45 protein-coding genes (1 of these 45 running past the window's edge) are annotated in these 56,648 nt (G+C 74.1%); 19 read left to right on the forward strand and 26 right to left on the reverse strand.

The window, feature by feature from the left end:
• Positions 1-343 precede the first annotated feature (343 nt).
• Complete coding sequence (locus ACIOGZ_RS25580) at positions 344-1,234, forward strand: carbohydrate kinase (protein WP_400987460.1); 891 nt, start codon at positions 344-346, stop codon at positions 1,232-1,234.
• An 8-nt stretch (positions 1,235-1,242) separates the two neighbouring features.
• Here the strand turns inward: ACIOGZ_RS25580 and ACIOGZ_RS25585 are convergent, their stop codons facing one another.
• Positions 1,243-1,764: a GNAT family N-acetyltransferase gene (locus ACIOGZ_RS25585; RefSeq protein WP_363585611.1), complete on the reverse strand. Its 522-nt coding sequence runs from the start codon at positions 1,762-1,764 to the stop codon at positions 1,243-1,245.
• 265 nt (positions 1,765-2,029) lie between these two features.
• On the opposite strand from ACIOGZ_RS25585, the gene ACIOGZ_RS25590 reads away from it, so the two are divergent.
• A complete protein-coding gene (locus tag ACIOGZ_RS25590) occupies positions 2,030-2,953 on the forward strand; it encodes a polysaccharide deacetylase family protein (protein ID WP_363585610.1) in 924 nt (307 codons plus the stop codon).
• Positions 2,954-2,980: 27 nt separating this feature from the next.
• On the opposite strand, the gene ACIOGZ_RS25595 is transcribed toward ACIOGZ_RS25590, so the two are convergent.
• The 3 genes from ACIOGZ_RS25595 to ACIOGZ_RS25605 form a co-directional block, all read right to left on the reverse strand.
• Entirely contained in the window at positions 2,981-3,418 is a 438-nt protein-coding gene (locus ACIOGZ_RS25595; protein ID WP_363585609.1) for a YchJ family metal-binding protein, read from the reverse strand.
• Between the two features lie 69 nt (positions 3,419-3,487).
• Complete coding sequence (locus tag ACIOGZ_RS25600) at positions 3,488-5,038, reverse strand: FAD-dependent monooxygenase (RefSeq protein ID WP_363585608.1); 1,551 nt, start codon at positions 5,036-5,038, stop codon at positions 3,488-3,490.
• 27 nt (positions 5,039-5,065) lie between these two features.
• Positions 5,066-5,677, reverse strand: a complete 612-nt coding sequence (locus ACIOGZ_RS25605; RefSeq protein ID WP_363585607.1) for a TetR family transcriptional regulator — start codon at positions 5,675-5,677, stop codon at positions 5,066-5,068.
• Between the two features lie 256 nt (positions 5,678-5,933).
• Between ACIOGZ_RS25605 and ACIOGZ_RS25610 the strand changes: the two genes are divergently transcribed.
• A complete protein-coding gene (locus ACIOGZ_RS25610; RefSeq protein WP_350881931.1) occupies positions 5,934-6,332 on the forward strand; it encodes a cytochrome C oxidase subunit I in 399 nt (132 codons plus the stop codon).
• A gap of 78 nt (positions 6,333-6,410) precedes the next feature.
• Here ACIOGZ_RS25610 and ACIOGZ_RS25615 read toward each other — a convergent pair whose 3' ends face one another.
• Positions 6,411-8,033 carry a ubiquinol-cytochrome c reductase cytochrome b subunit gene (locus ACIOGZ_RS25615; RefSeq protein ID WP_363585620.1) on the reverse strand — a complete coding sequence of 541 codons (1,623 nt, stop codon included), beginning with the start codon at positions 8,031-8,033 and terminating at the stop codon, positions 6,411-6,413.
• 395 nt (positions 8,034-8,428) lie between these two features.
• On the opposite strand from ACIOGZ_RS25615, the gene ACIOGZ_RS25620 reads away from it, so the two are divergent.
• From ACIOGZ_RS25620 to efeB, 3 genes are all read left to right on the forward strand, one after another.
• The gene (locus tag ACIOGZ_RS25620; RefSeq protein WP_363585606.1) at positions 8,429-8,752 is read left to right on the forward strand and encodes a hypothetical protein; all 324 of its coding nucleotides are present in this window, start codon (positions 8,429-8,431) and stop codon (positions 8,750-8,752) included.
• A 207-nt stretch (positions 8,753-8,959) separates the two neighbouring features.
• Positions 8,960-11,029 (forward strand): iron uptake transporter permease EfeU, encoded by a 2,070-nt coding sequence (gene efeU, locus ACIOGZ_RS25625; RefSeq protein WP_363629666.1) that lies wholly within the window; start codon positions 8,960-8,962, stop codon positions 11,027-11,029.
• Complete coding sequence (gene efeB / locus ACIOGZ_RS25630) at positions 11,029-12,354, forward strand: iron uptake transporter deferrochelatase/peroxidase subunit (RefSeq protein ID WP_400987463.1); 1,326 nt, start codon at positions 11,029-11,031, stop codon at positions 12,352-12,354. The genes efeU and efeB overlap by 1 nt, the downstream gene beginning before the upstream one ends.
• A 130-nt stretch (positions 12,355-12,484) precedes the next feature.
• Here efeB and ACIOGZ_RS25635 read toward each other — a convergent pair whose 3' ends face one another.
• Both ACIOGZ_RS25635 and ACIOGZ_RS25640 read right to left on the reverse strand, forming a co-directional pair.
• Positions 12,485-13,876: a sensor histidine kinase gene (locus ACIOGZ_RS25635; RefSeq protein ID WP_400987465.1), complete on the reverse strand. Its 1,392-nt coding sequence runs from the start codon at positions 13,874-13,876 to the stop codon at positions 12,485-12,487.
• On the reverse strand, positions 13,873-14,553 hold the full coding sequence (locus ACIOGZ_RS25640) for a response regulator transcription factor (RefSeq protein ID WP_363629670.1): 681 nt from the start codon (positions 14,551-14,553) through the stop codon (positions 13,873-13,875). Before ACIOGZ_RS25640 ends, ACIOGZ_RS25635 begins: the two co-directional genes overlap by 4 nt.
• Positions 14,554-14,790: 237 nt before the next feature.
• On the opposite strand from ACIOGZ_RS25640, the gene ACIOGZ_RS25645 reads away from it, so the two are divergent.
• The gene (locus tag ACIOGZ_RS25645) at positions 14,791-16,260 is read left to right on the forward strand and encodes a glutamate synthase subunit beta (protein ID WP_363585601.1); all 1,470 of its coding nucleotides are present in this window, start codon (positions 14,791-14,793) and stop codon (positions 16,258-16,260) included.
• A gap of 137 nt (positions 16,261-16,397) precedes the next feature.
• On the opposite strand, the gene ACIOGZ_RS25650 is transcribed toward ACIOGZ_RS25645, so the two are convergent.
• Positions 16,398-17,837, reverse strand: coding sequence for a hypothetical protein (locus ACIOGZ_RS25650; protein WP_400987467.1), 1,440 nt, complete (start codon positions 17,835-17,837; stop codon positions 16,398-16,400).
• Positions 17,838-18,044: 207 nt separating this feature from the next.
• Between ACIOGZ_RS25650 and ACIOGZ_RS25655 the strand changes: the two genes are divergently transcribed.
• Entirely contained in the window at positions 18,045-18,572 is a 528-nt protein-coding gene (locus ACIOGZ_RS25655) for a YcxB family protein (RefSeq protein ID WP_363585599.1), read from the forward strand.
• A 38-nt stretch (positions 18,573-18,610) separates the two neighbouring features.
• On the opposite strand, the gene ACIOGZ_RS25660 is transcribed toward ACIOGZ_RS25655, so the two are convergent.
• Complete coding sequence (locus tag ACIOGZ_RS25660; protein ID WP_400987469.1) at positions 18,611-19,921, reverse strand: MFS transporter; 1,311 nt, start codon at positions 19,919-19,921, stop codon at positions 18,611-18,613.
• A gap of 122 nt (positions 19,922-20,043) precedes the next feature.
• Between ACIOGZ_RS25660 and ACIOGZ_RS25665 the strand changes: the two genes are divergently transcribed.
• Positions 20,044-20,691 (forward strand): TetR/AcrR family transcriptional regulator C-terminal domain-containing protein, encoded by a 648-nt coding sequence (locus ACIOGZ_RS25665; protein ID WP_363585597.1) that lies wholly within the window; start codon positions 20,044-20,046, stop codon positions 20,689-20,691.
• A gap of 25 nt (positions 20,692-20,716) precedes the next feature.
• Here the strand turns inward: ACIOGZ_RS25665 and murQ are convergent, their stop codons facing one another.
• From murQ to ACIOGZ_RS25685, 4 genes are all read right to left on the reverse strand, one after another.
• A complete protein-coding gene (gene murQ / locus ACIOGZ_RS25670) occupies positions 20,717-21,619 on the reverse strand; it encodes an N-acetylmuramic acid 6-phosphate etherase (RefSeq protein WP_400987471.1) in 903 nt (300 codons plus the stop codon).
• Positions 21,620-21,785: 166 nt separating this feature from the next.
• The gene (locus tag ACIOGZ_RS25675; RefSeq protein WP_363621849.1) at positions 21,786-22,403 is read right to left on the reverse strand and encodes an HAD family phosphatase; all 618 of its coding nucleotides are present in this window, start codon (positions 22,401-22,403) and stop codon (positions 21,786-21,788) included.
• Positions 22,404-22,560: 157 nt separating this feature from the next.
• Entirely contained in the window at positions 22,561-23,241 is a 681-nt protein-coding gene (locus ACIOGZ_RS25680) for a DUF6445 family protein (RefSeq protein ID WP_363629678.1), read from the reverse strand.
• Positions 23,242-23,337: 96 nt separating this feature from the next.
• Positions 23,338-24,084 carry a TetR/AcrR family transcriptional regulator gene (locus ACIOGZ_RS25685; protein ID WP_400987473.1) on the reverse strand — a complete coding sequence of 249 codons (747 nt, stop codon included), beginning with the start codon at positions 24,082-24,084 and terminating at the stop codon, positions 23,338-23,340.
• Positions 24,085-24,246: 162 nt separating this feature from the next.
• Here ACIOGZ_RS25685 and mca point away from each other — a divergent pair, with 162 nt between their 5' ends.
• Positions 24,247-25,200, forward strand: coding sequence for a mycothiol conjugate amidase Mca (mca, locus tag ACIOGZ_RS25690; protein ID WP_400987475.1), 954 nt, complete (start codon positions 24,247-24,249; stop codon positions 25,198-25,200).
• A gap of 23 nt (positions 25,201-25,223) precedes the next feature.
• On the opposite strand, the gene ACIOGZ_RS25695 is transcribed toward mca, so the two are convergent.
• On the reverse strand, positions 25,224-26,666 hold the full coding sequence (locus ACIOGZ_RS25695; RefSeq protein ID WP_400987477.1) for a PHB depolymerase family esterase: 1,443 nt from the start codon (positions 26,664-26,666) through the stop codon (positions 25,224-25,226).
• 201 nt (positions 26,667-26,867) lie between these two features.
• Here ACIOGZ_RS25695 and ACIOGZ_RS25700 point away from each other — a divergent pair, with 201 nt between their 5' ends.
• Positions 26,868-27,452, forward strand: a complete 585-nt coding sequence (locus ACIOGZ_RS25700; protein ID WP_400329178.1) for a PaaI family thioesterase — start codon at positions 26,868-26,870, stop codon at positions 27,450-27,452.
• A 120-nt stretch (positions 27,453-27,572) separates the two neighbouring features.
• Here the strand turns inward: ACIOGZ_RS25700 and ACIOGZ_RS25705 are convergent, their stop codons facing one another.
• From ACIOGZ_RS25705 to ACIOGZ_RS25715, 3 genes are all read right to left on the reverse strand, one after another.
• The gene (locus ACIOGZ_RS25705) at positions 27,573-28,571 is read right to left on the reverse strand and encodes a YdcF family protein (RefSeq protein ID WP_363585589.1); all 999 of its coding nucleotides are present in this window, start codon (positions 28,569-28,571) and stop codon (positions 27,573-27,575) included.
• Between the two features lie 81 nt (positions 28,572-28,652).
• Positions 28,653-29,606, reverse strand: a complete 954-nt coding sequence (pip, locus tag ACIOGZ_RS25710; protein ID WP_363629686.1) for a prolyl aminopeptidase — start codon at positions 29,604-29,606, stop codon at positions 28,653-28,655.
• A 119-nt stretch (positions 29,607-29,725) separates the two neighbouring features.
• Positions 29,726-30,403 carry a TetR/AcrR family transcriptional regulator C-terminal domain-containing protein gene (locus ACIOGZ_RS25715; protein ID WP_363585587.1) on the reverse strand — a complete coding sequence of 226 codons (678 nt, stop codon included), beginning with the start codon at positions 30,401-30,403 and terminating at the stop codon, positions 29,726-29,728.
• 170 nt (positions 30,404-30,573) lie between these two features.
• On the opposite strand from ACIOGZ_RS25715, the gene ACIOGZ_RS25720 reads away from it, so the two are divergent.
• Positions 30,574-32,244 carry an MFS transporter gene (locus ACIOGZ_RS25720; RefSeq protein WP_363629688.1) on the forward strand — a complete coding sequence of 557 codons (1,671 nt, stop codon included), beginning with the start codon at positions 30,574-30,576 and terminating at the stop codon, positions 32,242-32,244.
• A gap of 50 nt (positions 32,245-32,294) precedes the next feature.
• Here ACIOGZ_RS25720 and ACIOGZ_RS25725 read toward each other — a convergent pair whose 3' ends face one another.
• The 8 genes from ACIOGZ_RS25725 to ACIOGZ_RS25760 all read right to left on the reverse strand — a co-directional run bounded on the left by ACIOGZ_RS25725 (position 32,295) and on the right by ACIOGZ_RS25760 (position 43,650).
• Positions 32,295-33,107 (reverse strand): lysophospholipid acyltransferase family protein, encoded by an 813-nt coding sequence (locus tag ACIOGZ_RS25725; RefSeq protein WP_363629690.1) that lies wholly within the window; start codon positions 33,105-33,107, stop codon positions 32,295-32,297.
• Positions 33,104-33,940, reverse strand: a complete 837-nt coding sequence (locus ACIOGZ_RS25730) for a GNAT family N-acyltransferase (RefSeq protein WP_363585584.1) — start codon at positions 33,938-33,940, stop codon at positions 33,104-33,106. Before ACIOGZ_RS25730 ends, ACIOGZ_RS25725 begins: the two co-directional genes overlap by 4 nt.
• 350 nt (positions 33,941-34,290) lie before the next feature.
• On the reverse strand, positions 34,291-35,670 hold the full coding sequence (locus tag ACIOGZ_RS25735; RefSeq protein WP_363629691.1) for a serine hydrolase domain-containing protein: 1,380 nt from the start codon (positions 35,668-35,670) through the stop codon (positions 34,291-34,293).
• Positions 35,671-35,903: 233 nt separating this feature from the next.
• Positions 35,904-37,283 carry a M1 family metallopeptidase gene (locus ACIOGZ_RS25740; protein WP_363629693.1) on the reverse strand — a complete coding sequence of 460 codons (1,380 nt, stop codon included), beginning with the start codon at positions 37,281-37,283 and terminating at the stop codon, positions 35,904-35,906.
• Positions 37,265-41,221: a Pls/PosA family non-ribosomal peptide synthetase gene (locus ACIOGZ_RS25745; protein WP_400987481.1), complete on the reverse strand. Its 3,957-nt coding sequence runs from the start codon at positions 41,219-41,221 to the stop codon at positions 37,265-37,267. Before ACIOGZ_RS25745 ends, ACIOGZ_RS25740 begins: the two co-directional genes overlap by 19 nt.
• A 437-nt stretch (positions 41,222-41,658) precedes the next feature.
• Positions 41,659-42,525 (reverse strand): NmrA family NAD(P)-binding protein, encoded by an 867-nt coding sequence (locus tag ACIOGZ_RS25750; protein ID WP_400987483.1) that lies wholly within the window; start codon positions 42,523-42,525, stop codon positions 41,659-41,661.
• Positions 42,522-43,004, reverse strand: a complete 483-nt coding sequence (locus ACIOGZ_RS25755; protein ID WP_400987485.1) for a hypothetical protein — start codon at positions 43,002-43,004, stop codon at positions 42,522-42,524. Before ACIOGZ_RS25755 ends, ACIOGZ_RS25750 begins: the two co-directional genes overlap by 4 nt.
• A gap of 124 nt (positions 43,005-43,128) precedes the next feature.
• Positions 43,129-43,650 carry a MarR family winged helix-turn-helix transcriptional regulator gene (locus tag ACIOGZ_RS25760; protein ID WP_400987487.1) on the reverse strand — a complete coding sequence of 174 codons (522 nt, stop codon included), beginning with the start codon at positions 43,648-43,650 and terminating at the stop codon, positions 43,129-43,131.
• 142 nt (positions 43,651-43,792) lie between these two features.
• Between ACIOGZ_RS25760 and ACIOGZ_RS25765 the strand changes: the two genes are divergently transcribed.
• The 4 genes from ACIOGZ_RS25765 to ACIOGZ_RS25780 all read left to right on the forward strand — a co-directional run bounded on the left by ACIOGZ_RS25765 (position 43,793) and on the right by ACIOGZ_RS25780 (position 48,410).
• Complete coding sequence (locus ACIOGZ_RS25765; protein ID WP_400987562.1) at positions 43,793-44,032, forward strand: hypothetical protein; 240 nt, start codon at positions 43,793-43,795, stop codon at positions 44,030-44,032.
• 302 nt (positions 44,033-44,334) lie between these two features.
• Positions 44,335-45,954, forward strand: coding sequence for an alpha/beta hydrolase (locus ACIOGZ_RS25770; RefSeq protein WP_363585578.1), 1,620 nt, complete (start codon positions 44,335-44,337; stop codon positions 45,952-45,954).
• A 500-nt stretch (positions 45,955-46,454) separates the two neighbouring features.
• Positions 46,455-48,077 carry an FAD-dependent oxidoreductase gene (locus ACIOGZ_RS25775; RefSeq protein WP_400987489.1) on the forward strand — a complete coding sequence of 541 codons (1,623 nt, stop codon included), beginning with the start codon at positions 46,455-46,457 and terminating at the stop codon, positions 48,075-48,077.
• Positions 48,078-48,134: 57 nt separating this feature from the next.
• The gene (locus ACIOGZ_RS25780) at positions 48,135-48,410 is read left to right on the forward strand and encodes a hypothetical protein (protein WP_400987491.1); all 276 of its coding nucleotides are present in this window, start codon (positions 48,135-48,137) and stop codon (positions 48,408-48,410) included.
• A gap of 93 nt (positions 48,411-48,503) precedes the next feature.
• Here ACIOGZ_RS25780 and ACIOGZ_RS25785 read toward each other — a convergent pair whose 3' ends face one another.
• The gene (locus ACIOGZ_RS25785) at positions 48,504-49,229 is read right to left on the reverse strand and encodes an ABC transporter ATP-binding protein (RefSeq protein WP_363585575.1); all 726 of its coding nucleotides are present in this window, start codon (positions 49,227-49,229) and stop codon (positions 48,504-48,506) included.
• A 394-nt stretch (positions 49,230-49,623) separates the two neighbouring features.
• Here ACIOGZ_RS25785 and ACIOGZ_RS25790 point away from each other — a divergent pair, with 394 nt between their 5' ends.
• The 3 genes from ACIOGZ_RS25790 to ACIOGZ_RS25800 form a co-directional block, all read left to right on the forward strand.
• A complete protein-coding gene (locus tag ACIOGZ_RS25790; protein WP_400987493.1) occupies positions 49,624-52,971 on the forward strand; it encodes an ABC transporter permease in 3,348 nt (1,115 codons plus the stop codon).
• Positions 52,968-55,772 (forward strand): hypothetical protein, encoded by a 2,805-nt coding sequence (locus tag ACIOGZ_RS25795; protein ID WP_400810193.1) that lies wholly within the window; start codon positions 52,968-52,970, stop codon positions 55,770-55,772. Before ACIOGZ_RS25790 ends, ACIOGZ_RS25795 begins: the two co-directional genes overlap by 4 nt.
• A gap of 142 nt (positions 55,773-55,914) precedes the next feature.
• Positions 55,915-56,648: the 5' portion of an ABC transporter ATP-binding protein gene (locus ACIOGZ_RS25800; RefSeq protein WP_363585572.1), read on the forward strand. It continues 256 nt past the right edge of the window; 734 of the gene's 990 nt are visible here — the first part of the coding sequence; it begins with the start codon at positions 55,915-55,917; its stop codon lies off the right edge, out of view.

Below are 56,648 nucleotides of genomic sequence, written 5' to 3' on the forward strand. Positions count from 1 at the left end.
GGGGGGCCTGGCTGCGGGATTCGTGGCTTCGGGAGCCCCGGTGAGGAGCGGGGCCGGGCGGCGGTACGTGCGCGACGCACCGGGCACGGACCCTAGCGGACCGGGGCGCCCGCCAGGCGCCGCCGCCCGGACGGTTGTCAACACGAGTCCATCCCCCGGACGGCCTACAGCGATGGCGGGGCCGCCGCGCGCTGGCTAACGTTCGAAGTGCTTCGCCCCCTGACGGACGAGGCCACGGCCGTCGGAGAACCTGGCCAGGTCCGGCGGCCGTCCTTCATGCCCGGGTGCACCCCGTAGGCTGGCGGCCGAGACGACGCCCGCGTACCGGATGCCAGGAGCCGCCGTGACCAGCCCCGATTCGCACGTTCTGGTGATCGGCGAGTGCGTCGCCGACATCGTCCGCACGGATGGCGCCCCGGACACCGTCCACCCCGGCGGCAGCCCCGCGAACGTCGCCTACGGCCTGGCCCGGTTGGGGCGGCCCGCCACCCTGCTCACCCAGCTCGGGGAGGACGCCAACGGCCGGCTGATCCGGGCGCACCTGGAGTCGGCGGGGGTGGTGGTCCGGGCCGCCGGGGTGGCGCGGACCCCCTCGGCCGTGGTGCGTCTCGACGGGCAGGGGCGGGCGCGCTACACCTTCGACATCGGCTGGACGTTGCCGCCGACCGAACTCGCCGAAGCGCCGGGCGCGATCCACCTCGGCTCGATCGGGGCGGTCACCGACCCGGGCGCGGCGGCGGTGCTGGCGCTGGTCGAGCGGTGGCGCGGCCGGGCGCAGATCAGTTACGACCCGAACGTGCGCCCCGCGCTGATGGGCGAGCGGGCGCGGGCCGTGCGGCGGGTCGAGCGCTGCGTGGCGCTGAGCGACGTGGTCAAGGCGAGTGATGAGGACCTGGCCTGGCTCTACCCCGGTGAGGATGCGGAGGCGGTCGCGCGCCGCTGGCTCGCCCTCGGCCCGGCCGTGGTCGCGGTGACCCTGGGTGCCGACGGCGCGTTCGCGCTCACCGCCGGGGGCGGGCACGCGCGGGCCGCAGCCGTTCCGGTGCCGGTCGCCGACACCGTCGGCGCCGGGGACTCCTTCACGGCGGCTTTCCTGCACGCCCGCGCGGCCGGCGCCGACCTCGCCGGCTGCCTCACCCAGGCGGTGACGGCCGCCGCGCTGACCGTCTCCCGCCCCGGCGCCAACCCGCCCTCGACGGCGGAGCTGACGGCCGCCCTGGCGCAGGCGAGTTAGGGCGTGCTCTAGCCGGCCAGCTCCTTGCCGTACCAGATCTGGGCGTACGGGCCGCTGCTGTAGGCGGGGATCTCGCGGTAGCCGTGGCGGGTGTAGAGCGCGCGGGCCTCGACCAGGTCGAGGCGGGTGTCGAGGACGATCCGCCGGGCGCCGAGCGAGCGGGCGGCCTCGTCGACGGCGGCGAGCAGTCGGGCGCCGCCGCCGGTGCCGCGCAGGCCGGGGCGGACGAACACCCGGGTCAGCTCGACGGTGTCGGCGTCGCGCCGGCGCAGCCCGGCGCAGGACTGGGCCGCGCCGTCGTAGTGGCCTAGCAGGAAGAGGCCGTCCGGTGCGGCGAGGTCGTCGCTGGGGGAGCCGGCCAGCCCCGACTCCAGTTCCTCGGGGGTGCCTTCGCGGCCGAGGTGCAGGCGGTAGTAGCGGTTGGCCACGTCGTAGTAGTACTCGCGCAGCAGGGCCAGGGCCTCGGGTGCGGTGACGTCCGCCGTGGCGACGGACCAGAGGCGGGCGGTGCGGGGCGCGGTGTCGGTCATGGGCGCATGATCGGTGGTCGCGGGCCCGGTCCGCAATCGGGTTTCGCACGGCCGCCCGGTCGGCTCGGGTGCCCGGCCGGTTCGGCAAAGGAAGGGCAAGGAGCCCGGCGCGTCGTTGCCCCGCACGGGTGATGAGGGGGTTGGCGGGGGTGCGCTGCGGGGGAGCAGTGCGTCTATGAACAGATCATCAAATCATCGCATTAATGCGGGTTTGAGAGGGATTCAGGGACGCGGCGCCGGTGCTCGGGCGGGTGTGCGGACCGGTTTGCTGGCCACCGTCTGCCTCTCCGCCGTCGCCGCCGGCTGTGCGGGGCCGGCCGACCCCGCGCGGCCGGCCGTCGTCCCGCCCGCGCCGGGTGCCGTGCCCGTCGTCGAACACGGGGTCGGCCGCCCGCCCGAGGCGCTGCCGGTGCTGCCGGGCCTGGCCCGCAAGGAGGAGGAGGTCGGCACCGAGGCGGTCGCGCGCCGGGATTCGGAAACCCGGGCGGCCCTGGAGACCGCGCACCGCTGGGGCCTGGAGGCCCCGCCGCTGAAGGCGCCGCCACGCCCGGCGACCAGGCCGGTGCTGGCCCAGTCGCAGGGCGTGAAGCTCAAGGAGGGGCGGCCGCCGGTGGTCTACCGGGTGCCGACCGACGAGAAGGTGGTCTTCCTCACCGTCGACGACGGCTCCGAGAAGGACCCGGAGTTCTCCCGGATGGCCGACGAACTCGGCATCCCGCTCAGCACCTACGTTTCCGACTACCTGGCCCGCGAGAACTACGGCTACTTCCGCGACCTGCACGCCCAGGGGGTGGAGATCAACAACCACACCATCAACCACCGCAACCTGAAGGTCCTCGGCTACGAGGCCCAACGCGACGAGATCTGCCGTCAGCAGGACCAGCTGGAGAAGCAGATCGGCGTCCGCCCCCGGCTGTTCCGGCCCCCGTACGGCGAGTACAACGACGACACGCTGCGCGCGGCGGCGTCCTGCGGGGTCCAGGCGGTGCCGCTGTGGAACGAGGAGGCCTTCCCGGACCACATGGAGTGGCGCTACGACGACCGCAAGCTCCACTCGGGCGACATCATCCTCACCCACTTCCGGGGCACCGACCTCTGGAAGGCCTCGATGCCGGACCTGCTCCGCAAGGTCGTCAACGACGTCACCGCGCAGGGCTTCGCCCTCGGCCGGCTGGACGACTACCTGTAGGAGTTCGCCCGTCGAGGGCTCCGAGGATCAGCCGAGCGAGAGGGCGTCGAGGTACACCCAGGCGCCCTCGTGCCGGACGAACCGGCTGTGCTCGGTGAGCACGCCCTGCTCGCGGCCCTCGGTCCAGTGCGCCCGGAAGGCGACCGTGCCCTCCGCGTGGAAGGCGCCGCCCTCGGTGGTGGCCACCACCTCCAGGCCGGTCCAGCGCAGCGCCGGGTCGAAGTCCACCTCGGCGGGCCGGGTGTCCGGGTGCCAGGTGCGCAGCAGGTAGGCCTCGTCCTGGGCGGCGAAGGCGCTGTACCGCGAGCGCATCAGGGACTCGGCGGTGGTGGCCGCCGTCTGGCCGCGGTGCAGCCGCCCGCAGCAGTCGCCGTAGGCGGCGGGCAGGCCGCAGGGGCAGGGGGAGGAGGGCAGCAGCCGGGGCGCGGAGGCGGCGGCGCGGGGCGCGGGGTGACGTCGGGACATGCGGTCCATTCTCTCCCTCCGGCCCCGGCCGCCCCGACCGGGGCCGGTGGGGCGTCCGGGTGCGGGTGCTCAGCAGTGGGCGGAGTCCGGTTCGCCGAACCAGGCGTGCAGCGCGCGCAGCAGCCCGTCCGGATCCTCCTCCCCGGGAGCGGCGGCCCAGGCGACGTAGCCGTCCGGGCGTACCAGCAGCGCGCCGGCGGGTGGTTGCGGGCAGTCGGCCGTGAGCACGTCCACCCGGCCCTTCCAACCGGCCGCGAGGTCGGCGAGCCGTGGCGGGCCGTCCGCGAGGTCGAGCAGCAGGGCCCGGCCGCCGCGGGCCAGTTCGGCGAGCCGGGTGGGGCCGGTGGCGGTGGTCAGCGGGAGGTCCGGCGCGAAGCCGCCGGCGAGCGGGTGCGGGCAGTCGGTGTCGTACCGGACGTCGCTGCCCGCCATGAGCGCGGCGATCCGCCCGAGGTTGTCCTGGTACGCGAGCAGCTCGCCGAACAGGGCGCGCAGGGCGGTGACGGCCGGGCCCGGGGACATCAGGGCCATCTGGGCCTGCGAGTGCATGAAGACCCGTTCGCCGATGGGGTACCGCTCGCGGTGGTAGCTGTCCAGCAGGCCGGGCGGGGCCCAGCCCTGGAGGTCGGCGGCCAGCTTCCAGCCGAGGTTCGCGGCGTCCTGGAGCCCGAGGTTGAGGCCCGGACCGCCGGTGGCGGCGTGCACGTGCGCGGCGTCGCCGACCAGCAGCACCCGGCCCTCGCGGTAGCGCTCGGCGAGCCGGGTGTTGTGCCCGACCTGGCGGCGCGGGGTGTGCGCGCCGGGCGTGTCGGCCGGGGCGAGCGGCAGGTCGGCGCCGGTCACCCGGCGGACGCTGGCGCGCAGTTCGTCCAGCGTGGCCGGCACGGTCTCGTCGACGGGCGGGCCGGCCCACTCCATGGTGGCCATCATGGCGAGTTCCGGGCCCATCGGGGCGAGCACGAACACGCCGTGCGCGGTGCGGGTGTGGGTGAACGGGCGGAACGGCGTCGGGCAGCCGGGCAGCAGCACCTCGCCGGTGTCGAGCACCCGCAGTCCCTCGGGCGGGCGCACGTGGGCGATGCGCGCGACGGGGTCGGGCGAGGTGACCCCGGGGAAGCCGATCCCGGCCAGCTTGCGGACGGTGCTGCGGCCGCCGTCGGCGCCGACCAGGTAGCGGGCGCGCAGCCGCTCCGGCCCGTCCGGTCCGAGGACCTCGACGGTCACCCCCGCCGCGTCCTGGCTCAGGCCGGTGACCTCGCGGCCGTGGTGCACGGTCACGCCGAGTTCGCGGGCCCGCTCCGCCAGGGCCTGCTCGATCCGGTGCTGCGGCACCGGCAGGGCGTACAGCGGGTTGCCGTCGAGCTCCCGGAGGTCCAGCGGGAACGCGCCGAACACGAAGCGGGGCACCGGGGCCGGGGCGCCCGGGCCGCCGAGCCGCTCGTACAGGCCGCGGTGGTCCAGCAGCCGGATCACCTGGCCGACCAGCCCGTTCGCCTTCTGCTCCGACGAACGTTCGGCCAGCCGGTCCAGCACCACCGGCCGGACTCCGGCCAGCGCCAGTTCGCAGGCCAGCATCAGCCCGTTCGGGCCGGCGCCGGCGATGATGACATCGTGGGTCATGGTAAATCCCCCTGTGCGACGGTGAGTTCACGAAGACGACGGTTCGGGGAGGCCGGCCGCCAGCTGCCGCAGTGCCTCCGCCAGGAGCGTTTGCAGCGGTACCGGCGGGTCGGCGCGCAGCCATACGTCGCTGGCCGCCTTGAGTGCGGCCAGGACGCCGGCGGCGACCAGTCTGGGGTGGAGGCCGCCGGGGTCGACCCCGGTCCGGGCGGCCACCGCCGCGGTGAGCCCGGCCTCGGCGTCCGCGCCGGCACGGGCCAGCTCGGCCTGGAGGGCCGGTTCGCGCAGCAGTAGCCGCACCGCGGCGGTCCACCGCGGGTCCGGCTGCTCCGCCGCGCCGTCGAAGGGCGCGAGGGTGGCCCGGGTGAGCGCCTCCCAGAGCGGTTCGGCCGCGGGCCGCTCGCTCAGCGCCTCGCCGACGAGCCGGATGCGGTCGCAGTGCCGGGAGACGATGGCCTCGGCCTTGCTGGAGAAGTAGTTGTTGTAGGTGCGCGGCGACACCCCGGCCGCGGCCGCGATGTCCTCGACCCGGACGTTCTCCAGGCCCCGTTCCACCGCCAGGCGCAGTGCGGCCCAGCTCAGCGCCTCCCGGGTCGCGGCCTTCTTCCGTTCCCGCAGACCGATCTGACTCTTCGTCATGACCACCACTCTCCCCAGAAGCCTGCGCGCCGCGCAAGACTGCGCGGCACGCAACTTTTTCGGAGCCGACACCCCGGGCGGATCCGCCCCGGCGGGGTTGCGAGGAGTCGCGCGGCGGCTCGGCGAGTCGCCCTGCCCACCCGGTTGGTCACTGATAGTAGTGGCCTGGTTGCGGAGCGGTCTCCCGCGCCGGTTCGGCGGGACGGTTCGACAGGACGTCCCGACAGCACACCTCGACAGGACATGAGGAGCGGTCATGGGTGGCAGACAGCGTCCGCCGGGAGCGCGGACCCCTCGGCAGGGCAGGCCCGTCGCGGGCGGCCGGGTGAACGCCCGGGCGGAGATCGCCCGGCTGGAGGGTTATCTCGCCTGGGAGGCCGAGGTCGCGGCGGCCGAGCGGGACGCCCGGGCCTTCGCCGGGCAGTTCCCGTGGCTGCCCGCCGCGGAGCGGGAGAGCCTGGAGCAGGCCTACGCCGCCGACCGGCTGCGCTACGCCGAGGAGGTCGTCGACCGCGCCGTCGAGCGCTGCCGCCGGCTGGCCGCCCGCTACCGCAGCGAGTGCCGCCGGATCTGCGCCCGCTGGGCCGCGCTCTGCCTCTCCGTCACCCTGGCGGCGGCGCTGTTCGCCGTCGTCCCGGCGGCCCTGCGGGCCTGAGCCGGGCCGATCCGCCGGCACGCCCGAGGGCCCGCCGCGCCGATGACGGCGCAGCGGGCCCTCGGGCGTGCGCGGGGATCAGTGGTGGCCGTGGCCGCTGCTGATCTCCTGGTGCTCCTCGGCGGTGGGCTTGGCGATCTGGCTGCCCTCGCCGTAGAAGCCGCGGGACAGCTTGGCCCTCGTCCGGGCGAACAGCCCGGCCTTGCGGACCACCCCGTTCTCGTCCACCTCCGGCGGCAGATCCTCCGGCTGCGGCTGCTCGTGCGCGGTGAGGGTGTACATCCGGCCCGGCGGGAGCGGGGCGTGCACCTCGACGAACTCGCCGTGCTGGAGCCGGTTGATCACGCCGGTCTCCCGGCCGTGCAGCACCTTCTCCTTGTCGCGCCGCTGCAGGCCCAGGCACCACCGCTTGGTGACCACGAAGACGACCACCGGCACGACGAAGAAGCCGGTGCGCACCGCGTAGGTGATCGCGTTGATCGACAGGTGGAAGTGGGTGGCGAGCAGGTCGTTGCCGCCGCCGGCCAGCAGGATCAGGTAGAGGCCGATCCAGGCCGCGCCGAAGGCCGTGCGCACCGGTGCGTTGCGCGGCCGGTCGGCGAGGTGGTGCTCGCCGCGGTCCCCGGTGACCCAGGCCTCCAGGAACGGGTAGCACCAGATGATCAGCAGCACGGTCGGGAAGACCATCAGCGGGACGAACACCCCGAGGTTCAGGGTGTGGCCGCCCCAGACGCTGATCTCCCAGCCGGGCATCACGCGCACCAGACCCTCGGAGAAGCCCATGTACCAGTCCGGCTGGGCGTCGGTGGACACCTGGTCGGGCCGGTAGGGGCCGTACGCCCAGATCGGGTTGACGGTGGCGATCGCCGACATGAACGCGACCACGCCGAAGACCAGGAAGAAGAAGCCGCCGGCCTTGGCCATGTAGACCGGCATCAGCGGCATGCCGACCACGTTGTCGTTGGTCCGGCCGGGCCCGGCGAATTGGGTGTGCTTGTGGTAGAAGACCAGGATCAGGTGCGCCGCGAGCAGGCCGACCATGACCCCCGGGATCAGCAGGACGTGCACGGTGAACAGCCGCGGCACGATGTCCTGGCCGGGGAACTCGCCGCCGAACATGAAGAACTGCAGGTACGAGCCGACGATCGGCACGGCCAGGACGGCACCCTCCATGAACCGGATGCCGGTGCCGGAGAGCAGGTCGTCCGGCAGCGAGTAGCCCATGAAGCCGTCGAACATGCCGAGGAACAGCAGCAGCGCGCCGAAGACCCAGTTGATCTCGCGGGGCTTGCGGAACGCGCCGGTGAAGAAGACGCGCATCATGTGCGTCAGCATCGAGGCGACGAACACGATCGCCGCCCAGTGGTGGACCTGGCGCATCAGCAGGCCGCCGCGGACCTCGAAGCTGATGTCGATGGTCGAGGCGTAGGCCTCCGACATCTGGATGCCCTTGAGCGGGACGTACGAGCCGTCGTAGATGACCTCGCCCATGCTCGGCTTGAAGAAGAGGGTCAGCCAGACGCCGGTGATGATGATGATGACGAAGGTGTAGAGCGCGATCTCGCCCAGCATGAAGGACCAGTGGTCCGGGAAGATCTTGCGCAGATTGGCCTTGGCCAGGGAGTAGATGCCGACCCGGCCGTCGGTCCAGTCGGCCAGGGCCTCGGCCTTGTTCGCGGGGTTGGCGCGCGTGCTGGTCACCGGTCCCGGCTGCGACTGCTGGTCGGTTCTCACGACGGACTCCCCGGCGTCCTCGGCGTGCCGGGCTGGAGGCCCGCCGGCAAAGACGCCGGCCGGCGAAGTGTTGTGATCATGGGACCTCTCGATACGGGCCCGCCGGCTGAACCGGCACGCGGAGCGGGTGACCCACTGGCCCGTTGCTCAGGGTGATGGAGCGCTTACTCTGTCATGCTGTCGGCAGGGGGCCGACTGTGCACGTCCATCGGTCCGTACGGCCGCTCGTGTCGGGCCGGACGGGGGGTCCTGACGTCCGATCGGCCGCCGGACGGGTGGCGGTGCTGCGCCCGGGTGCCGCTGAACCGTTTCGGCGCGCGCCGCGTCCGGAGGTCGCGCGATTCCGGGCCTACGCTGCGCCAATGGTGGATCACCCTGAACTCTTCGAGGACGTCACCGCGGCCCTCGCCCGCGCCGGGATCGACGCCGGGCCGGGCCCGTCCCTGCTGCGGATCGGCCATCGGCCGCCGGGGGTGGCGGTCGGCTGGTCGCCGGGGGAGGGGCCGGACGGGCCGCCCTCCCGGGGGGCGCGCGAGGCGGTCAGCGGTGCGGTCGCCGTCGTGCTGCGCGAGTGCGGCTACCTGGTCGCCGAGACGGCCGGCGGCGAGCTGTTGGTGACGCCCGCCGCCGCACCGGTGGCGGTGCCGGCGGAGCCGGAGACGGTGCCGGAGCAGTGGTGGGGCTGAGCCGGGCCGGCTCGGCAGCCCTCATACCGAACCCTTACCTGAACGGGGGGTCCTGTTGACCGCGGCGGCTCTAAGGTTTGCCTAAGCTAAGTCGAAGCGCCCTGGACCCCCGTGTCCGGGGCGTTCGGCTGTGCCGCGCCGCCGCCACCCGCGGCGGGCCGCCGAGTTCAGGTACGACCCGGGGTGACCGGGGGAGGAGCCCGCTGCATGTGGGATGAGGCGTTTCCCAGCTTTCTGATCGGGCTGCGCGAGGGTCTGGAAGCCGGACTGATCGTGTCGATCCTGGTCGCCACGCTCGTCCGCTTCGGGCACAAGGCCCGGTTGCCGCAGGTGTGGACCGGTGTCGCGGCGGCGATCGCGCTCAGCCTCAGCTTCGGCGCGGTGCTCACCTTCACCGCCGCCAACCTCTCCGGCCACGCCCAGGAGGCGTTCGGCGGGGTGCTGAGCCTGATCGCGGTCGGCTTCGTCACCGCGATGGTGTTCTGGATGCGCCGCTCGGCGCGCACCCTCTCCGCCGAGCTGAAGGAGAAGGTCCAGGCCTCGCTGGCGATGGGCGCCGGCGCGCTGGTGCTCACCAGCTTCCTGGCCGTCGGCCGCGAAGGGCTGGAGACCTCGCTCTTCCTGTGGACCAACGTGCGCACCGCCGGGGAGTCCACCGGGCCGCTGCTCGGCGCGGCCGTCGGCCTGGTGCTCTCGGCCGGCCTCTGCTGGGGCCTGTACCGGCGGGCGCTGAAGATGAACCTCACCCGGTTCTTCACCATCACCGGCGTCGGCCTGATCGTGGTCGCGGCGGGCGTGCTCGGCTACGGCCTGCGCGACTTGCAGGAGTCCGGGCTGGTCGGCGGCGGCAGCTCGTACGCCTTCGACCTGAGCGGCCACCTGGACGCCTCCTCCTGGTACGCCACGTTGGTGCAGGGCACCCTCAACCTGACCGTCACCATGACGGTCCTCCAGGTCGTCGGCTACCTCGCCTACCTGTGCATCGTGATGACGCTGTTCGTCGAGGGCGTCCGCGGCGGCAAGACCGCTCCGGCCGCCGGGAAGGCGGCGCAGGGCGAGGCGACGCAGGGCGAGAAGGCCGGGGCGGCCGCGCCCGAGGCCGCCGGGCCGGTGCGGTCCGGACGGCCGCGCTGGGCCGTGCCGACCGCGCTGGTCGCGGTGCCGGTGGTGGTCGCCGGGGCCGTGATCGCGGTCAGCGACGGCAAGCAGGGCAGCTCCGCCACCGTGTCCGTCTCCGAGCAGGAGTGCGGCAAGGGCTTCAGCACCCCGCTGCCCGGCCAGCAGGTCTTCCAGATGCACAACACCGGGGACAAGGTCTCCGAGGTCTACCTGGTCAACCCGGCCAGCGGCGCCGTCTACGGCGAGATCGAGGGTCTGGCCCCCGGCACCACCCGCGCGCTGACCGCGACCATCGGCTCCGGCGACTACGCGTGGCGCTGTGTGCCCACCGGCGGCACGTCCGTCACCTCGGCCGCCGTGCACGTCACCGGCGGCGGCCAGGTCAAGGCCGTCAAGCCGGTCGCCGAGGACGACCTCAAGGGCCCGCTCGACGCCTACAAGGACTACGTCGACAAGGGCCTCGCGACCCTGCTGACGCAGACCCAGAAGCTCCAGGCCGACGTCCACGGCGGCGACCTCGCCACCGCCAAGGCCGACTGGCTCACCGCCCACCTCCAGTACGCCTCGCTCGGCGCCGCCTACGGCACCTTCGCCGACCTCGACGGCAAGATCGACGGCCGGCCCGACGGGCTCGCCGACAAGGCCCAGGACAAGGACTTCACCGGTTTCCTGCGCCTGGAGTACGGCCTGTGGCACGGCCAGTCCGCCGCCGACCTGACGCCCGTCGCCGACCAGCTGGCCGCCGACGTCGCCAAGCTCGGGCAGGACTTCCCCGGCCAGGACTTCGACCCCGGAGACCTCCCGCTGCGCGCCCACGAGATCCTGGAGAACACCCTCCAGTTCGAGCTCACCGGCGACACCGACCAGGGCAGCGGCACCAACCTGGCCACCACCCAGGCCAACCTGGCCGGCACCCGGGAACTGCTGACCGTCCTGCAGCCGCTGCTCGACGAGCGCGACCCGCAGTTGCTCCCCCGCGTCGACGCCGGGATGAAGCGGGTCGGCGACCTGGTCGCCTCCGCCCACAAGCCCGAGGGCTGGACCGCACTGGAGCAGCTCCCCGCCGACGCCCGCCGCCAGCTCAACGGCGCCACCGGCCAACTGCTCGAAGACCTCGCCCCCATCCCCGCCCTGCTCGAGATCCGGAAGGCCGCCTGATGACCGACCACACCGCTGCCGGAGGCTCCTGCCCGTTCCCGCACGCCGCCGCGCCCGCCCCGGCCGTCGCCGAGGGCGGCTGCCCGGCCGGCCCGGCCCGCCGCAGCTTCGTCAGGACCGCCCTCGGCGCCGGCGCCGGAGCGGCCGTCATGGCGGGCGGGGCGTTCACCCTGGCCGCCGGTCCGGCCTCAGCCGGGGACAGCCGCCAGGCGAAGAGCGGAGTCGTCCCGTTCCACGGCGACCACCAGGCCGGCGTCACCACCCCGGCCCCCGGCTACGCCGCCTTCGTGTCCTGCCAGGTGATAGCCCAGGACCGCAACGGCCTGGAGGACCTCCTCAAGACCCTGACCGAGCGGATCCGCTTCCTCACCGCCGGCGGCACCCCGCCCGACCTCGGCGTCGGCGCGCCGCCCGCCGACAGCGGCATCCTCGGCCCCACCGTGCCCACCGACAACCTGACCGTCACGGTCGGCGTCGGCGCCTCGCTGTTCGACGACCGGTACGGGCTGGCCAAGGCCAAGCCGACCAAGCTGGCCCCGATGAAGACCTTCCCCAACGACAATCTTCAGGCCGCCGAACTCCACGGCGACCTCTCGCTGCAGATCTGCGCCGACCGCCAGGACACCGTGCTGCACGCGCTGCGCGACATCACCCGGCACACGCGCGGCGCGATGCAGATCCTCTGGCGGATCGACGGCTTCCAGAGCGAGTCCCGCCCGGACGGCGCCCAGCGCAACCTGCTCGGCTTCAAGGACGGCATCGTCAACCCCGACACCACCTCCGCCCGCGAGATGGACCGGCTGATCTGGGTCACCGACGGGCTGGGCGAGCCCGCCTGGGCGACCGGCGGCAGCTACCAGGTGATCCGGATCATCCGGATGCTGATCGAGTTCTGGGACCGCGTCACCCTCGCCGAGCAGGAGAAGATGTTCGGCCGCCGCCGCGACACCGGCGCGCCGCTGGACGGCCGCCAGGAGACCGACGCGCCGGACTACGGCAAGGACCCGGAGGGCAAGGCGATCCCGCTCAAGGCGCACATCCGGCTCGCCAACCCGCGCACCGCCGACACCGACACCTCGCGCATCCTGCGCCGCGGCTTCAACTACGACCGGGGCGTCGACCAGGCCGGCAACCTGGACATGGGCCTGGTGTTCTGCTGCTACCAGCAGGACGTGGTGCGGCAGTTCGAGGCCACCCAGACCCGGCTCGTCGACGAGCCGCTGGTCGACTACATCTCGCCGACCGGCGGCGGGTACTTCTTCGTCCTGCCGGGCGTGAAGGACAACGCCGACTGGCTCGGGCGCGGGCTGCTCGCTGCGGTCTGACGGCGGTCTGACGGGCGGTCTCACGGCGGCCGACGTGACGCCGGGCCCCGGGCGCTGCCGCGTGCCCGGGGCCCGGCGGCGTTGCGCGTGCCCCGGAGCCGCCACGCGGACGGGAGGTCGAGGACACGCCCTACGGGCCGAGGGTGAAGCCGATCACCGCGCCGCCGCCGTCCCGGTTGGCGGCGAAGGCCTCGCCGCCGTGCGAGCCGGCCACCTCGTGCACGATGGCCAGGCCCAGCCCCGAACCGGGCAGGCTGCGCGCGGCGGTGGCCCGGTAGAAGCGGTCGAAGACCCGGGAGAGGTCGGCCTCGTCGATCCCCGGCCCGCCGTCGCGCACCTCGACCCGGCGGCCGCGCACCACCACCTCGATCGGGGCCTTCCCGGCCGGGTCGAACTTGGCGGCGTTGTCCAGCAGGTTGCCCACCGCCCGGGCCAGCGCGTCCGGGCGGGCCGTGACCACCGTGTCGTCGGCGTCCACGGTGATCTCCCGGCCGCTGCGCCGCCGGGCCTGTGCGGCGGCCTCGCGCACCAGCTCGGCCAGCACCAGTTCGGTCGGCTCCTCGTCGGCCTTCCGGTCCGCGGCGAGTGCCACCAGCTCCTCCACCAGAAGCGTCAACTCCCTTGCCTCCTCGGCCAGATCGGCCATCAGTGCGGCCTGTTCGGCGGGCAGCAGGCGGTCCAGGCTGGGCAGGACCGAGAGGTTGGTGCGCAGGCTGGTCAGCGGGGTGCGCAGCTCGTGCCCGGCGTCCTGGACGAGCCGGCGCTGGTTCTCCTTGGCCGTGGCGAGCCGGCCCAGCATCCGGTCGAAGGCCCGGCCGAGCCGGCCGACCTCGTCCGTTCCGGCGGCCGGCACCGGAACGTCCAACCGTCCGCTGGCGGCGACCAGTTCGGCCGCGTCGGTGAGCCGGACCAGCCGGCCGGTGATCCGCCGGGCGAGCAGCCAGCCGGCCCCGCCCGCGAGCACCGCGACCACCGCCACCGACACCCCGGTACGGATCCGCAGCGTCGCCAGCAGGTGCTCGGTGGGGCCCAGTTGCTGGGCGATCTGGACCGCGCCGCGGCCGCCGCCGAGCGAGACCACGGCCACCCGGTAGGTGTCGCCGTGCACGTGCCGAAGCCCGGACGAGGTCTGGCCGGGGTCGTCGGAGCGGGCGAGGGAGCGGTCCTCCGGGGTCGGCCGGAGGTCGATCCGGGCGGTGCCGGGCAGCACCTCCCCGTCGGGGCCGAGGGACTGCGAGGTGACCCGGATCGGGCGCAGCAGATCCTCGCTCAGGCCGCCCGTGCCGTTGAAGTCGCCGGGGAACAGCATCTCCCGGCCGACCTGCTGGTGCACCGCCTGGACGGCCGCGGTGAAGTCGGCGCCCTCGTCGTCCCGGATCAGCCGGGCGGCGGAGTGGTAGCCGAGCGCGCCGATCAGCACCGCGACCAGGGCGGCCATCGCGGCGAAGGCGAGCGAGACGGTGGTGCGCAGCCCCGGGCGCGGCCACAGCGGCCGCGGCCGCGACCGGCCCCGGCCGGTCACGACTCGCGCAGCGTGTAGCCGACGCCGCGGACGGTGTGGATCAGCGGTGTCAGGCCGGGCCGGTCCAGCTTGCGGCGCAGGTAGCCGATGAACACCGCGAGGTTCTTCGAGCCGGGGCCGAAGTCGTAGCCCCAGATCCGCTCGTACACCGTGGCCTGGTCGAGCACCGAGCCCGCGTGCCGGGTCAGCAGCTCCAGCAGGTCGAACTCGGTCCGGGAGAGCTCCAGTTCCTGCCCGGCCCGCCAGGCCCGCCGGGCGTGCGGCTCGACCCGCAGGTCGGCCACCGCGAGGACGCCCCCGGCGGGTTCGGGTGCGTTGCGGCGCAGCAGGGCGCGCAGGCGGGCGAACAGCTCGTCCACGTCGAAGGGCTTGACCAGGTAGTCGTCGGCCCCGGCGTCCAACCCGGCGATCCGGTCCGGGACCTCGACCCGGGCGGTGAGCATCAGGACCGGGGTGCGGTCGCCGTCGGCGCGCAGGCGGCGGCAGACCTCCAGGCCGTCCGGGCCGGGCATCATCACGTCCAGCACCAGCAGGTCCGGGCGCTGCTCCGTGAGGGCGGCCAGGGTCTGCGCGCCGTCCGCGGCGGTGCTCACCCGGTAGCCCTCCAGCTGGAGGGCGCGGGTGAGGGAGTCGCGGATGGCCCGGTCGTCCTCGGCGATCAGCACGGTGTGGGTCATGGCCCCGATTCTCCCCGGCGCGCCCACGGCGGCGTCCGGCGGGTCCGGGCGGCGGCGCGTGACGGGTCTGGGGGAAGGGTCTGGGCGAGGGCGGCGTCCGGCGGGTCCGGGCCCGGCCGGTGGCCGTGCCGGCCGCGGCTTTCGCAGCGCCGGGGAGGGGCGTACGGTGGCCACACGGTGGCGTGTCCGCCGGGGGCGCCACCGGGTCCTTGTCGGCACACCCCGCCGGAGGCCGCGATGGCAGACCGGATGGCCTTCCTCACCACCCCGCGCGCCGAGCGCGAGCGGCGGGACGCACAGCAGCGACTGGGGGACTCCCGGGAGGTGTACCGGCCGCGGACGCCGCTGCCGGTGGTGGGCGGGCAGGCGGGCCGGTGCATGGACTGCGGGCTGCCGTTCTGCCACCACGCCTGCCCGCTGGGAAACCTGGTGCCGGAGTGGAACCGGCTGGTGGCGGACGCGGACTGGCGGGCCGCCGCCGCCCGGCTGCTGGCGACCAACAACTTCCCCGAGTTCACCGGAAGGCTCTGCCCGGCACCCTGCGAGAGCGCGTGCGTGCTGGCGATCGACGGCGCGGCGGTGGCGATCAAGAACGTCGAGCTGGCGATCACCGACCGGGCCTGGGAAGAGGGCTGGGACCTGCCGCAGCCGCCCGAGCGGGGCGCCGGGTGGCGGGTGGCCGTGGTCGGCTCGGGCCCGGCGGGCCTGGCCGCCGCGCAACAGCTGACCCGGGCCGGGTACGCCACCACGGTGTACGAGCGGGCCGACCGCCCCGGCGGGCTGCTGCGCTACGGGATCCCGCCGTTCCGGCTGGAGAAGCACCGGCTGGACCGGCGGCTCGACCAGATGCGGGCCGAGGGCACGGACTTCCGCACCGGGGTGTTCGTCGGCCGGGACCTCGCGGCCGGGGAACTACGGGCCGGGTGCGACGCGCTGGTGGTGGCGGTCGGTGCGACCGCCTGCCGGGAGCTGGCGGTGCCGGGGTGCGCCCTGCCCGGCGTGCACCAGGCGATCGACTACCTGACCTGGGCGAACCGGGTCGACGAGGGCGACCGCGCGGCCCCGCCGGTGTCCGCCGAGGGTCGGCACGTGGTGATCGTCGGCGGCGGGGACACCGCGGCCGACTGCCTGGGGACGGCGCTGCGCCAGGGCGCGGCCTCCGTCACCCAGCTCGACATCAACCCGTGTCCGCCGGTGTGCCGGGCGCCGGAGCAGCCCTGGCCCGTCCACCCGAAGGTGTACCGGGAGACCACCTCGCACGAGGAGTCGGGGGCCGCGGCGGCCGGTCCCCGGGTGTTCGCGGCGACCACGGTCGGCTTCGAGGCCGGACCGGACGGCCGGCTGGCCGCCGTCCGCTTCGCCGAGGCCGAACCGGCCGACCGCAGCCCCCGGACCGGCACCGAGCGGAGCATCCCGGCGGAGCTGGTGCTGCTCGCGCTGGGCTTCAGCGGCCCGGAGCCGGACCAGGGGCTGATCGCCCAACTCGGCCTCACCACCGGCCCGGACGGCGCCCTGGCCCGGGACGACGACTTCGCCACCGGCGCGCCGGGCGTCTTCGTCGCCGGGGACGCCGGGCGCGGGCAGTCACTGATCGTGTGGGCGATCGCCGAGGGGCGGGCGGCGGCCGCGGCGGTGGACCGCCATCTGCGCGGCGGCACCGAACTCCCGGCGCCGATCCGGGCGTCGGCGCGGGCGCTCACGCTCTGAGGGGCGCGCGGGCGTTCATTGCTCTGAGGGGCGTGCGGGCGGGCCCGGCGGCCCGGCCGCACCTCCGCGCAACCCATTGCGGTGTGGGGTATCTGCTGCCGGTGCGGTGAGCGGGGCCGGGCCCGGTCGATTTCGGGTCAGAGCAGCGGCAGCCGGCGGAGGAAGACGTCAGGGGCCTGGTTGGTGTCGCCCGGGACGAGCGTGCCGTCCTCGGAGGTGAACAGCACCGTGGTGCCGAGGGCGTCGACGAACGGCCGCTCCGAGGCGCCGGCGGTCTGCGAGCCGTCCGTCGCCACGCTGACCCGCTCGGTGCGGCCGGTCCGCAGGTCGCGCCGGAAGACGTCCCCGGCGTTGTTGGTGTCCCCTGGCACCAGGTTCGCCGCGTCGGAGTCGAAGTAGACCCAGCGGGCGTCGGCGGTGATCTGCGCGTGGTAAGAGTCGCCGGAGGTCTTCGTCCCCGGGAGCCCGGCGCTGACCAGGGTCTCGGTGTCCTCCTCCAGGTCGCGGACGTACACCTCGAAGTGGTGCCCCCGGGGGCCGTTGCCGTCCTGGAGCAGCGCCGAGTAGACGGCGTAGCGGCCGTCCCGGCTGAGCGCCGGGGAGGCCGCCCCGCGGTAGCCGCCCGCCCCGTCGGTGCTCACCAGGACGCTCTGCTCGTCGCGGAGGTCGCGGACGTAGAGCGGGTAGAAGCGGGGCTTGAGGATCGTCGGCTGGTCGTCGTGCCGGAAGGAGTCGCGGACGAACTCCTCGTCGGAGACGCCGTCGAGCTCGGCGGCGGCCTTCGCGGCGAGGGCGCCGGGCTTGTCCTGGCCGATGATGTTGGTGGCCTTCGAGATGAAGCCGACCGAGCCGCCGTCCCCGCTGATCACCGGCTCGGCGGAGGAGGCGTTCGCCTCGGTTCCGTCCGCGCCGACGCTGACCAGGCGGGTCCCGCCCGTCGAGCGGTCGGTGACGTAGATGTTGCCGCCCGTCCAGGTGACCGTGCCGGGGGCCAGGTCGGAGCGGTTGGACTGGTAGGCGACGTACCGGCCGTCCCAGCTGATCGACGGGTGGCTGGACTGCCGGCCGGCCTGCGGCTTGGCCGGGTCGTGTCCGGTGGACACCAGCTCGGTGGTCCCCGTCCAGCGGTCGTGGACGTAGACGTCCTCGAAGCCGAGGTTCCCGCCGGGGGCGAGGTTGGTGGCGTAGGAGCTGAACGCCACGTAGCGGCCGTCGCCGCTGATCGTGGCGTTGAAGGAGTCGTCGGCCGCCTGGGCGCCGTTCGCGCCGGTGCTGACCCGTTCGGTCCGGCCGGTCCACAGATCCCGGACGAAGACGTCCGACGTGCCGTTGGTGTCGCCGGGAACCAGATTGGCGGCCTTCGAGGTGAAGACGGCGAAGCGGCCGTCGGCGTTCAGACCGGCGGCGTCCGAGGCGCCGTCGGTCTGCCTCTGGCCGAGCCCGACGGATACCCGTTCGGTGCGGCCGCGCGGCGCGTCCGCCTGGGCGGGCGTCGCCACCGTGACGGCGGCCAGCGCGGCCGCCGCCAGCGCGCCGGCCGCGCGCAGCAGGTGTGGTGCGGAACGTGCGCGAGTCATCCGGTTCCTCCCCTGGGTGCGGCCGGCCGCGTCGAACTCCCCGGCGGCCGGCTCGTGGTGAGCCAACCGCCGGGTGCGGCGGGAGGTCAACGATGCCCGCCCGGGAGCGGCGGAATCGCGTCACCGGGAGGAGACGGAGAGGGTGATGGATCGGGTGCACACGGCTTTTGCTAGCATCCGGCGGCAGATGCGTCGGAGGGGGTTCGGGTGGACGGTGGCAAGCGGGTGGAGGAGTCGGTCGAGGTCCGCTACACGCCGACGACCGCGGACTTCCGGGCGGCCTTCGCGGCCCGGGCCCGGGGTACGGCGGCGGGTCGACGGTCCCGGCGGTCGAGGTACCTGACCGCCTCCTGCGCCGGGGCCGGTGCGGTGGTGCTCTCGGTCGCCGACCGGACGGTGGGCCCACCGGCGCTGGTGATGCTCGCGGCCGCGCTGCTGCTGGTGGTCGGACTGCCCTGGCTGCAACTGCGTCAGGTGCGGCGGATGGCGGCGGACAAGGGTGAGTTCCGGATCGTCCTCGGCGAGGCCGGGGTGACCGTCACCAACGCGGTGTCCAGCACCGAACTCGCCTGGCGGGAGCTTCCGCACTACCTGGAGACGCCCGGACTCTTCGTCCTGCTGGGCGGGGACGAGCAGACGCACGTGCTGACCCTGCTGCCCAAGCGCGGCACCGGCGACCCGGGCCGGCTCGGCGCGTTGATCGCCCGGCACGCCACGGTGCCCGCCCGGGGCTGAGGGGCGGCGCCCCGGTCCGCCGCTGTCGAGGTGGGCGGTCATGGCGTGGACTGCTGGTCGGGCCGGACGGGCTGGTGGTGTCGGTCGGGTTGGTCGCGGGTGTTCAGCTGGTCGCGCTGGTCGTAGCGCCAGAGCGCGGGCAGCGCGGCCGACAGGGCGGCGGTGCCGGCCAGGCAGAGCAGACCGCCGGTGCGCAGCGCGACGCGGATGCCCTGCCGGGCGGCGAGGCCGCCGGCCCGCAGGTCCCCGAGGGCGGGGCCGGCGGAGCCGATCAGCATCTCCAGGCCGGCGGCGCGGCCCCGCAGTTCGTCCGGAATGGACTGGTTCCAGATCGCGCTGCGGAAGGTGTCGCCGATCTGGTTGGCGCCGCCCGCGACGAGCAGGCAGAGCAGGACGGCCCACAGGCCGGGGGCGATCGAGGCCGCGGCCGTCGCCGCGCCGACGAAGGCGGCGCAGAGCAGCACCAGCCGGCCGTGCCGGTGGACCCGCTCGGTCCAGCCGCCGGTGGCGGCCGCGAGCAGGCCGCCCGCCGCAGCGGCCGAGTAGAGCAGGCCGAGCGCCCACACCGCGTCCAACTCCTGGGCGAGGAAGGGGAACAGCGCGGTCGGCAGGGCGCAGACGGTGGCCGCGAGATCCGCGAGGTAGGTGCCCAGCAGGTCGGGGCGGCGGGCCGCGTACCGGGCGCCGTCGACGAATTCCCGCAGCCGCGGTGCCTCGGCGTCCCGCTGCGAGGGGACGGGTCGGACCTGGGTGAGCAGGGCGATCGAAACCAGGAAGGTGCCGAGGTCGACCAGGTAGGCGGCCGGGACGCCGGCCGTGGCGATCAGCACCCCGGCGGCGGCCGGGCCGCCCAGTCCGGCGATGCTCCAGCGCAGCGAGAGCAGGTTGCCCGCCGCCACCAGTTGGTCGGGCGGCACCAGCCGGGGGATCATCGCCTCCGCCGAGGGCTGCTGAAGGCCCTGCAGTGCCGCTGCCAGTCCGGCGGCCGCGTACAGCGGCCAGAGCGCGGGGGTGTCGAGCAGCGCGTTGGCGAGCAACAGGGCGCTCAGTGCGGCGAGTGCGAGTTCGGTGACCAGGGCGACGGTGCGGCGGTCGGCACGGTCGGCGAGGACGCCGCCGTAGAGGCCGAACACGATGGTCGGCAGGAGTTCGACGGCGCCGACCGCGCCCACGGCCAGCGGTGAATCGGTGAGGTCGGCGATCTGGAGCGGGATCGCCGTCATGGTGAGGACGGAGCCGAGCAGGGTGACGGTGCCGGCCGTCCAGGTGAGGCGGAAGTCGCGGGAGGACCGCCAGGGCGCGGTGTTCGGCAGCAGTCGGGACCTGGGACGGTCCGTTCCTGGGGTCATCGGGTGGTGGTCCCTTCGGGCCGTCGATCACGACGGCTCTCCTTATCGCTGATAAATTCCAGCTCGGAACTTATCGGCGATAAGGTGGAGTGGGCAAGCGGATAACGGAGAGGTGGTCGGCGGTGGCGCTGCAACGCGACGAGGTGGTGCGCACCGCGCTGCGCGTACTCGACGAGGAAGGCATCGACGGCCTGACCACCCGGCGGCTGGCCCGCGAACTCGGCGTCCAGTCACCCGCGCTGTACTGGCACTTCAAGAACAAGCGGGAACTGCTCGACCTGATGGCCGAGGCGATGCTCGCCGAGGCCCTCCCGGCCGACCGCAGCCCGGATCCGGAGCACTGGCCGGACTGGCTGGCCGCCGACGCCCGCGCCAAGCGCCACGCCCTGCTCGCCTACCGCGACGGCGCCCGGGTGCACGCCGGAACGCTGCCCACCGAAGACGAACTGCCCGCCGTCGAAGCCCAGTTGGACGCCCTCCGGCAGGCCGGCCTGCGGCCCCGCACCGCGCTGCGGCTGCTGCTCACCATCGACCGCTACATCATGGGCTGGGTCACCGAGGAGCAGGCCTGGCGACAGGACGCCGCCGACCGCGCCCGGCCGCCCTTCCCGGACGAGGTCCTGCGCGACCTCCCGTTGCTGCGGGAGGCGGCCGACGTGCTGCGCATGACCGACCACGACGCCGACTTCGAGTACGGGCTGCGCGTCCTGATCGAGGGCTTCCGGGCCGAGATCGCGCGCGAGGCGCTCGGGACGGATGGGCCCGCGTGACCGGCCGTGATCGGCCGGACAGCGCCTAGCGGTGGGCGTGCAGCGCCTCGCGCAGCCGCCCGCCGGAGGCGGCGAGCTGCCGGGCGGCGGTCGGCGCGTCCACGTCCGCGAGCAGGACCAGGATCGCGTCCTTGGCCCGGCCTCCGGTGGCGGCGAGCGCGCGGCGGACCGCAGCCTCGTCGGCGCCGGTGGCCTCCGTGACGATCCGGTGGGCCCGTGCGCGGAGCTTGGCGTTGGTGGCCCGGACATCGACCATCAGATTGCCGTACGTCCGGCCGAGCCGGACCATGACGGCCGTCGACAGCATGTTGAGCACCAGCTTCTGTGCCGTGCCCGCCTTCAGTCTGGTCGAGCCCGCCAGCACCTCCGGGCCGACCTCCACCTCGATCCCCAGCTCGGCCGCCGCCACCAGTGCCGAGCCCCGGTTGCACGCCAGTGCGACCGTCAGCGCCCCGGCCGCCCGTGCGGTCCGGACGGCCGCCACCGTGTACGGCGTGCGGCCGGAGGCGGAGACGCCCACCACGGTGTCGGCCGGGGTGAGCCGGAGCGCGGCCAACTCGGCCGCCGCCAGCTCCGGGCGGTCCTCGGCGCCCTCGACGGCCCCGGTCACGGCGGTCCCGCCCCCCGCGATCAGGCCCACCACCAGGCCCGGATCGGTGCCGAAGGTCGGCGGGCACTCGGCGGCGTCCAGCACTCCGAGCCGCCCGGCGGACCCCGCCCCGGCGTAGACCAGCCGCCCACCGGCCGCCATCCGTGCCGCCGTGGCGTCCACCGCGGCGGCGATCCGGAACAGCTCCCCGGCCACCGCGGCGGGGACAGTGCGGTCCTCGGCGTTCATCAGGCGGAGCAGGTCTGTGGTCGGCAGCTGGTCGATCCCGGCCCAGTCGGGGCGGATCGTCTCGGTCGGCGGTAGGGCGTCCTGGTCCATGCGGCCAGCGTCCCCGGACATGGCGGTCGCCAATCGGCGCGGGGCCGCGCGTGGCGGTGGTCTCCGGGTCCTCGGTCGTGGCGGCGCCATGGCGGATGCCGGGAAAGCCGCGGTGGGAGCGACCGGTGTGCCCGTGATGCCTTCCTCGTGCGGAGTGCCCAGCCCGTCAACGGGCGTCGCCGTCGCCGAGGTGACGGGCGATGCGGGCGATGGCGGGTGCGTTGTCCTCGAACAGATGGGCCTGCATGCCCACCGCCCGGGCGGCTTCGACGTTGGGCGCGTGGTCGTCGACGAAGAGGCAGTCGACCGGGCTGACGCCCAGGGCGGCGCAGGTGATCTCGTAGGCACGCGGGTCGGGCTTGCCGGTCCCGATCTCGTGCGAGTAGACGATGTGCTCCACCAGCTCGTCGAACCGGTAGAGCGGGACCTCGCGTTCGCGGGCGCCGACGAAACTGTTGCTGAGGATGCCGAGCCGGGCCCGCCCGCGCAGTCCGCGCACGTGGGCGATGAGCTCCTCGTTCGGCGTGCCCAGGTACTCCTCCCAGAGGTCGGCCATGAAGGCCTCGACCTGGGCCGGGCCCAGGTGCAACCGGGCGGCCACCTGCTCGCGCACCTCCGGCTCGGTGATGCCGCCGATCGCGCCGGCCCGCCAGACGTCCCGCAGTCGCTCGTCGATCGCGTGCGGCGGCAGCTCCAACCGGCGCTCCCAGCGCTCCGGCCAGCCCGTCCTCGGCGTGTACTCCAGGACGCCGCCGATGTCGAGGATGAGGCAGGGTGCGTTCACGGGTGGTCCCCTCTCCGTTGCGGCCGCCGTGGCGCGGCCCGCACCTGCCACTCTCAGGGGTGCGGGCGGGGCCGGGTCAAGGGGGCGGTGAGTCCTCGGAGGTTCCGGCGAGCGCGTTCGGTGGCCGCGTCGGGCGGCAGGGCGTGCTGTGGGCCCGTCAGGCCATCCAGAAGAAGACGGCCGTCATCCGACGCTCCGGCAGCTCGGTGCCGTAGTAGGAGGTCGCGCTGTGCATGAGGTTGGCGTGGTAGAGGAGCAGTTGGTTGTAGCGGTTGGGGACGCGGACGTCCTCGGTGAAGTGGTCGGCGGGCACGTGGCGGGTGCCGAGCGCCTCGACCAGATTGTTGTGCGGCGCGTTGACGAGGTTCCCGCCGAGGCGTCCGCCGGGGAACTGCTGGCGGAAGAAGCTGGTGCCGGCGTCCTTCGGCGCGCCCGGGCTGAGGTAGAGCACGGCGGCGTAGCGGCAGAGCGCGCGGGAGTCGGTGTGCGGGCGGGACTCCGACTCCCCGGCGCCGACGACCTGGACGCAGTTGTGGTTGAGCGTGCCGCCGCCCGGGGCGCTCTGCACCCAGAGCCGGGAGGCGCCGGTGGCCTTGCGGACCAGGGCCTCCACCCGGGCCAGCTCGTCGGGCTCCAGGCCGGGCATGGTGCGCAGGCCGGGCCAGGTCTCGGGGCGGTACGGGTAGCCTTCGGTCCAGTCGCCGCGGGCCAGACAGCGCTCGCGGACGGCGTCCGGGTCGGTGAGGACGTTGTCCAGGACCCAGTAGTCCCGGCCTCGGGTGGGCTTGCGGTAGGGCAGGACCGGCAGGGTGGTGGGCCTGATGGGCTGTGAGGGCATGGGCCGACGATAGGGGCGGCGGTCGTCAACCTTCTGCCGTGAGCAGGTCAACCTTTCGTCAAGGGCTGTCCATGGGCGGGCACCTCGCGCCGCAGGTCAGGAGCCCGGCCGGACGGCGAAGGTGCCCAGGGCGCCCTCCAATCGGTCGAAGGCCCGGACGGCCGAGGGGCGCACCGCCGCCGTGATGGCGGCGGCCTCGTCGCCGGCCAGCAGCCGGCGGAACACTTCGGTGAACACCGTGCGGTCGACGGCGGCGAGGAGCCCGGCGGCCACCCGGCTCTCGAAGTCGACCGGTGGGCCGACCGGTGTGCTGACCGGTGTGTCGGGCGATGCGCCGGACGGAGTGCCGGTTGTCGTCGTGGGGCGGGTGGCCCCGGCCAGGGCCTCGGCCAGGGCGGCCTCGCTCTGCTCGTGCAGTTCGCGCAGCCGGGCGACCAGGGCGGGGCTGTCGGAAACGGTGCGGGCGAACGCCGGGCCGGAGAAGCCGAGCCGCGGGTCGTGCCGGTCGAGGCCGGCCAGGCAGTCGCGGCGCAGCGCGGCGAGGGCGGACTCGCCGGGCGCACGCTCGGCGACCGCCCGGGCGAGCCGGCCGACGATCTCCTCGTGCAGGTCGAGGAGGAGGTCCTCCTTGCGCGGGAAGTGGTTGGTGACGGTCATCTTGGCGACGCCGGCGGCCGTCGCGACCTCGGCGATGGTGGTGCGGTCGAAGCCCTGGTCGATGAAGAGCCTGGTCGCGGCGTGCGAGATCGCCTCGCGGGTGCGGCGCTTGTTGAGCTCGCGCAGGGTCGGGGTGGCCCCGGGCCCCGTCGTGGGCCCCGTCGTGCCCATCGTGGGTTCCGTCACGGTTTCCGTCGTGGGTTCCGTCGTGGGTTCCGTCATGGGGGCAGCGTAGCGCAGTTGGCTGGGTCGGACCCAGAAATTAGGCTTGACCTAATCGCTGGGTTCGTCCTAAGTTCCTTCCGGGCGGTCGGAGTGGCCGCCGGACGGACGACCCGGGGAGGGCGCATGACCACATCGGCCACGTACGGAGGCGCCATGTTCACCCAGCACACCGGGCGGCTCCGCCTGCTCAGCGTCCACGCCCACCCCGACGACGAGTCCAGCAAGGGCGCTGCCACCCTCGCGCGGTACGCGGCCGAGGGGGTGGACGTCCTGGTCGCGACCTGTACCGGCGGCGAGCGCGGCTCGGTGCTCAACCCGGCCATGGACCGCCCCGAGGTCCGGGCGGACCTCGCCCGGATCCGGAGCGAGGAGATGACGGTCGCCCGGGGCGTCCTCGGCGTGCGCCAGCAGTTCCTCGGCTTCGTGGACTCGGGCATGCCGGGCCCGGGCGAACCGCTGCCGGCGGGCTGCTTCGCCGACCAGCCCGTGGCGGCCGCCGCGGCGCCGCTGGTCGCCCTGATCCGGGAGTTCCGTCCGCACGTGGTGGTCACCTACGACGAGACCGGGGGGTATCCGCACCCCGACCACGTGATGACCCACCAGGTCACGGTCGAGGCCTTCGAGGCCGCCGCCGACCCGGGCCGCCACCCCGAGGCGGGGGAGCCCTGGCAGGCGGCGAAGCTCTACTACCACCTGGCGCTCTCCAGAGCCTGGTTCCAGACCCTGCACGACGCGATGACGGAGCGGGGTGTTCCCTCGGGCATGGGCGCACTGCTCGCGGACTGGCCGGACACCCCGCCCGCCCTCGCCACCACCACCCGGATCGCGTGCGCCGAGCAGTTCGCCGTACGGGACGCGGCACTGCTGGCGCACGCCACCCAGATCGAGCCCGGGGTCGCGTTCATGGCCCACCCGCGGGACATCGAGCGCGAGGTCTGGCCGACGGAGGACTACCACCTCGCCCGGAGCCTGGTGTCGGGCGAGGGCGAGAGCGAGGAGGAGGGGCCCGAGACCGACCTGTTCGCCGGGCTGCGCTCAGGAGGGGCGGGGCTGCGCCAAGGAGAGGGGGACGGATGAGCCGGAGGTCGGGTTTCGCCCGCTCAGCACTGGCCGTCGGCGAGCACGAAGTAGCCCGGGCCGGTCTGCTTCAGGGTGTGCGTCACGAAGGTGTTCCAGAGGCCCATGCTCTGGCCCGAGCCGAGTGCGTAGGTCAGGCCGCCGCTCTGGGTGGCCCGCCCGGCCCGGACCTGGTTGTAGTTGCTGTCGGTGAAGCACTGCGCGGCGCCGCCGCCGGTGGTCGCCGTCACCGCCGCCGATCGGGTGCCCACGGCCCCCGACGGGTCGACCGCCGCCACGGTGTAGCCGTACGACGTGCCGGGGGCGAGCCCGGTGTCGGTGAAGGACGGGCCGGTGGCACTGCCCGCCATCGCGCCCTCCCGGTAGACCTGGTAGGAGGCGGCCCCGCTGACGGCCTGCCAGGCGAGGGCGATCGAGCCCTGGCCCGCCGGGGTCGCGGTCAGCCCGGTCGGGGCGGGCAGGCCGGGGTTGGTGGGCCCCGTGCCGCCGTCGAGGCCCCAGAACTGCGCGGTGTAGTAGCTGGAGCAGATCGTGTTGAGGAAGTAGCTGCCGGTGGCCCCGCACCGGTCGGCTGCGGAGCCGGGGTTGACGGCCAGCCCGTGGCCCATCCCGGCGATGGTGAACAGCGCCACGGCGGGCCGCCCGCCCGCGTCGGCGTAGACCTCCTCGGTGGTGCCGCCCGGCAGGCTCCGGGTGCCGGTCGGGCTCTGGCCGACACCCTGGACGTTGGTCCACTGGTCGCGCAGTTCCGTCGCGTTCACCGGCCTGACCACGGTGTCCGCGCCGCCCTGCCAGATCGCCACCCGGGGCCAAGGACCGGCGTAGCCCGGGTACGCGGCCCGGACCTTGTCGCCCCACTGGGCTGGGGTGAGCCCCTGGTCGGAGTTCTGGCAGCCGGAGGCGGCGCCCTGGGTGGTCGCGCACTGGGCCGGGAGGCCGGAGTCGATCGCCCCGCCGGCGAACACGTCCGGGTAGTCGGCCAGCAGGTCGGAGGCCATCCCGCCGCCGGCCGACAGCCCGGTGACGAACACCCGCCGGTCGTCCGAGCCGTACAGGGCCTTGGCCTTGGTGACCATCTCGATCACCGACTCGGCCTCGCCGGCGCCCCGGGCGTCCTTGGTCGCGTCGAACCAGCTGAAGCAGGAGAGGCTGTTGTTGGCACTGCTGGTCTGCGGGAAGACGACCGCGAAGCCGTACCGGTCGGCGAAGGTCGTCCAACCGGAGTTGCGGTAGTAGTCGTTGGCGGTCTGCAGACAGCCGTGCAGCGCGACCACCAGCGGCGCGCCACTCGGCAGTCCGGTGGGGGTGTAGGAGTACATCGCCAGGTTTCCCGGATTGGCGCCGAATCCGGTGACCTGCTGGAAGGTCCCGCTCACGGTGTCGGCCGCAGCCGGGGCGGGTGCGGTGGTGCCGATCGCGAGTGCGGCGGCCGTCAGCAACGCGGCGGCGGCAGGACGGAGAGACATGAGGGCTCCTGGGTGGGGGAGGAGTGGGGGCGGATGCCGTGCAGCGTGGCGCGCCCTGCGCCCCGGTGCCATGTGACGGCCACCCGAGGTCCACCGCGCCGCCATGGCGTGGACCGCCATGGTCCGATGCCAGGGGGACGCGCGCCGGCCGTACCCCGGAAGGCACTTGAGGGGCGTGCGCGAACAGGGCAGGTTGATCCCATGACGACGAACGAGGCAGACCCCGGCGGCGCGACGTCCCCGGAGGGCCAGGAGCTCCTTGAGGGCCAGCAGTCCCTGGAGGGCCAGGCGCCCCGGACCCGGACGCACACCTGGACGGCGGGCCCGCCGATCTCCGCCTTCCCACACCTGAGCGGAGAGGAGATTCTGCACGAGATCCTCGCGGGCCGGATTCAGGAGCCCGCGATCTGCAGCACCCTGGGGTTCCACCTGACCGAGGTGAAGCCGGGTACGGCAGTGTTCGAGGGCGAACTCGGCGACCACCTCTACAACCCGATGAACACCGTGCACGGCGGTTACCTCGCCACTCTGCTCGACTCGGCGCTCGGTTGCGCCGTGCTGAGCCGGCTGCCCGCCGGGATCGGCTACACCACCACGCAGTTGAACGTCCACATGCTGCGCCCGCTGTTCGCCGACTCGGGGCCGCTGCGCTGCGAGGGGCTGGTGCTGCATCTGGGCCGGACGATGGCGACGGCCGAGGCCAGGGTGGTCGGGGTGGAGAACGGCAAGCTCTACGCGCACGCCACCACCACCTGCGCGATCCTGGCGCCCCGCCCGGTGGCCTGACTTGATGGCCTGACCGGTGGATTGACCGGAGGCCTGGTCGGAGGTCTGGGCTGAGGTTCGGCTGAAGGTGCGGCCGGGCCCCGGTCGCTGCGGCGGCCGGGGCCCGGGGTCGGCTGCGGTTCAGAGGGCCGCGAGCAGCCCGCAGAGCGCGAGGAGGCCGCAGATCCCGAAGTTGACCAGCTTGTGGGAGAGGAACACGGCGGCGAACTCGCGGATCGTCGCGCTCGGCCAGTAGTACGCGGCGGTCGGCGAGCCGAACACCTGCCCGTTGACGCCGGTCTTGCGGGCGGTGAGCGCCGCCCGGAAGGCGTGGAAGTTGTTGGTGACCACGACACAGCGGTAGTCGGGCTTGGCCTGTTCCATGATGGCCTTGCTGAAGAGCAGGTTCTCCTCGGTGGTGCGGGAGCGGTCCTCGCGCTCGATGTGTTCGGCCGGGAAGCCGCGCCCGGTCAGGTAGTCGGCCATCGCGTGGGACTCCGGCAGCTTCTCGTCCGGGCCCTGGCCACCGGAGGTGATCAGCACCGGCGGGTTGCCGCGCGCGGCCTGCTTGTCGTACACCTCCCGGCCCCGGTCGAGCCGGCTGGCCAGCAGCGGCGGGACGCGCTCGCCGCCGATCAGGCCGGAGCCGAGGACGACCACGAAGTCCACGTTCCGGCGCGGCCGGTGGCGGCCGTAGAGGAACGCGTAGCCGACGAAGCAGACGAACAGGAAGGAGATGTAGCCGACCACCAGGACGGCGGTGCCCGCCAGGACGCCCAGCTGGTGCGAGCGGGTGGCCAGGGCCGCGAGCAGCAGCGCGATGACGGCGAGGATGCCCAGCCCGGCGAGGAGGGACAGCAGGTTGGCGGGCCGTCTGCCCTCCTTGCGGATCATGGTCAGGCCGTTGGCGATCAGGAACCAGACCAGGGCCGCCGTGCCGAGGGCCGGCAGCAGGATGATCGCCACCGCTGCCAGTCCCATCACCAGCGTGGGCGCCTTGCGCAGCTCGGCGAGCAGGGCGAGGGCGAGCAGGGAGACGGCGATGCCGAGCAGGACGGCATTGCTGAACTGGCGGCGGTCGCGTAGTACCCCGACTCCGAACAACAGGAAGAACAGGGCGGCTGGGACATAGGCGATCATGCTTCGTATCGTAGGCGGAGGCCGTTAGCGCGAACCGGCCGTCCGCCCGAACCGGCCGGGCGGACTGGCCGAGCGGACCGGTCAGGCGAACCGCTCGATCGCGGTGAGGACCGCCTCGGTCATCGCCGGACTCCCGGTGTGCCCGGACTCGTCGATGACGGTCAGTCGGGCCTCCGGCCAGGCCTGGACCAGCCGCCACGCGGTGTCGAGTGGCGAGCCGAGGTCGAGGCGGCCGTGGATCAGTTCGCCTGGGATGCCGGTCAGCCGTCCGGCGTCGCGCAGCAGTTGGCCGTCGGCCAGGAACGCGTGGTGCGCGAAGTAGTGCGCGGTGATCCGGGTGAACGCCATCAGCGCGTCGGTGGGGCGGTCGCTGTAGGCGTTCGGCTTGCCCAGCGCCTCGTGCGCGATGACGGCGTCCTCCCAGGTGGCCCAGGCGTTCGCGGCGGCCCGCCGGACGGTCTCGTCCTGGTTGTTGAGCAGCCGGCTGTAGGCGGCCACCAGGTCACCGTCGCGGTCGGCGGCCGGCAGGAAGTTCCGGAACTCCTCCCACGGGCCGGGCAGGAAGCGGGCGACGCCCCGGTAGAGCCAGTCGGTCTCCTCGGGGCGGGTCGTGGTGACGCCGCAGAGCACGATCTCGGAGACCCGCTCGGGGTGGGCCTGGGCATAGGCGAGGATCAGCGTCGAGCCCCAGGAGCCGCCGTACAGCAGCCACTTCTCGATGCCGAGGTGTTCGCGCAGCCGCTCCATGTCCGCGATCAGCCGCTCGGTGGTGTTGTGCTCCAGCCCGGTCGTCGGGTCGGCGGCGTGCGGCAGGCTCTGTCCGCAGCCGCGCTGGTCGAACTGGACCACGTGGTACCGCTCGGGGTCGAAGTACCGCCGGGTGCCCGGCCGGTGGCCGGATCCGGGTCCGCCGTGCACGATCGCGGCGGGTTTGCCAGCCGGGTTGCCGGAGGCGTTCCAGTGCATCCGCTGACCGTCTCCGACGTCCAGCAGGCCTTGCGCGTAGGGCTCGTAGTGGGGGTGCAGCTCGGGCATCGCGGAACTCCTCCGTGGACGTGCGGCCGGACAGACCCTAGCGGGCGCTCGCAGGCCGGGCCGCGGATTTTCGGCGGGCCCGGGGCGGGGTCCGGTCGGCCGGGCCCGCCGTGGTGGGGTCAGCGCCGTTCGGCGGGCAGCAGGGTCGCGAGCCCGTCGAGGACGCGTTGCACGCAGAACTCGAAGCGGGTGTCCATGTCGGGTTCGGTGAGGTCGTCGGCCAGGGCGACGAGGTTGGGGAAGGTGTCGGCGGGCAGGGCGCGGAAGCGGTCTCCGGTGGCGTCGGCGATGTCCCGGCGACTGGTGCCGAGGACTTCGGCGGCCGAGATCGGGGACTGTTCCTGGAGGACGAACCCCTGGACGAAGGCGCCCAGCAGGTAGGTGGCCATGGCGGCGTCGGCGTCGGAGAAGCCGGCCGCGCGGAGCCGGTCGAGCTGGTCCTCCATCAGGCCGAGCAGGTGGGGGCCGGGGGAGAGGCGGCCCGAGACGACCTTGGCGGCGTCGCGCTTGTCGAGCAGCAGTCGGCGGTAGCGCCAGCAGTAGGCGTGGAACTGCTCGCGCCACCCGCCCTCGCGCGGCGGGGGTTCGGCCGAGGCCATCACCGCGTCGGTGAGCAGGTCGAGCAGTTCCTGCTTGTTGCGGACGTGCCAGTACAGCGAGGCCGCCTTGACGCCGACCTCGGCGGCGACCTTGCGCATCGACAGCCCGTCGAGGCCGTCCCGTTCCAGTACCCGCAGCGCGGCCTGGGTCAGCGCGTCCCTGGTCAGCGGCGGTGTCGTGTCGTCGTTCTCCGGCATGGCTGTGCGGACGCCTCCAGCGGTCTCATCCGGTCGCGAGTCTCGTGGCGACTGCCCGTGGCGAGTGCCCGTCGCGAGATCCCGCTTGCAATCTAACACCGTTAGGGGCACTCTGTGCGTGCCGCACCACTCCCTAACGCTGTTAGGGGCCAGGAATCGGGAGGGTTCCCATGCAGGAGTCGAGCGCCCGGCGCAAACGGCTCGCGCTACTGACGCTCTGCGTCACCATGTTCATGTCCATGCTGGACAACGTCATCGTCAACAACGCCCTGCCCCGCATCGGCCAGGACCTGGACGCCGGGATCAGCGGCCTGCAATGGGTCGTCGAGGGATACAGCCTCGTCTACGCCGGGTTCGTGCTGACCGGCGGCGCGCTCGGCGACCGGCACGGCCGCACCCGGATGTTCCGGTTCGGCCTCGCGCTGTTCACGGTCGGCTCCGCGCTCGCCGCGCTCGCCGGAACGATCGGCCTGCTGGTCGGCGCCCGGATGCTGCAAGGCGTCGGGGCCGCGCTGCTCACCCCGGGCAGCCTCGCCCTGCTGCGCCACGTCTTCACCGACGAGCGCGAGCGCGCCAGGGCGATCGGCCTCTGGTCCGGGGTCTCCGCGTTGGGTCTGTCGATCGGCCCGGTGGTCGGCGGGCCGATGGTCGAGCACCTCGGGTGGGCCAGCGTGTTCTGGATCAACGTGCCGATCGGCGTGGCCGGACTGGTGCTCGCCGCCCGCGTGCTCCCGGACATCCCCCCGCGTGCCCGGCGGATCGACCTCGGCGGCCTCGTCCTCTCCGCCGCAGGCCTCGGCCTGCTGGTCTACGCGCTGATCGAGGGGCCGACCCGTGGCTGGACGGACACCCGGGTGCTCCTCTGCGGCGCTGCGGCGCTCGTGCTGCTGGCCGCCTTCCTGGTGCTCGAACTGCGCCTCGCCGAACCGATGCTGGAGCTGCGGCTGTTCCGCGACGGCGCCCTCGGCGGCGCGCTGCTCAGCGGCTTCATGGTCAGCTTCGGGATCTTCGGCGCGCTCTTCTTCCTGCCGCTGCTGATGCAGGGCCCGCTCGGCTGGTCCCCGTCCGACGCCGGCTACGCCGGGCTGCCGATGACCGGGATGATCGTCGTCGCCGCCCCGCTCTCCGGCCGGCTGACCTCGCGGTACGGGCCCCGGCTGCCGTTGGTGCTCGGTCTCGTGCTGTGCGCGACGGGCCTCGGCGGGCTGTCCCTCTACGGCGAGCACGCCCACTACGTCGAGTACCTGTGGACCCTGTTCGCGATGGGCCTCGGGATGGGGATGACCTTCACCCCGGTGTCGATCGCGGTGCTCCAACGGGTCGCCCCGGCGCAGACCGGGATGGCCTCGGCGAGCATCAACACCCTGCGCGAGCTGGGCGGCGTCCTCGGGATCGCGGTGCTCGGCGCCGTGCTGACCAACCGGATGACCGGCAGCCTGACCGCCGCCCTGCACCGGCTCGGCGTGCCGCCGGACGCCGTCGGCCCGATCGCGGACGCGCCCGCCGGGGCGGGGCACGGCGGTGGCGGCGCGGCCGCCGTGCTGCCCGGCCCGGTCCAGGACGCGGTGGACGGCGCCTTCATCGAGGGCCTCCACCTCGCGGCGCGCTGCGGTGCGGCCGCGCTCGTCGTCACCGCCGTCCTGGTCGCCGTCCTGCTGGGCCGGGCCCGCCCGCTCGCCCAAAGCGGCACCGGCCTCCCGGAATCGGCCCCCGACTCGGCGTCGGCCCCCGGCCCCGGCCTGGACTCCGACCTCGGCCCGGACTCCGACCCTGGCCCCGACCTCGACCCGAACTCCGGTCCGGAGCCGCTGGCCGAGGCCCGGACGGTCCGACCGACCTGACGGGTCCGACCGACCTGATCGGTCTGACCGATCCGCGTGCCGACGCCGCGTCAGCGGATGCCCTCGACCGCCGCCTGCGCCGTGCGGGCCAGTTCCCGGCGCGCCCCCGCCCGGGTGGCCTGCGGCGCGGGCGGCGGAATCGGTGGCAGGAACGTCACGTCGGCGACCAGTCCGCGCACCGCGACCACCCGGGCGAGCGAGGTGAGCAGTCCGTCGTCGCCGATGAAGGCGGGCACGCTGGTCGGCCGTCCGTCCGCCAGCCGGTAGCGGATCGTCACCGGCTGGACGAAGGCGCCCGCCTCCACCGCCGCCTGGAACAGCGCGGGCCGGAAGCGGCCGCTCTCCCGTCCGCACCAGGTGGACCCCTCCGGGAAGACGATCACCGGCTGGCCGGCGCGCAGCACCTCGGCCACCGTCGCCACGGTGTCGGGCAGCGCGCGGAGCCGGTCGCGGTCCAGGAACACGGTGCCGCCCCAGGCGATCAGCGGCCCGAGCACCGGCCACCGGCGGACCTCGGTCTTGGCCAGTGAGCGGCCCGGGCGGCCCGCCGCGATCAGCGGGATGTCCAGCCAGGACACGTGGTTGGCCACCACGAGCGTCCCGCCGCCGAGCGCGCCGCCCGGCGTCCCGAGGTGGACGGTGACGCCGAGGGTGTGCAACAGGACGCGCGCCCAGAGCCGGATCAGCCGCTCCCGGGTGCCGTGCGGGAGGAGGCGCAGCGGCAGGCTGAGCAACACGCCCGCCAGCACCACCGCCAGGCAGGCCGCCAGCCGCAGCGCCCGCCGGGGGTGCGAGACGGCGGGCGCCGTCTCGGCCAGGCAGGTCTCGGGCCGGCAGGGGGCCGTCGGCAGCCAGACGCTCATGATGAGGCGCCGAGGGGCCGGGCGGGCAGTCCGGACAGGAAGTGCCGCAGGTAGCGCGGGTCGGTGCGCTCCAGCGACAGCAGCACGTACAGGTCGACGCAGTCGAAGTCCGGGTCGTACGCGGGCTCGCCGCAGACCCAGGCGCCGAGCCGCAGGTAGCCGCGGAGCAGGGCGGGCAGCGCGCCGCGCTCGGCGCGCGGCACGCCGGTGGCGTCCCAGCGGCGGCGCGGGGTGACCCGGTACTGCTCGGGCGCCAGGTACTTGGCGCTGACGGTGTCCCAGACCCGGGCCGCGGTGGCGCCGCCGTCGTCCAGCGGGATCGAGCAGCAGCCGCCGACCCAGGTGTTGCCGGTGTCGGCGAGGTAGCGGGCGATGCCGCCCCACATCAGGTTGATGACGGCGCCGTTGCCCCGGTGGTCGGGGTGGATGCAGGAGCGGCCGAGTTCCACCAGGCCCGGGCGGACCGGGGCCAGGGCGGAGAGCTCGAACTCGCCGTCGGAGTAGAGCCGTCCGGCCCGCCGGGCGGCCTCGGGGCGCAGCAGCCGGTAGGTGCCGACGACGGCGCCGTGCTCGCCCTCGCGGACCAGGAGGTGGTCGCAGAACTCGTCGAAGGGGTCGACGTCGAGGCCGGCGACCGGGCTGTGCAGGACGGCACCGAGCTCGGCGGCGAACACCTGGTGGCGCAGCCGCTGGGCGGCGCGCACGTCGTCGGCGTCGCGGGCGAGGGAGACGGTGTAGGCGGCCGGGGCCTGCGGCCGGCGGGGGGCGGGGACGGCGGGGGCGTCCTGGGTGGGGGCTACTGCGGTCGGAGCGTACGTGGGGACGGTGGTCATGGCGGACCCTCCAGGGCAGCACGATCGGCGGCGCCCTGGATCGCCAGGGCACCGGCCCGGCCCGCAGGCGTTGGGCCTGCACGCGAACCGGTCCCCGTATATCTCTCCGAGCCGGTTGGCATCCATGTTGCGGCGCGGCGGAGCGCAGATGTGCAACTGCTGAATGGGACCACCCGTCGCCTCCCGGTCATCTGCCGGGCACCGGGCGCTCGCCCGCCGGGGGTGGACAGCCCGGGCGCCTGTGCGCCCGGGCCTGCCACCCTCCCCCGGGATTCCCCCGGAACTCCCGTGGACGGGTGTGGTGTTGCGCGCGACCGGCGTGCTCCGAGAAGCGCGCGCCCCGGCGGGGCCTAGAGGGCCTGCCAGCCCTGCGGGTCGACGTCGCCCGGGATGACGGGCGCGGGGCCGTAGGGTTCGCGGGTGAGGACGAAGGAGCCGAGGTCCAGGTGGCTGACGGTGCCGTCGGCGGCCCGGACCACCCGCAGGGTCTCGCCCGTGTAGTAGTTGTCCAGCCCCGTCCAGGTGCCGTCCGGCTCGGCGCGGAAGCGGGAGCTGCGGGCTCCGCCGACGAGCGAGGTCAGTTCGAGGCCGCGGTCGGCCCGCAGCCGCAGGGCCTGCGCCGAAGTGCCCCAGTACCAGGGGCCGGTGAGGGCCAGCAGCTCCTCGTCGACCTCGGGCAGCGGACGCCAGGGTTCGGGCAGCCGGGGCTCGTGCTCGGCGGTCAGCGTGATCAACTGGGCGGCCACCAGGGTGGTGCCGGCGCCGGTGGTGGCGTTGGACAGGGCGATCGCGGCCAGGCCGTCCTCATCGCTGACCCACAGTGCGGCGGTGAAGCCGGGCATCGAGCCGGTGTGGCCGTACAGCACCCGGCCTTCGTGGCGGCGCAGTTGCAGGCCGAGGCCGTATCCGGAGGTCCAGGCCGTGTCGTCGGGGCCGGTGGCGGGCCGGCGCATCTCGGCGAGCGAGTCGGCGGCCAGCACCTTGTCGTCCCCGGCGGAGAGGAAGGCCGCCCAGCGGGCCAGGTCGGCGACGGTGGACCAGAGTTGGCCGGCCGGGCCCATCAGCCCGGTGTCGGTGAGCGGCTCCGGCAGCATGACGTCGGCCCACGGGTGGACGGCGAAGCCTCCGGCGTGCGGGTGCTCGGGCAGCAGGGTGGTGCGGTCCATGCCGAGCGGTGCCAGCACCTCGCGCCGCAGCACCTCGCCCCAGGGCTCGCCGCGCAGCCGCTCGACCAGCGCGCCGAGCAGCGCGTAGCCGGGGTTGGAGTAGTGGTGGAGGCGCCCGGCCGGGTGCTTGATCGCGGTGCCGGGCTCCAGCAGGTCGTCCAGTCCGGGCCGCAGGGAGCCGTCGGTCCGTTCCCACCAGGGCCCGGGTGTCTCGGCGGCGAGTCCGGCGGTGTGGGCGAGCAGTTGCGCGACGGTCGCGCCGTCGGCCGGGGTGCCGGGCAGGTGTCGGGCGAGCGGGTCGGCGAGGTCGAGCAGGCCCTCGTCGCGCAGCCGCAGCACGAGCACGGCGACGAAGGTCTTGGTGAGCGAGCCGATCCGGTACTGGACGTCGGGGGTCGGCGCGTGTCCGTCGATCATGCTGCGGGCGCCGCTCCAGACCAGTCGGCCGTCCCGGACCACTCCGGCGGCCAGGGAGGGCGTGCGGCCTTCGGCCTGGGCGACGGCGATCCGGTGCAGCAGGGCGCGGCGGGTGGTCGGCAGCAGTTCGTCGGACTGATCGGTCATCTGATCCTCTGAATCCTTCGGCGTGGTCCGGCGGGGAGGCCCGTCGGCGTGGTCTGCCACGAGATCCGCCGACGAGACCGTCGGCGAGGTCCGCAGGCGAGGGCCGCCGGCCAACACGGACGGGCAGCAGACGAACCCAACCTAGCCAGGCCGCTCCGAAGGATCCACCCGTTATCTCCGCAAACGCCCCGCGATCGCCCCGTGAACGCCTCGCGATGTCGCCGCCGGGCCGGTCAGCCCGGCAGCGGCGGGAGTTCGGGCCGCTGCAGCCAGGCCTCGAAGACCGGGGCCAGCGGGGCGGCCGCGTACCGGGAGGCGTGCGCGAGCAGGTCGGCGGTGCCGACGACGCCGTGCCGGTGGATGCTCGTCCAGTCCCGCAGCATCGCGAAGAAGGCGTCCTCGCCCAGCGCCCGCCGCAGCGCGTGCACGGCGAGGCCGCCGCGCTGGTACAGCCGGTCGTCGAACATCAGCCTGCGGCCCGGGTCGGCGAGCCTGAGGTCCTGCGGGAGCCCGGCCAGCAGGCCGTGCGCGGCGGCGGCGTGGGTGGCCGCGGCCGGGCCGCCGGCGTGCTCGGACCACAGCCACTCGGCGTACTTGGCGAAGCCCTCGTTCAGCCAGATGTGCCGCCAGTCGGCGATCGTCACGCTGTTGCCGAACCACTGGTGCGCCAGCTCGTGGGCGATCAGCCGCTCGCGCTCCCAGCCGCCGCCGAGGTGGTTCGTCCCGAAGGTGGCGACGCCCTGCGCCTCCACGGGGACGTCCAGTTCCTCGTCCGCGACGACCACCGCGTACTCGCCGAACGGGTACGGCCCGAACACCTCGCCGAAGTACGCCATCATCTCCGGCTGCCGCCCGAAGTCCCGGGTGAACGCGGGGACCAGCCGCTCCGGCACGTAGCCGGTCTGCGGCACGGCCGGGCGGGCCGCCAGCGGCACCGGCCGGTAGTGGCCGATCGACACCGTCACCAGGTACGGCGAGGTCGGCGCGCTCTGCTCGTACACCCAGGTGGTGCTGGACGCCCGGGTGGTGCGGGTCAGCAGCCGGCCGCTCGCCAGCACGGTGAACGGGGACGGCGTGGTGACCGCGATCTGGTACGTCGCCTTGTCGGCGGGCCGGTCGTTGCACGGGAACCATGACGGCGCGCCGATCGGCTGGCTGGCGACCAGCGAGCCGTCGGTCAGCTCCTCCCAGCCCAGGCCGCCCCACGGGCTGCGCACCGGACGGGGGTTGCCGGTGTAGTGCACCTCGACGGTGAACGCCGCCCCCGCCGCCAGTGCCCTGGCCGGACGGATCCGCAGCTTGCCGGCGCGGTGGGTGTAACGGGCGGCCTTGCCGTCGACCAGCACCCGCCCGATCCGGAACTCGGCCAGGTCCAGCGCGAACTCGGCCAGCGCCGCGTCCGCCACGGCGCTCAGCCGGGCCGAGGCCGCCAGCCGGTTCGGCCCGGGCCGGTAGTCCAGCACGAGCTCGTAGCGGTGGACCCGGTAGCGGTGGTCGCCGTTGGCCGGGAAGTACGGGTCGGGGGCGCCGGCGGTCGCCGGGACGTGCTTGGGCTTCACGGGGGCGGGCACTTCCTGCGGGCCGGGACGGGTGGTCATGACGTGGGCTGCCACGCCTCGATGGGGTTGCCCAGCCACCGCGTGTCGGCGGGGACGGACTCGGCGCGCATCACCAGCGAGGCCGGGCCCAGCGTGCTGCGCGCGCCCACCGTGCTGCCGGGCAGCACGATGCCGCCCGGGCCCAGGGTGGCGCCCTCGCGGAGGACCACAGTATCCATCCGCATGATCCGGTCGTGGAAGAGGTGCGTCTGCACCACGCAGCCCCGGTTGACGGTGACGCCGTCCCCGAGGGTGACCAGGTCCGCCTCCGGCAGCCAGTAGCTCTCGCACCAGACGCCGCGGCCGATCCGCGCGCCGAGCGCCCGCAGCCAGAGGTTCAGCACCGGCGTGCCCGGCACCGCGCCGACCAGCCACGGCACCGCCAGCACCTCGACGAAGGTGTCCGCGAGCTCGTTGCGCCACACGAAGCTGCTCCACAGCGGGTGCTCCACCGCCCGGAACCGGCCGACCAGCAGCCACTTCGCCGCCACCGCGACCAGGCAGGCCACCGCGCCGGCGCCCAGCAGCACCAGGCCCGAGAGCAGCGCGGCCACGCCCGCCGACCAGGAGACGGACAGCCGGGACAGCACCGCGACGGTCAGCACGCCGAGCGCCCCCGAGGCGAGCACCGGCAGCAGCCGGGCCAGCTCGACCAGTCCGCGCGCCCAGAGCAGCCGGGCTGGCGGCTCGTAGGTCAGGCTCTGGTCGGCCTCGTCCGCCGCGCGCGGCAGCCGCATCGGCGGCATGCCCAGGTACGAGCCGCCCTTCTTGGCCTTCTCCGGCGTCGCCGACAGCACGCCCACCAGGCCCCGCTTGGGCACCGCCCGCCCCGGCGCGGTCATTCCCGAGTTCCCGAGGAACGCCCGCTCGCCGACCTTCGCCTCGCCGAGCCGCACCCAGCCACCGCCCAGCTCGTACGGCGCGATCAGGGTGTCGTCGGCCAGGAACGCGCCGTCGCCGACGGTGGTCAGGCTGGGCAGCGCCAGCACTGTGGACACCTCCGCGCCCCGGCCGACCCTCATCCCGAGCGCCCGCAGCCACAGCGGCGTGACCAGCCCCGCGTACAGCGGGAAGAGCACCTCCCGGGCCCGGTCCATCAGCTGGGTGACGGTCCACGCCTGCCAGCCGACCCGGCCGTGCAGCGGGTGCACCCCGGGGAGCAGACCGCGGCTCAGCAACCGGACGGCGGCCACCAGCTGCGCCGCGTACACCGCGCCGTACGCCAGGGTGGCGGGCAGCAGGCCGAGCAGCGCGCCGCCGAGCGCCGCGCCGAGGCCGTCGCCCTGGTGGACGAAACCGGCGAGGACCGCGAGCGCGGCCAGCGCGGGCGCCACCGGGAGCAGGCCGAGCGCCGTGCCGCTGGCACCGTAGAGCGCGGCCCAGAAGACCCGGTGCGGCGGGCGCTCCTTGGGCCACGCCCGCTCGACGCGGCCCAGCTTGACGGCGGGCGCGCCGCCCCAGCGCTGGCCGGTCGGCACGTGCCCGGTGACGCTGGAGCCGGGCAGTACCTGGGCGCGCTTGCCGACCCGGGCGCCGGGCAGCAGGGTCGAGCGGGTGCCGACCACGGCGCCGGAGCCGACCTTGACCTGGCCGACCTCCAGCCGGTCGCCGTCCAGCCAGTAGCCGCACAGGTCCACCTCGGCCTCGACGGCGCAGCCCCGGCCCAGCTTCAGCATCCCGGTGACCGGCGGCAGCGAGTGCAGGTCGACCTCGGGCCCGACCTTGGCACCCAGCGCCCGGGCGTAGCGGACCAGCCAGGCGCCGGACAGCGCGGTGGCGCCGCTGAGCTCGGAGAGCCGCTCGGCGGTCCAGAGCCGCAGGTGGACGGCGCCGCCGCGTGGATGGCTGCCCGGGCGCAGGCCGCGCAGCAGCAGCCGGGCGCCGCCGGCCGCGATCGCCAGCCGGCCCGCCGGGGTGTACAGCGCCAGGGCGCCCGCGCCGACCGCCCACCAGGAGGCGGTGGGCGCCCACGGGTAGTCGCCCAGGTGGGAGAGCAGGTTGCCGGCCGCCAGCAGGGCGACCGTCCAGCGCAGGCCGACCACGGTGAACAGCGGGATCAGCAGGAGCAGCTGGAGCAGCTTGGCCCGGGTCGGCACCAGGGCGATGGTGCGGGCCTGGCCGCTCTGGGCGGCGGTGCGCTCCAGGTGCCGGGCGAGCTTGCGCAGCGTCGGGTGCTGGTAGACGTCCAGCACGGCGGCGTTCGGGTAGCGGGTGCGCAGCAGCGTGGTGAGCCGGGCGGCGGCCAGGCTGCCGCCGCCGATGCCGAAGAAGTCGTCGCGCGGGCCGCTCACCGTCACACCGAGGATCTCGGTCCACTGCTCGGCCAGCCAGGCCTCGGTGCCGTACAGCTGCTCGCTCGGCCCGGCGTTCTCCAGCTCGGGCAGCGGCCAGGGCAGGGCGGCCCGGTCGACCTTGCCGGAGGTGCGGGTGGGCAGGGTGTCGACCGGCGCGAGCAGCGGCACCAGGGCGGCCGGCAACTCGGCGCGCAGCTTCTCGACGGCCTGCTCGCGGTCGAAGCCGTCCTGGACGACCAGGTAGCCGACCAGCAGCTGGTTGCCGCCGCGCGCGGTGCGGACGGCGGCGGCCGCGCCCGCCACGCCGGGCAGGGCCTGGAGCGCCGCGTCGACCTCGCCGAGTTCGATCCGGCGGCCGCCGAGCTTGATCTGCTCGTCGGTGCGGCCGAGGAACAGCAGGCCGGCCGGGTCGGCCTGGACCAGGTCGCCGCTGCGGTACGCCCGCTCCCAGCCGAGCGAGGCCAGCGGCGCGTACTTCTCGGCGTCCTTCTCCGGGTCGAGGTAGCGGGCCAGACCGACCCCGCCGATCACCAGCTGGCCGGTACCGCCGGCCGCGACCGGCTCGCCGGCCTCGTCGACCACGGCGAGGTCCCAGCCGTCCAGCGGCAGGCCGATCCGGACCGGGCCGTCGCCGGTCAGCAGCGCGGCGCAGGCGACCACGGTGGCCTCGGTGGGGCCGTAGGTGTTCCAGACCTCGCGGCCCTCGGTGACCAGCCGCTGCACCAGCTCCGGCGGGCAGGCCTCGCCGCCGAAGATCAGCAGCCGCACCTCGTTGAGCGCCTCGGCCGGCCAGAGCGCGGCCAGCGTCGGGACGGTGGAGACCACGGTGATCTCCTGCTCCGCCAGCCAGGGGCCGAGGTCGGCGCCGCTGCGTACCTGGGAGCGGGGGACGGGCACCAGGCAGGCGCCGTGGCGCCAGGCCAGCCACATCTCCTCGCAGGAGGCGTCGAAGGCCACCGACAGGCCGGCCATCACCCGGTCGCCGGGGCCGATCGGCTCGTCCTGGAGGAAGAGCGCCGCCTCGGCGTCGACGAAGGCGGCGGCGTTGCGGTGGGTGACGGCCACGCCCTTGGGGCGGCCGGTGGAGCCGGAGGTGAAGATGATCCAGGCGTCGTCGGCCGGCGTCGGGCGGGGGCGGGGTTCCGCGGCCGCCTCGCCGGGGTCGGGGACCGGGCGTTCGCGGTGGACGGTCAGCGCGCGGTCGGCGCCGAGCACCGCGGCGACGCCGGCCTCCCCGAAGACCAGCTGGGCGCGCTCGTCCGGGTCCTCTGCGTCGACCGGCACGTAGGCGGCGCCGGCGGCGAGCACGGCGAGGATCGAGACGTACAGGTCGTTGGTGCCCGAGGGGACCCGCACGCCCACCCGGTCGTCCGGGCCGATCCCGGCGGCGGCCAGCCGGCGGCGCAGCTGCTCGACCTCGGCGGCCAGGGCGCGGTAGCCGAGCACGGTGCGCCCGTCGTCCAGGGCCGGTTCGTCGGGGTGGGCGCGGACGGTGGCGTCCAGGACGTCGACCAGGGTGCGCGGTGCGGCGGCCGGACGGCCCGGGAAGAGGGCCTGCGGCGGTGGGGCCTGTGGCGGCGTGGCGTGGGGTGGTGTGGCTCGGGGTGGTGTGGCGTGGGGCGGCGTGGCGGACTGCTCCGTGCTCGGTTCAGCTGTCATGGCAGCCCGTACGCTCCTCGTCCTCGCCCCGTTCCGACTGATGCCCGGCCCTTCGGGGCGGTGGGAGCACTCGCCTGACCGGGTGACCCCACTCCGGGGCCGGAGCGGACAACCCGACTGATGGTAGCCCCGGGTGCGAGGCGCCGTACGGCCCGACACTTGGCTCAACTAGGCCGGAAATGGCCTGAGCTGACGTTGTGTCAGTCAACAACTGGGTGGGCCTGGCAGTCATGTGACTGGATGTCAGTCGAATTGACGGATCGTCAGGCCTAATTCTCGATCGTGATCCACGCCACAGCGAATGCTGCTCCCTTCGGGTGGCGGGCCCGGCGGCCGGCCCGGTTCCGGCCCGGCCGCCGGGCCCGCCAAGGCGTCGGAGCGGTGTCCGAGAGGCGCCAGAGAGAGACCCGAATGGCGCCCGAATGGTGTCAGGGCGGTCAGCGGAAGCGGTGCAGGTACTCCTGGAGGAACGCCTCCAGGGTGCGCGGGGCGCGCCCGGTGAGGTGGGCGAGGGTGCCGTCGGGTGCCTCCCGGCGGACCGTCGCGAGCTGCTGGATCTCCACCACGTGGGAGGCCAGCCAGGGCGGCATCCCGGCCCGCTCGACCAAGTGGGTGTGCAGCCCGGCCGGGGGCAGGTCGAGGTAGCGGACCGGGCGGCCGAGCAGCTCGCCGAGCAGCCCGGTGAGCTCCGGGTAGCTGTACGCCCGGCCGCCGGTGAGCGGATACGTTCCGCCGGCGAGCTCCGGGCGGGTGAGCACCTCGGCCGCGGCGTCGCCGATGTCCCGGGCGTCGACGTAGTTGCAGCGGGCCTGGCCCATGGCACCGTGCACCACCCCGGCGGCGGCGATGCCGGGGGCCAGCAGCAGCAGCTTCTGCATGAACGCGTACGGCCGCAGCACCGTCGCGGTGACGCCGGACGCGCGCAGGCGCTCCTCGACCAGGTGGTGGCCGCGCGAGACGGCCACGGGGGAGTCCGGTTCGGCTGCGGGTGCGGAGATCTTGACGATGTGCTCCACGCCGCTCTCGACCGCAGCGTCGATCGCGGCCAGCTCGTGCTGGACCTGGTGCGGGCCGTTGGCCATGGTGAGGAAGAGCTGGTGCGCGCCACGGAAGGCTTCGCGCAGGGAGTTCGGGTCGGCGGCGTCGGCCGGGAGCGTCTCGGTCAGTGCGAGGGTCCGGTCGTCGAGGCCGGCCGCGAGGCGGGCGGGGTCGCGGCTGAGTGCGCGGCTCGGTGCACCGAGGGCGGCGAGGCTGCGCAGGGTGGCACCGCCGGTGGCGCCTCCGGCGCCCATGACGACGATCATGAGGTCTGTCCTTCCGGTCGGGTGGAGAGTCGGTGCTGCGGGGATCGGGTCCGGCGGCTGCCGCGCCAGCGCCAGGTGATCACGGTGGCCGCGATCGCCGACGAGACCGGCAGGTCGATCGGAAGGCGGCCGGGCCAGGGGCTGGTGGCGAGCCCGTGGATCTGCGGCAGCCAGTGCGCGGCCGCGAGGCCGATGGCGAGTGCGACGGCTGCGGCGGCCAGGCCGAGTGCGGGGGCCAGCAGGGCGCGCGGTGCCCGGCCGCCCGGGGAGCGGTTGGGTCGGCGTCGCAGGGCGGAGCCGACCAGGGTGGCGACGACGGCCGAGGTGCCGCCGATCGTGGTGGCCGCGGCGATCATCAGCTGCGGCTGGTGCGTGACGGCCCCGCCGATGCCGGCCATCACGGCGGGCATCGCGTAGGCGACGAGGACCTCCCGCCACAGGGTGAAGGGGGGCGGTGCGCCGGGTGCTTTCTTGCTCATGGGCTTCTCCTGCGGAGGTGTTGGGGTGAAGTGATTAGGTGGCTAACTATTAGTGCTTAGGTGCCTAACTATTGGGTCGTGAAGCCGGCGGGCCGCCTTGCGCGGCCCGCCGTTCTCGACCGGGTCAGTCCGCGGTCAGCGCGTCGGCACCCTCGACCACCCTGGCCAGGAGGTCGAGGAAGGTGGCGCGCTCCTCGACCGAGAGCCCGCCGACCAGTGCCTGCATCCGGGCGAAGTGCTCGGGCGCCAGATCGCGCAGCCGCTGCGCGCCGCGTGCGGTGAGGACCACCACGTTGGCGCGGCCGTCCTCGGCGGACGGACGGCGGACCACCAGGCCCTCCCGCTCCAGGCCGTCCACCAGGCCGGTCACGGTCGCCCGCGAGACGCCGAGGTCGGCCGCGAGCTGGGAGGGCGACTTCTCGCCGCCGTGGTCCTCCAGGTCGGCCAGCAGTCGGTAGCGGCCGGTGGAGAGCCCGAACCGGGCGAAGTGCACCTCCCCGGCCTGGCCGATCCGGGCGCCCGCCGCCATCAGCCGGGCCGCGACCAGGATCGCCTGCGGGTCGGCCGTGAGGCCGTAGCGGGCGATCTGGCGGCGCGCCTGGTCGAGAGTGGGGGCGCCGCTGTCGGCGTCGGGGCGTTGTGTCATGAAAGTAATATGGCGCCTCATCAGTTTCCCGGTCAAGTCGACGGCCCGCACCGACCGGGTTCCCGGACGGTGCGGGCCGCGGTGACGCCGGCCCCTCCGGGGCCGAGGGTGGCCGGGCGGTGCGCCCAGGGCGAGTCTCGTCATTCCCGGCGTCGCGCGCCCGGCGGGAACGGCGGGACACGTCCTACGCGGCGCGGCGCGCGCCGCCGTCCGCACCTTCCTGGCCGACCAGGGCGTGCCCGACCCCGACGGGCGGACCGCCACCCTGCTGGCCTGGGTCGACGGACTGGTCTTCGACCGGCTGGTGGGCGGCGGGGAAGTCCGCGTGGACGAGGTCCAGGGGCTGGTGGCGGCTGCGCTGCGCGGGACGGCCGGACGGTAGGGCGTTTCTTCGAACTCCCGTCGCTTGGAGGCAGTTTGAAAAGGCGCCCCCGGCGGGGTGTGGCGGCCTCGCCGCACGAAGTGCCGTAGGGCGGCGCTCCGGCGGCCCGGATGCGGCGGTGGCCGGGGTGGTGGCTCGGTGGTGACGAGCAATCAGGTCAATCAACCGTCAAGTTGGTTCATTCACAGAATAATCCGGTCGCAAAGTGGACGGCATCGAAACATTTACGCTGCTTCCAGGTCTTCACATGGAGATCTCAGACTGACAGGCTGGGGCCGCCCTTTCAGTACTGAGGAGGTTCCTTGTCCCGTATATCCACGCTGGCCGGAGCGGTCACCTGCGCCCTCGCCCTCGTCACCGGTAGTGCTGTCGCGGCATCGGCAGCGCCGATAGACCTGGCGCCGGGTGCGGCGGCCGAGGCGAAGGTCGCCGCTGTCAACTGGACCCCGTGTAACCCCGACCCGAGCAAGCCGGACCCAGGTATCTACGACTGTGCCGTGTACCCGGTTCCGCTGGACTATGACAACCCGTCGGGTGAGAAGATCGGCATCGCCATGATGCGCCGGCGGGCGAGCGACCCGTCCAAGCGGATCGGCTCGCTGTTCCTCAACCCGGGCGGCCCGGGTGGTAGCGGCTACCTGTGGGCGACCACCACCCGGTTCGGTACCGAGGTGCAGTCGCGCTTCGACCTGGTCGGTTTCGACCCCCGTGGCGTGGCCCGGAGCAACCCGCTCAAGTGCTTCAAGACCCAGGAGGACGCCGACGCGGTCAACGGCCGCATGGTCGGCGTGCCGGTCACCAAGGCCGAGATCAACGAGACGCTGGACGCGGACCAGGACTACACCGACGCGTGCAGCAAGAACGCCGGCCCTCTGATCGAGCACATGTCGACCATCAACGTGGTCCGCGACCTCGACCGGATGCGCCGCGCCGTCGGCGACTCCCAGCTCAACTTCGCCGGGTTCTCCTACGGCACCCTGATCGGCGCGACCTACGCCGGGATGTACCCGAACAAGGTGCGCACGATCATCGTCGACGGCAACGTCGACCCGAACCTGCGCCTGCACGACGGCCTGGAGTACGACCGTCAGCGGGCGGGCGGCTTCGAGCTGGCCCTGGACGAGTTCCTGAAGCGCTGCCAGGCCGCCGGCGCCCCGCGCTGCGCCTTCGGCGAGGGCGACACCCGGGCCAAGTTCGACCAGCTCCGCGACCACCTGCGGACCAGCCCGGTCACCCTGCCGAACGGCTCCCAGGTGACGCTGAGCACCTTCACCAGCGAGGTGGCCAGCGCGCTGTACTCGCAGGCCAAGCTGGCGCCGCTGGCCAAGTCGCTGCAGGCGACGTACCAGCTGGTCCAGAAGCCGGCCGCGAACACGCTGATGGCGCCGAAGGCGACCGTCTCGGACGACGACGCCAACATCCTCGCGGTGAACGCCCCGCGGGCGCTGCGCGAGGCCCCGGCCGACTCCGAGTACACCGCCGACGACTCCTACATGGGCGTCAACTGCCAGGACAAGCCGTACCCGTCGAACGACCGGGTCTTCCCGAACGTCGCCAAGGCCTGGGAGAAGGAGTCGCCGACCTTCGGCCGCTACCAGGCCTTCGACGCGCCCGCCTGCGCGAGCTGGCCGGCCCCGGCCCGGGACGCCGAGCGCTTCAGCGGCCCGTGGAACAAGAAGACCTCGAACACCGTCATGGTGATCGGCAACCTCTACGACCCGGCCACCCAGTACAAGTTCGCCCAGCGGATGCAGCAGCAGCTGGGCAACGCCGTGCTGGTCAGCGTGGACTCGATCGAGCACTGTGCCGTCGGCCGCAGCCAGGCGCTGAACGCGCTGGTCACCCGCTACCTGGTCGACGGCACCGCGCCGAAGCCGGGCCAACTGCTGAAGCCGGACGCGGCGATCTTCCCGGCGGCCTGACGGGGCTGAGCGGCCTGACGGGGCCGAGCGGTCGGCCGGTGCCGGCCCGCGCGGCCCGCAAGGCCCGCCCGGCAGGACTGGCCGCGCGGCCCCCGGAGGCCTGAGGTACGTGTGAACGGATGTGGTGGTCGGCGGCGCCGGCCACCACATCCGCGTTTTCCGGCCGAGCCCCCGGAGGACGGCGTGAACGCGGACGGCCGTGCGAAAGCGGATGACGGCGCGAACCGGGTATGCGGCGTGAATGCGGCGGTGGATCGCCATCCGGCCCTCCTCGGAAACGAGTTCTTCTCGGATTCTTCTCGGATGTCGGGGACCGTAGCCGATACCACTGACACTGATAGTTCAATCGGCCGCCGGGCCCGCAGCGGCCTGGGACCTGCGCTGATTCGTCCAAAATGACGTACTGTCACACTAGTTCGTTAAAGGATTCCCACCCTCGAATACCTGTGTTAGCGTGCCGCCGCCAGCTTCTCTCATCGCCGAGAAAGTGAGGTCGGGCCATGGAGGGCGCATTCTCCCGACGGGGATTCCTGGGCACCGCCGGTGCGGCGGCGGCCGGGGTGTCCGGCGGCTCGACGGGCACGGCGGCCGCGGCCGGGGCGCGTCGGGAGCCGCCGGATGGGCGGTCGGTCCGGCCGGGCGATCCCCGCTACCGGACGCTCGGCCAGGGCTTCAACCAGCGCTGGCGCAGCAGCCCCGCCCACATCCGCCTGGTGGCCGACGAGGCCGACGCCGTGGGCGAGTTGAACCGGGCGCTGGACCACGGGATGCGGCCGACCGTCCGCGGCGGCGGCCACTGCTACGAGGGCTTCGTCGACAACGACGGGGGCGTCATCCTCGACCTCAGCATGATGCGGGGTGTCGTCGCCGCCACGGACAAGTTCGGCCGTCCGACGTACTGCGTGGAGGGCGGGGCCACCAACTGGGACGTCTACACCACGCTCTTCCGCGCGTACGCGGTGACGCTGCCGGCCGGGTCCTGCTACTCGGTCGGCGCGGGCGGGCACATCTGCGGCGGCGGGTTCGGCCTGCTCTCGCGGCGGCACGGGCTCACCGTGGACCACCTGGTCCAGGTCGACGTGGTCACCGTGCGGGGCGGCACCGCCGTGGTGACCAGGGCGCACCGCGACGACGGCGAGGGCTCCCCGGAGGCGGACCTCTTCTGGGCCCACACCGGGGGCGGCGGCGGGAACTTCGGGGTGGTGCTGCGCTACCACTTCGCGGTCGGCGTGCCGAAGCCGCCGCCCCGGGTCTGGCTCAGCAGCGTCGCCTGGCCCTGGGGCGAACTGGTGGAGCGGCCCGGCGACTTCGAGACCCTGGTGCGCAACTTCGGCGCCTTCATGGCCGAGCACAGCGGCCCGCGGGAGCCGACCTACCAGGGCCTGTTCGCGATCCTCAAGCTCACCCACCGCTCCAACGGGAACGTAGTCCTGGTGAGCCAGTGGGACGGTGACGACCCGGGGCCGCTCGACGCGTTCCTGGCGGCCGTCGAGCGCGGGATGGCGACGCGGTCGGTGGTCCAGACCCACAGCGCCGGCGGGCTGTTCCTGCCCTACCCGGAGAAGCGTCGCCAACTGCCCTGGTTCCAGGCCACCATGACGCTCAACCCGTCGGGCGACAACCAGCGCGGCAAGTACAAGTCGGCCTACCACCGCGAGCCGTTCAGCCGGGCCCAGATCGCCACCTTCTGGGACTGGCTGGTGCGGGACGTCGAGGGCGTGGACCTCACGAAGACGCTGGTGCAGATCGACTCCTACGGCTGCCGGATCAACACCCGCGGGCCCGAGGAGACCGCCGTCCCCCAGCGCGACTCGATCATGAAGCTCCAGTACCAGACGTACTGGACCGACGAGGCCCAGGACGCCGACCACCTGGCGTACCTCGGCGGGCTCTACCGGGACGTCTACCGGGAGACCGGCGGTGTCCCGGAGATCGACACCGCGACGGACGGCGCCTACGTCAACTACCCGGACGTCGACCTGGGCACGGCCGACCAGCCGGACCCGGCCTACCAGCGGCTCTACTACAAGGGGAACTACCCGCGGCTGCAGCGCACCAAGGCATACTGGGACGGCGCGGAGGTGTTCCACCACGCTCAGTCGATCACCCTCCCCGGGGCCTGACCGGGAGGGGGCCCGCCACCGGATGCGCGAGCCGCCGTAGGGGCGCAGGGTCGAGGTATGAGCGGAGTGGTCGTGCTGGTCGAGCTGGAGCCGTCCACCGAGGTGCTGGACGCGGGCGAGGTCGACGTGGGCGCGCGGATTCGCTGGGTGCACGCGGCGCCGCCGGATCCGGACGTGCCGGAGGATCCGGGGCCGGTGACCTTCTGCGGCCTCGACACGGCGGACCTCGAACGGGAGCCCTACCGCCCGGCCGGGCCCGGCGGGCCGTGGTACCCGCCGTCCCAGCGCACCCGGCGGTGCCGAGCCTGCGAGGCGGTGCTCAAGGCACCCTGAACGGGCTCGCGGAGCGCGTCCGGTTCCATCGGTTGCGCCGCCGGGGTGCCCCGGCCCGCCTGTCCGGACAGGCCGGCGCACCCCGGGCCACCCCTACGCGGCCGGCTTCGCCGCCTCCTCGACGATCCGCCCGTCACGCAGCTCGATCACCCGGTCGGCGAGTTCCATCAGCGTCGGGTCGTGGGTGGCGACCACCACGGTGACGCCCTCGCTGCGGACGACGGCGCGCAGCAGCTGCATGATCGAGCGGCCGGTCTCCGAGTCCAGCTGGCCGGTCGGCTCGTCGGCGATGATCAGGCCGGGCTCGTTGGCCAGCGCGCGGGCGATGGCGACGCGCTGCTGCTGGCCGCCGGAGAGTTCGCCGGGCCGCTGGTTGGCCTGGTCGGCGAGGCCGACGAGGGCCAGCAGGGTGTGCGCGCGCTCCTCGCGTTCGGCGGCCGAGACCTTGCGCAGCCGCATCGGCACGCCGACGTTCTCGGCGGCGGTGAGCATCGGGATCAGCCCGAAGGACTGGAAGACGAAGCCGATCCGCTCCCGCCGCAGGGCGAGCCGGCCGTCCTCGTCCAGTTCGGCGAGGTCGGTGCCGTCCAGGGCGATGCTGCCGGCGGTCGGGGCGTCCAGGCCGCCGACCAGGTTGAGCAGGGTGGTCTTGCCGGAGCCGGACCGGCCCTTGAGCGCGGCGAGTTCGCCGCGGCCGACGGTGAAGGAGACGCCGCGCAGCGCGTGCACGGTCCGCTCGCCGGTGCCGAAGCTGCGCCGGAGGTCGGTCACGGCCACCATCGGGGCGTTGGTGGTGGCGGTGGCCTGAGGCTGCGTCATTGAGGCTTCCCCCTGTGTGTGTCTACCCAGTGTCTACGGACGGGTGGCGCCACGGGTTCACGGTTTCGGGCGGCGATTTCCGGGGTGCGGGTCGGCGTTCCCAAAGGCGTGCTGTGGAGCCTGAGTTATGAAATGTTCATGGCATTCTGGCGGGCGCCCGAAGTGCGGGTGCTGCCAATGCAAGGAATTTGCTCATTACTTACTTGTTAGCGCAAGTCCCTTCCGTTCCTGGATCGAATCTGACAGAGTCGTCCGCTATCCGGTGATCAAATGCCGGTGATCATTGCGTTGATGTGCCCTAAGTGTGTCCATTCGTGGCCGAGTTGTGACCGAATCGGATCGATGAACGGGGCTGGGACGCGACCTGGGGACGTAAAGACCGGGGAGGAACTTGATGCTCGGCTTCGTCGTGCGCCGACTGCGCGGGCGACTGCCGCTGGCTGCCGCCGTGCTGCTCGCTGTACTGATCACCACGGCCGTGCTGACCGCGCTGGTGGCGTTCAACCGCAGTGTCGGCGAGGCCGGTCTGCGGCAGGCGCTCCAGGGGCCAGGACATGCTCGGACCACGGTCGTGGTGACCGCCGAACACGGGCTCGACCAGCGTGCGAAGGACGAGGCGGAGCTCACCGCCTACCGCGGCAGGCTCTTCGGGGACCTGCCCGTGCGCACCGACAGCCTGCTGCGCAGCCGCTCCTACGGCCTGCCGGACGGTGCCGGCACCACCGGCACCACTGGTACCAACGGCGCCACCAGCACCAGCGGCGCCCCCGGGTCCGCGGTCCCCGGACCCGGGACCCAGCCCGACCTGACGGTCCTCGCCGACCTCGACCGCGACCGGACCCGCCTGCTCGCCGGCGCGTGGCCCGCCGCGGCCTCCGGCCCGGTCCAGGCCGCCGCCCCGCAGGTCGCCGTCCCGCAGACCATGCTGGCGCGGCTCGGCCTCACCGACCAGGCACTGCCCGCCGATGTTCAGGTGGCGGACCGCCTCGGCGGCAAGTCGCTGACCGTCCGCGTCACCGGCGTCTACCGGGCCGTCGACCCGACCGACGCGTACTGGCGCATCGACCCGGTCGGCGGCCACGAGGTCGAGGTCAGCGGCTTCACCACCTACGGCCCGATGCTGGTCGACCAGAGCGCCTTCACCACCGGTGGGTTGGTGCAGAGCAGCCGCAGCTGGCTGCTCGACGCCGACTTCGCGGGCATCGGTCGCTCCGCGGCGGAGGCCATGGGCGACCGCGCCCAGGGCCTCGCCGACGACCTGCAGACCCGCGCCAGCATCAGCTCGCGGACCGAACTGCCAGACATCCTGCGCGAGTTGTCCTCCAGCATGATGGTCGCCCGGACCACCCTGCTGATCGGCGCCCTCCAGCTGGCCGTGCTCGCCGTCGCGGCGCTGCTGCTGGTCGTCAACCTGATCGCGACCCGGCAGACGGCCGAGAACGAGCTGCTCGCCGCCCGCGGCGCCTCCGGCGCCCGGCTCGGCGCCTTCACCGCGACGGAGTCGCTGCTGCTCGCCCTGCCCGCCGCGCTGCTGGCCCCCCTGCTGACTCCGTTCCTGGTCCGCGCCCTGGCCGGCTTCGGGAGCGACCACCAGGTGCCCCTGGACACCGGCATCAGCTGGTCGCTCTGGCCGATCGCCGTGCTCTGCGCCTTCGCCTGCGTCCTGCTGGCCAGCCTGCCCAGCCTCCTGCGCGGCGCCGGAGCCGCCCTGCGCAGCCGCTCCGGCCGCCGCCAGGCCCTGGTCTCCGGCATCGCGCGCAACGGCGGCGACCTCGCCGTGCTCGCCCTGGCCGTGCTCGCCTACCAGCAGCTCAGCCAGTACGGCGGCGGGCTGTCCACCGACTCCTCCGGCCGGCTCGGCGTGGACCTGCTGCTGGTCGCCACCCCGACCCTGGCGCTCTGCGCCGGCACCCTGGTGGTGCTGCGCCTGCTGCCGCTCGCCGCCAGGCTCGGTGCCCGGGTGGCCGCCCGCGGCCGTGGCCTCGGCCCGGCCCTGGTCGGCTGGCAGCTGGCCCGTCGGCCCGCCCGTGCCACCGGCCCCGTGCTGCTGCTGGTGATGGCCGTGGCCACCGGCGTGCTGGCGCTCGGCCAGCACGCCACCTGGACCGCCTCCCAGCGCGACCAGGCCGCCTTCAACACGCTCGGCGGCCTGCGGATCTCCGCCTCGCACAACGCCCTGATGGGCCAGGGCGGCCGCTACGGCGCGCTGCCCGGCGGCGACCGGCTGGTCCCGTTGGTGCGCGAGGAGCAGTCCCTGCCCAACGGCAAGGGGCAACTGGTCGCCGTGGACACCGCCGCCTTCGCCGAGCGCGTCCCGGTCCGCTCCGACCTGCTCGGCGGGCGCACCCGCGAGGACCTGTTCGGGTCGCTCGCCCAGCCCGCCCCCACCGGGCCACAGGCCGGCCTGGAACTGCCCGGCCACCCGCTGCGGATCGACGCGGAGGTCACCGTCCAGCAGCCGGAGCAGCAGGCCGGGACGCCCGGCGGCAGGACTGGTCCGTCGCTTCACCCGGAGGCCAGGTTGCTGCTGCGCGACCGCTTCGGCATGATCCACAAGGTCTCGCTGGGCACGCTCCCGCTGACCGGCGACGCCAAGGTCTCGGCCTCGCTGACCACGCTGGTCGACGCCCCGCTCGGCTCGGCCGCCGCGCCGTTGACCGTGGTCGGCGTGATCGTCGCCTTCGGCGACCGGTCCAACGGGGAGCTGACCGTCCACCGGCTGTCCGTCTCCGACAGCGCCGACGGCCCCGCGACCGCCGTCCAGGTGCCGGCCGGCTTCGGCTGGACGGCGACGGCGCCCCCCGTCCGGGCCATCGGCGACGTGGTGCCCGGGCCGGCCGCCGTCCTCGGATCCGAACCGACCGGCGCCGACCGCTTGTTCACCATCCGCTACCGCTTCGCCAACGGCCTCGGGGACATGGTCCGCGCCGTCCTCCAGCCGACCGGGACGAGCGTGCCGGCCACCGTGTCCGGCATCGCCACCCGCGACTACCTGAAGGTCGTCGGCGGCTCCGTCGGCGACACCGTCCAGGTGCCGTTCTCCGGGATCGTCCTGCCGGTCAAGATCACCGCCGTGGTCGACGCCCTGCCGGCGGCCGGCCTCAACGCGCTCATGGTCGACCTCTCCACCACGGCCCGGCTGCTGGCCGCACAGGGCGGCGAACTGCCCAACCGCGCCGAGTGGTGGCTGCCCGCCACCGGCCCCGGCGACCGGACCCCCGCCGAGGCCGCCGCCGCACTGCGCGCCGCCCCCGGCGCCCAGGACGTCCAGCTTTACGAGGAGGTCGTCGAGGACCTGCTCAGCGACCCGGTCGGCGCCGCTCCGCAGAGCGCGCTCATGGTCATCGCGGTCGTCACCGGGGTGCTCGCCGCGATCGGCTTCGGCGCCGCCGTGGCCGCCTCCGCCCGCGAACGCTCCCGGGACTCCGCCCTGCTGCTCGCGCTGGGCGCCCGCCGCAAGCAGGTGACCCGCACCATGGCCGCCGAACAGGCCCTCCTGGTCGCCCTCGGCGGGGCCGTCGGACTGGCCCTCGGCACGCTGCTCGTCCACCTGATCGTGCCGTTCGTCGTGCTGACGCCGGCCGCCCGCCGCCCGACGCCCGGGGCGCTGATCGAGCTGCCGCTCGGCCAGGCGCTACTGCTCACGGCCGCGATCGCCGTCGTTCCCCTGTTGTCGGCCTTCCTGATCGGACGCCGCCGTCGAGACGTGGCCGCCCGGCTGCGCCACGTGGAGGAGATGTGACCACCAAGGCCGGGACCACCGTGCCCACCCCTTCGCCCGCGCCCGCCCACGGCCCCGCGCCCTGGGTCCGCACCCGGCTGCGCGCGACGCCGCTGGCCACCCTGCTCATGGCGGCGCTCGCCTTCGTCACCGTGTTCATGGCGGCGGCCTTCCCCCGCGTCGTCGACCGGGGCGCGGACAGCGCCCTGCGGGACTTCGTGCACCAGAAGGGCGTCAACGCGACCAGCCTGCAAGCCACCTCCGAGCCGAACCTGAGCGACCCGACCTCCGCTCTCGACGACGTGCAGCAGAAGCTGACCGCGGAGATCGGCCGGAACCTGCCGCTCACCGAGACCAGCCAGCTCTACGGCAGCCGGGCCAAGTCCCCGCGCAAGATGTTCAACGAGGGCTACGCCCGTCTCTCCGACCATCCGCCGGTGCTCGGCCTGCTGTACCTGCACGGGCTCAAGGAGCTCGTGACCCTCACCGACGGCGTCTGGCCGGGCCCCGCGGCCGAGGGCGCACCCCTGCCGATGATCGTCAGCCAGAAGGCCGCCGAGACCATCGGCGTCAAGCTCGGTGACGTCGTCGACAACGGCAGCGACCTGACCGGCCGGACCCGGTCCACCGTGGTCGGCTTCTACCGCGTCAACAACCCCACCGACCCGACCTGGGACGACATCGGCTGTCCCGCCCGCGCCTGCCTGGAGGGCCAGGGCACGGAGCTCCACTGGGCGACCACCGGTTTCGTCGGCGACAGCGGCCTGCACCAGCTGATCCTCTGGGGCAACGGCGGCGTGAACTTCTGGCGGCTGCCCGTCGACTCCGGCGCCCTGCGCGCCGACCAGCTGGCCGAGACCCGCGCCACCGTCGGCTCCTACCTGGTCGGGCGCGGCGCCACCACCCTCGCCGACGTGACCAAGCGCCCGGACCTGCACGTCACCTCGCTCCTGCCCGACGTCTTCACCCGGGCCACCGCCCGCTACGACGCCGCGGCCCCGCTGGCCGCGATCGGACCGGCCGGAGTGGCGGGGGTGGCCGTCGTGGTGCTGTGTCTCGCGGCGGCCCTCACCGCCGACCGGCGCACCGCCGAACTCCGGCTGCTCCAGGCCCGCGGCGGCTCGCGCGGCGGCATCCTGCTGCGCCTGCTCGGCGAGGGCGCGGCGACCGTGCTGCCCTCCGCCCTGCTCGGAACGGCCCTCGCCCTGGTGCTGCTGCCCACCCCCCGGTGGGGCAACGCCCTGCTCACCGCCCTGGCGGTCACCCTGATCGCCGTGCTGGCCTTCCCGGCGCGCGCCGCCGTACTGCTGTCCCCGCCGAAGGCCGTGGCCGGCTGGCGCCGACTCGTCGGCGAACTCGCCGTCCTGGCCGTCACCGCCGCGGCCGTGGCCGAGGTCCGCCGCCGCGGCGTCGCCCCCGGCAACGGCCTGGACCCGCTGCTGGTGGCCGCCCCGCTGATGCTCGCCCTCACCGGCGGCCTGCTGCTGGCCCGGATCCAGCCGCTGGTGGTCGGCTGGCTGGCCGCCCTCGCCGGGCGTGGCCGCGGCCTGATCGGCTTCCTCGGCCTGGCCCGCGCCGCCCGCGACAGCTCGGGCCGCCGCCGGCCCTCCGCGCTGCCGCTGCTCGCCCTGGTGATCGCCGTCACCACGACCGGCTTCGGCGCCACCGTGCTCGACACCGTGGACAGCGTCCGGCTGCGCGCCGGCCGGATTGCCACCGGCGGTGACGTCTCCGTCACCCTGCCGGTCTACGCGACCCTGCCGGAGGCGTTCACCACGGCCGCCGCCGAACTGCCCGGCGTACGGGCCGCGACCGGCGTGTGGGTCGAGCCCGGGGCCTTCTTCACCGGCGCCGACGGCGACTCCACCTCGGCCATCCTCGTGGTGGCCGAGCCGAAGGCCTACGCCGAGATCGCCCGGACCTTCGGGGTGGGCGAGTTCGACCCGGCGGTGCTCGCCGGCACCCCCGGCGGCCCGGACACCCCGGTGCCGGCACTGTTCAGCAGCGGCCTGTCCAAGCAACTGGCCGGCGGCCCGCCCCGGCTGCGCACGCCCAACGGGGGCCAACTGCGCACCACCGTCGCCGGGATCGTCACCGGCACCCCCGCCCTGCCGGACCCCGGCAAGCCGTTCATGGTGGTGCCTGTCGGGCCCGCCTCCGAGCGCCTTCCGGAGCTCAAGCGGACGAACAAGTGGCTCTCCGCCGGCAACGTCGACGCCGGCCAGGTCAGGAACCTGCTCCTGGACCGGGGCCTGACCACCGCCACGGGCCTCGCCAAGCTGATCCGGGACGAGGCCGTGGCCGCCGGCAAGGGCAGCTACGGGCTGCCCCCCGGGTACACGGTCCGCAGCAGCCACGAGGTGGCCGCCACGCTCGCCGCCGACCCGCTGCAGCGCTCCGCGGAACGCCTGTTCTGGTACTCGGGTGCCGCCGGCGCCGGGTTCGCCCTGCTGGCCGTCCTGCTGACACTGGTCCGGGCCGCCCCCGAGCGCACGGCCCTGCTGGCCCGACTGCGCACCATGGGCCTGCGGCCCCGGCAGGGGCTGGCGCTGATCATCACCGAGACGCTGCCGCAGGCCCTGGTGGCGGCCGTCGGCGGCGGGCTGGTCGCGCTGGCGGCGGTCGGACTGCTCGGGTCGGCCTTCGACCTGTCGGCGCTGGTCGGCGCCAACGTCGGCGACGTGCTGACCCCCGTCCTGCTGCCGGTGCTGCTGCCCACGGCGGGCCTGGCGCTGGTGGTCTGCCTCGGGGTGGTCCTGGAGACGGCCGTCTCCGGCCGGCGCCAGATCGCCACCGAACTGCGGGCGGGGGACCAGCGGTGAGGGCGGGAGGAGCGGTACGGGCCGTGACACCGGCGCCGGCCGCCGGGACCGTGGGGACCGTCAAGGTCGTCGAGATTTTCAGGACCGTCAGGACCTTCAGGACCGCCAGGACCTCTAGGACAGTCAAGACAGGAGACGAGCGGTGAAGAGCACTCCCCAGGAGCAGCCGGTCGCCGAGGCCCCCAGCTTGCAGGAGCTCCGGCAGCGGGCCCTCGCCGCCGCCTCGCCCAAGGCGTACGGCGAGGGCGCGGCCATCGTCTGCGACCGGCTGGTGCGGATCTTCAGCGCCGAGGGCGTCGAGGTCCAGGCGTTGCAGGGCTTGGAGCTGACCATCCAGCAGGGCGACCTGGTCGCCCTGGTCGGTGCCTCCGGCAGCGGCAAGTCGACCCTGCTGACCATCCTGGCCGGGCTCGACGTGCCGACCGCCGGAAGCGCCACCGTCGCCGGCTGCGACCTGCTGGAGATGTCCGCCCGGGAGCGGCTGCGCTACCGGCGCGAGGTGGTCGGCTTCATCTGGCAGCAGACCGCCCGCAACCTGCTGCCCTTCCTCACCGCCGCCGAGAACATCGCCCTGCCGATGCAGCTGCGCGGGCGCCGGGCCGGGGCCGGGCGGGCCAAGCAGCAGGCCGACCGGGTGGCCGAGCTGATGGAGGCGCTGGAGATCGGCGACCTCGCCCACCGCCGCCCCAACGAGCTCTCCGGCGGCCAGCAGCAGCGGGTCGCGATCGCGGTGGCGATGGCCAACAACCCGCCGGTGCTGCTCGCCGACGAGCCCACCGGCGAACTGGACTCCGAGACCGCGGGGGTGATCTTCGAGTCCTTCCGCACCGTCAACCGCGAACTCGGCGCCACCGTCGTCATCGTCACCCACGACCC

It is taken from the genome of Kitasatospora sp. NPDC088160 (assembly GCF_044741445.1).
Lineage (GTDB): Bacteria > Actinomycetota > Actinomycetes > Streptomycetales > Streptomycetaceae > Kitasatospora.

What these genes read in the sequence shown, in the direction of transcription:
- ACIOGZ_RS25735 (WP_363629691.1), bottom strand. Translation starts at nt 35,670, where the DNA reads ATGACCGATCAGTCCGACGAACTGCTGCCGACCACCCGCCGCGCCCTG.
- ACIOGZ_RS25785 (WP_363585575.1), bottom strand. Translation starts at nt 49,229, where the DNA reads ATGACGCAGCCTCAGGCCACCGCCACCACCAACGCCCCGATGGTGGCC.
- ACIOGZ_RS25610 (WP_350881931.1), top strand. Translation starts at nt 5,934, where the DNA reads ATGGGTGGCAGACAGCGTCCGCCGGGAGCGCGGACCCCTCGGCAGGGC.
- ACIOGZ_RS25760 (WP_400987487.1), bottom strand. Translation starts at nt 43,650, where the DNA reads ATGACACAACGCCCCGACGCCGACAGCGGCGCCCCCACTCTCGACCAG.
- ACIOGZ_RS25775 (WP_400987489.1), top strand. Translation starts at nt 46,455, where the DNA reads ATGGAGGGCGCATTCTCCCGACGGGGATTCCTGGGCACCGCCGGTGCG.
- ACIOGZ_RS25585 (WP_363585611.1), bottom strand. Translation starts at nt 1,764, where the DNA reads ATGACCGACACCGCGCCCCGCACCGCCCGCCTCTGGTCCGTCGCCACG.
- ACIOGZ_RS25660 (WP_400987469.1), bottom strand. Translation starts at nt 19,921, where the DNA reads ATGACCCCAGGAACGGACCGTCCCAGGTCCCGACTGCTGCCGAACACC.
- efeU (WP_363629666.1), top strand. Translation starts at nt 8,960, where the DNA reads ATGTGGGATGAGGCGTTTCCCAGCTTTCTGATCGGGCTGCGCGAGGGT.
- ACIOGZ_RS25695 (WP_400987477.1), bottom strand. Translation starts at nt 26,666, where the DNA reads ATGTCTCTCCGTCCTGCCGCCGCCGCGTTGCTGACGGCCGCCGCACTC.
- ACIOGZ_RS25730 (WP_363585584.1), bottom strand. Translation starts at nt 33,940, where the DNA reads ATGACCACCGTCCCCACGTACGCTCCGACCGCAGTAGCCCCCACCCAG.
- murQ (WP_400987471.1), bottom strand. Translation starts at nt 21,619, where the DNA reads ATGGACCAGGACGCCCTACCGCCGACCGAGACGATCCGCCCCGACTGG.
- ACIOGZ_RS25705 (WP_363585589.1), bottom strand. Translation starts at nt 28,571, where the DNA reads ATGATCGCCTATGTCCCAGCCGCCCTGTTCTTCCTGTTGTTCGGAGTC.
- ACIOGZ_RS25640 (WP_363629670.1), bottom strand. Translation starts at nt 14,553, where the DNA reads ATGACCCACACCGTGCTGATCGCCGAGGACGACCGGGCCATCCGCGAC.
- ACIOGZ_RS25790 (WP_400987493.1), top strand. Translation starts at nt 49,624, where the DNA reads ATGCTCGGCTTCGTCGTGCGCCGACTGCGCGGGCGACTGCCGCTGGCT.
- ACIOGZ_RS25700 (WP_400329178.1), top strand. Translation starts at nt 26,868, where the DNA reads ATGACGACGAACGAGGCAGACCCCGGCGGCGCGACGTCCCCGGAGGGC.
- ACIOGZ_RS25680 (WP_363629678.1), bottom strand. Translation starts at nt 23,241, where the DNA reads ATGCCCTCACAGCCCATCAGGCCCACCACCCTGCCGGTCCTGCCCTAC.
- ACIOGZ_RS25650 (WP_400987467.1), bottom strand. Translation starts at nt 17,837, where the DNA reads ATGACTCGCGCACGTTCCGCACCACACCTGCTGCGCGCGGCCGGCGCG.
- ACIOGZ_RS25595 (WP_363585609.1), bottom strand. Translation starts at nt 3,418, where the DNA reads ATGTCCCGACGTCACCCCGCGCCCCGCGCCGCCGCCTCCGCGCCCCGG.
- mca (WP_400987475.1), top strand. Translation starts at nt 24,247, where the DNA reads ATGACCACATCGGCCACGTACGGAGGCGCCATGTTCACCCAGCACACC.
- ACIOGZ_RS25715 (WP_363585587.1), bottom strand. Translation starts at nt 30,403, where the DNA reads ATGCCGGAGAACGACGACACGACACCGCCGCTGACCAGGGACGCGCTG.
- ACIOGZ_RS25605 (WP_363585607.1), bottom strand. Translation starts at nt 5,677, where the DNA reads ATGACGAAGAGTCAGATCGGTCTGCGGGAACGGAAGAAGGCCGCGACC.
- efeB (WP_400987463.1), top strand. Translation starts at nt 11,029, where the DNA reads ATGACCGACCACACCGCTGCCGGAGGCTCCTGCCCGTTCCCGCACGCC.
- ACIOGZ_RS25600 (WP_363585608.1), bottom strand. Translation starts at nt 5,038, where the DNA reads ATGACCCACGATGTCATCATCGCCGGCGCCGGCCCGAACGGGCTGATG.
- ACIOGZ_RS25725 (WP_363629690.1), bottom strand. Translation starts at nt 33,107, where the DNA reads ATGAGCGTCTGGCTGCCGACGGCCCCCTGCCGGCCCGAGACCTGCCTG.
- ACIOGZ_RS25755 (WP_400987485.1), bottom strand. Translation starts at nt 43,004, where the DNA reads ATGAGCAAGAAAGCACCCGGCGCACCGCCCCCCTTCACCCTGTGGCGG.
- ACIOGZ_RS25745 (WP_400987481.1), bottom strand. Translation starts at nt 41,221, where the DNA reads ATGACAGCTGAACCGAGCACGGAGCAGTCCGCCACGCCGCCCCACGCC.
- ACIOGZ_RS25750 (WP_400987483.1), bottom strand. Translation starts at nt 42,525, where the DNA reads ATGATCGTCGTCATGGGCGCCGGAGGCGCCACCGGCGGTGCCACCCTG.
- pip (WP_363629686.1), bottom strand. Translation starts at nt 29,606, where the DNA reads ATGCCCGAGCTGCACCCCCACTACGAGCCCTACGCGCAAGGCCTGCTG.
- ACIOGZ_RS25780 (WP_400987491.1), top strand. Translation starts at nt 48,135, where the DNA reads ATGAGCGGAGTGGTCGTGCTGGTCGAGCTGGAGCCGTCCACCGAGGTG.
- ACIOGZ_RS25620 (WP_363585606.1), top strand. Translation starts at nt 8,429, where the DNA reads ATGGTGGATCACCCTGAACTCTTCGAGGACGTCACCGCGGCCCTCGCC.
- ACIOGZ_RS25645 (WP_363585601.1), top strand. Translation starts at nt 14,791, where the DNA reads ATGGCAGACCGGATGGCCTTCCTCACCACCCCGCGCGCCGAGCGCGAG.
- ACIOGZ_RS25720 (WP_363629688.1), top strand. Translation starts at nt 30,574, where the DNA reads ATGCAGGAGTCGAGCGCCCGGCGCAAACGGCTCGCGCTACTGACGCTC.